This window comes from Streptomyces avidinii (assembly GCF_045161815.1).
Classification (GTDB): domain Bacteria; phylum Actinomycetota; class Actinomycetes; order Streptomycetales; family Streptomycetaceae; genus Streptomyces; species Streptomyces avidinii.
In genome coordinates this window covers 2,066,286-2,122,437 of sequence record NZ_CP108863.1, presented here as the reverse complement: position 1 = coordinate 2,122,437, position 56,152 = coordinate 2,066,286, and the positions used below count along the sequence as shown (strand labels likewise).

General features: G+C 69.9%; 57 protein-coding genes and 2 pseudogenes (2 of these 59 only partly in view). 38 read left to right on the top strand and 21 right to left on the bottom strand.

What is annotated here, in order from left to right; genetic code table 11:
* The 14 genes from OG373_RS09520 to OG373_RS09455 all read left to right on the top strand — a co-directional run.
* Positions 1-1,535: the 3' portion of a nickel-dependent hydrogenase large subunit gene (locus tag OG373_RS09520; protein ID WP_397729774.1), read on the top strand. It extends 250 nt beyond the left edge of the window; only the last 1,535 of its 1,785 coding nucleotides appear in the window; its start codon lies off the left edge, out of view; it ends in the stop codon at positions 1,533-1,535.
* Entirely contained in the window at positions 1,532-2,059 is a 528-nt protein-coding gene (locus OG373_RS09515) for a hypothetical protein (protein WP_405437432.1), read from the top strand. The genes OG373_RS09520 and OG373_RS09515 overlap by 4 nt, the downstream gene beginning before the upstream one ends.
* On the top strand, positions 2,056-2,760 hold the full coding sequence (locus OG373_RS09510; protein WP_405437430.1) for a DUF5947 family protein: 705 nt from the start codon (positions 2,056-2,058) through the stop codon (positions 2,758-2,760). The genes OG373_RS09515 and OG373_RS09510 overlap by 4 nt, the downstream gene beginning before the upstream one ends.
* Positions 2,757-3,461, top strand: a complete 705-nt coding sequence (locus OG373_RS09505) for a DUF6084 family protein (protein ID WP_405437428.1) — start codon at positions 2,757-2,759, stop codon at positions 3,459-3,461. Before OG373_RS09510 ends, OG373_RS09505 begins: the two co-directional genes overlap by 4 nt.
* Positions 3,458-4,882, top strand: a complete 1,425-nt coding sequence (locus OG373_RS09500; RefSeq protein ID WP_405437426.1) for a hypothetical protein — start codon at positions 3,458-3,460, stop codon at positions 4,880-4,882. Before OG373_RS09505 ends, OG373_RS09500 begins: the two co-directional genes overlap by 4 nt.
* Positions 4,879-5,427, top strand: coding sequence for a hydrogenase maturation protease (locus OG373_RS09495; protein ID WP_405437425.1), 549 nt, complete (start codon positions 4,879-4,881; stop codon positions 5,425-5,427). Before OG373_RS09500 ends, OG373_RS09495 begins: the two co-directional genes overlap by 4 nt.
* Complete coding sequence (locus OG373_RS09490; RefSeq protein ID WP_405437423.1) at positions 5,424-5,528, top strand: DUF6893 family small protein; 105 nt, start codon at positions 5,424-5,426, stop codon at positions 5,526-5,528. The genes OG373_RS09495 and OG373_RS09490 overlap by 4 nt, the downstream gene beginning before the upstream one ends.
* A 135-nt stretch (positions 5,529-5,663) precedes the next feature.
* Positions 5,664-6,059 (top strand): hydrogenase maturation nickel metallochaperone HypA, encoded by a 396-nt coding sequence (locus tag OG373_RS09485; protein WP_397729767.1) that lies wholly within the window; start codon positions 5,664-5,666, stop codon positions 6,057-6,059.
* 3 nt (positions 6,060-6,062) lie between these two features.
* Positions 6,063-6,914 carry a hydrogenase nickel incorporation protein HypB gene (gene hypB / locus OG373_RS09480; protein WP_405437421.1) on the top strand — a complete coding sequence of 284 codons (852 nt, stop codon included), beginning with the start codon at positions 6,063-6,065 and terminating at the stop codon, positions 6,912-6,914.
* Positions 6,914-9,250 (top strand): carbamoyltransferase HypF, encoded by a 2,337-nt coding sequence (gene hypF, locus OG373_RS09475; protein ID WP_405437420.1) that lies wholly within the window; start codon positions 6,914-6,916, stop codon positions 9,248-9,250. The genes hypB and hypF overlap by 1 nt, the downstream gene beginning before the upstream one ends.
* A gap of 25 nt (positions 9,251-9,275) precedes the next feature.
* Positions 9,276-9,635, top strand: coding sequence for a HypC/HybG/HupF family hydrogenase formation chaperone (locus OG373_RS09470; protein WP_405437419.1), 360 nt, complete (start codon positions 9,276-9,278; stop codon positions 9,633-9,635).
* The gene (gene hypD / locus OG373_RS09465; protein ID WP_405437417.1) at positions 9,632-10,822 is read left to right on the top strand and encodes a hydrogenase formation protein HypD; all 1,191 of its coding nucleotides are present in this window, start codon (positions 9,632-9,634) and stop codon (positions 10,820-10,822) included. The genes OG373_RS09470 and hypD overlap by 4 nt, the downstream gene beginning before the upstream one ends.
* Positions 10,815-11,876 (top strand): hydrogenase expression/formation protein HypE, encoded by a 1,062-nt coding sequence (gene hypE, locus OG373_RS09460; protein ID WP_405437416.1) that lies wholly within the window; start codon positions 10,815-10,817, stop codon positions 11,874-11,876. The genes hypD and hypE overlap by 8 nt, the downstream gene beginning before the upstream one ends.
* A 168-nt stretch (positions 11,877-12,044) precedes the next feature.
* Complete coding sequence (locus OG373_RS09455; protein ID WP_405437414.1) at positions 12,045-12,377, top strand: hypothetical protein; 333 nt, start codon at positions 12,045-12,047, stop codon at positions 12,375-12,377.
* A gap of 28 nt (positions 12,378-12,405) precedes the next feature.
* On the opposite strand, the gene OG373_RS09450 is transcribed toward OG373_RS09455, so the two are convergent.
* Positions 12,406-13,662 carry a cation:proton antiporter gene (locus OG373_RS09450; protein ID WP_405437413.1) on the bottom strand — a complete coding sequence of 419 codons (1,257 nt, stop codon included), beginning with the start codon at positions 13,660-13,662 and terminating at the stop codon, positions 12,406-12,408.
* A gap of 6 nt (positions 13,663-13,668) precedes the next feature.
* A complete protein-coding gene (locus OG373_RS09445) occupies positions 13,669-14,139 on the bottom strand; it encodes a cation:proton antiporter regulatory subunit (RefSeq protein WP_405437412.1) in 471 nt (156 codons plus the stop codon).
* Between the two features lie 301 nt (positions 14,140-14,440).
* On the opposite strand from OG373_RS09445, the gene OG373_RS09440 reads away from it, so the two are divergent.
* The 6 genes from OG373_RS09440 to OG373_RS09415 all read left to right on the top strand — a co-directional run bounded on the left by OG373_RS09440 (position 14,441) and on the right by OG373_RS09415 (position 19,794).
* A complete protein-coding gene (locus OG373_RS09440; RefSeq protein WP_405437411.1) occupies positions 14,441-15,463 on the top strand; it encodes a histidine kinase in 1,023 nt (340 codons plus the stop codon).
* Complete coding sequence (locus tag OG373_RS09435) at positions 15,460-16,125, top strand: response regulator transcription factor (RefSeq protein ID WP_189967792.1); 666 nt, start codon at positions 15,460-15,462, stop codon at positions 16,123-16,125. The genes OG373_RS09440 and OG373_RS09435 overlap by 4 nt, the downstream gene beginning before the upstream one ends.
* Positions 16,126-16,245: 120 nt before the next feature.
* Positions 16,246-17,136 carry a peptidoglycan DD-metalloendopeptidase family protein gene (locus OG373_RS09430; RefSeq protein ID WP_405437410.1) on the top strand — a complete coding sequence of 297 codons (891 nt, stop codon included), beginning with the start codon at positions 16,246-16,248 and terminating at the stop codon, positions 17,134-17,136.
* Positions 17,137-17,208: 72 nt separating this feature from the next.
* A complete protein-coding gene (locus OG373_RS09425) occupies positions 17,209-17,991 on the top strand; it encodes an FHA domain-containing protein (RefSeq protein WP_405437409.1) in 783 nt (260 codons plus the stop codon).
* Entirely contained in the window at positions 17,988-19,346 is a 1,359-nt protein-coding gene (locus tag OG373_RS09420) for a serine/threonine-protein kinase (protein WP_405444000.1), read from the top strand. Before OG373_RS09425 ends, OG373_RS09420 begins: the two co-directional genes overlap by 4 nt.
* Before the next feature lie 160 nt (positions 19,347-19,506).
* Complete coding sequence (locus tag OG373_RS09415; RefSeq protein WP_405437407.1) at positions 19,507-19,794, top strand: hypothetical protein; 288 nt, start codon at positions 19,507-19,509, stop codon at positions 19,792-19,794.
* Between the two features lie 210 nt (positions 19,795-20,004).
* On the opposite strand, the gene OG373_RS09410 is transcribed toward OG373_RS09415, so the two are convergent.
* Positions 20,005-20,505 (bottom strand): NUDIX hydrolase, encoded by a 501-nt coding sequence (locus OG373_RS09410; RefSeq protein ID WP_405437405.1) that lies wholly within the window; start codon positions 20,503-20,505, stop codon positions 20,005-20,007.
* A gap of 104 nt (positions 20,506-20,609) precedes the next feature.
* Positions 20,610-21,290 (bottom strand): adenylate kinase, encoded by a 681-nt coding sequence (locus tag OG373_RS09405; RefSeq protein ID WP_405437402.1) that lies wholly within the window; start codon positions 21,288-21,290, stop codon positions 20,610-20,612.
* Between the two features lie 192 nt (positions 21,291-21,482).
* Between OG373_RS09405 and OG373_RS09400 the strand changes: the two genes are divergently transcribed.
* Positions 21,483-21,923 (top strand): tyrosine-type recombinase/integrase, encoded by a 441-nt coding sequence (locus OG373_RS09400; protein WP_405437400.1) that lies wholly within the window; start codon positions 21,483-21,485, stop codon positions 21,921-21,923.
* Positions 21,924-22,146: 223 nt separating this feature from the next.
* Here the strand turns inward: OG373_RS09400 and OG373_RS09395 are convergent, their stop codons facing one another.
* From OG373_RS09395 to OG373_RS09375, 5 genes and pseudogenes are all read right to left on the bottom strand, one after another.
* A complete protein-coding gene (locus OG373_RS09395) occupies positions 22,147-22,521 on the bottom strand; it encodes a hypothetical protein (RefSeq protein ID WP_405437398.1) in 375 nt (124 codons plus the stop codon).
* Between the two features lie 177 nt (positions 22,522-22,698).
* A complete protein-coding gene (locus tag OG373_RS09390) occupies positions 22,699-23,181 on the bottom strand; it encodes an SMI1/KNR4 family protein (RefSeq protein ID WP_405443999.1) in 483 nt (160 codons plus the stop codon).
* A gap of 142 nt (positions 23,182-23,323) precedes the next feature.
* Positions 23,324-23,509: pseudogene (locus OG373_RS09385) on the bottom strand (CorA family divalent cation transporter); the annotation flags it as partial.
* Between the two features lie 313 nt (positions 23,510-23,822).
* Positions 23,823-25,349 carry a TerD family protein gene (locus OG373_RS09380; protein ID WP_405437396.1) on the bottom strand — a complete coding sequence of 509 codons (1,527 nt, stop codon included), beginning with the start codon at positions 25,347-25,349 and terminating at the stop codon, positions 23,823-23,825.
* Positions 25,350-25,873: 524 nt separating this feature from the next.
* A complete protein-coding gene (locus OG373_RS09375; protein ID WP_405437394.1) occupies positions 25,874-26,017 on the bottom strand; it encodes a hypothetical protein in 144 nt (47 codons plus the stop codon).
* Positions 26,018-26,617: 600 nt separating this feature from the next.
* On the opposite strand from OG373_RS09375, the gene OG373_RS09370 reads away from it, so the two are divergent.
* The 7 genes from OG373_RS09370 to OG373_RS09340 all read left to right on the top strand — a co-directional run bounded on the left by OG373_RS09370 (position 26,618) and on the right by OG373_RS09340 (position 37,308).
* Entirely contained in the window at positions 26,618-30,040 is a 3,423-nt protein-coding gene (locus OG373_RS09370; protein WP_405437393.1) for an AAA domain-containing protein, read from the top strand.
* Positions 30,033-31,436: a phospholipase D-like domain-containing protein gene (locus OG373_RS09365; protein WP_405437391.1), complete on the top strand. Its 1,404-nt coding sequence runs from the start codon at positions 30,033-30,035 to the stop codon at positions 31,434-31,436. The genes OG373_RS09370 and OG373_RS09365 overlap by 8 nt, the downstream gene beginning before the upstream one ends.
* Before the next feature lie 478 nt (positions 31,437-31,914).
* Positions 31,915-32,748 (top strand): Crp/Fnr family transcriptional regulator, encoded by an 834-nt coding sequence (locus OG373_RS09360; protein ID WP_405437390.1) that lies wholly within the window; start codon positions 31,915-31,917, stop codon positions 32,746-32,748.
* A 129-nt stretch (positions 32,749-32,877) separates the two neighbouring features.
* Complete coding sequence (locus OG373_RS09355) at positions 32,878-33,777, top strand: hypothetical protein (protein WP_405437388.1); 900 nt, start codon at positions 32,878-32,880, stop codon at positions 33,775-33,777.
* Entirely contained in the window at positions 33,774-35,849 is a 2,076-nt protein-coding gene (locus tag OG373_RS09350; protein WP_405437386.1) for a hypothetical protein, read from the top strand. Before OG373_RS09355 ends, OG373_RS09350 begins: the two co-directional genes overlap by 4 nt.
* On the top strand, positions 35,846-36,769 hold the full coding sequence (locus tag OG373_RS09345; RefSeq protein ID WP_405437385.1) for a hypothetical protein: 924 nt from the start codon (positions 35,846-35,848) through the stop codon (positions 36,767-36,769). Before OG373_RS09350 ends, OG373_RS09345 begins: the two co-directional genes overlap by 4 nt.
* A gap of 62 nt (positions 36,770-36,831) precedes the next feature.
* Positions 36,832-37,308 carry a Pycsar system effector family protein gene (locus OG373_RS09340; protein WP_405437383.1) on the top strand — a complete coding sequence of 159 codons (477 nt, stop codon included), beginning with the start codon at positions 36,832-36,834 and terminating at the stop codon, positions 37,306-37,308.
* Between the two features lie 125 nt (positions 37,309-37,433).
* Here OG373_RS09340 and OG373_RS09335 read toward each other — a convergent pair whose 3' ends face one another.
* The 7 genes from OG373_RS09335 to OG373_RS09305 form a co-directional block, all read right to left on the bottom strand.
* On the bottom strand, positions 37,434-38,465 hold the full coding sequence (locus OG373_RS09335; RefSeq protein WP_405437382.1) for a serine hydrolase domain-containing protein: 1,032 nt from the start codon (positions 38,463-38,465) through the stop codon (positions 37,434-37,436).
* 87 nt (positions 38,466-38,552) lie between these two features.
* A complete protein-coding gene (locus tag OG373_RS09330; protein WP_405437380.1) occupies positions 38,553-39,650 on the bottom strand; it encodes a glycosyltransferase family 4 protein in 1,098 nt (365 codons plus the stop codon).
* On the bottom strand, positions 39,647-40,183 hold the full coding sequence (locus tag OG373_RS09325) for a dCTP deaminase domain-containing protein (RefSeq protein WP_405437378.1): 537 nt from the start codon (positions 40,181-40,183) through the stop codon (positions 39,647-39,649). The genes OG373_RS09330 and OG373_RS09325 overlap by 4 nt, the downstream gene beginning before the upstream one ends.
* Positions 40,180-40,716 carry a dCTP deaminase gene (gene dcd / locus OG373_RS09320; protein ID WP_405437376.1) on the bottom strand — a complete coding sequence of 179 codons (537 nt, stop codon included), beginning with the start codon at positions 40,714-40,716 and terminating at the stop codon, positions 40,180-40,182. Before dcd ends, OG373_RS09325 begins: the two co-directional genes overlap by 4 nt.
* The gene (locus OG373_RS09315; protein WP_405437374.1) at positions 40,713-41,933 is read right to left on the bottom strand and encodes a bifunctional metallophosphatase/5'-nucleotidase; all 1,221 of its coding nucleotides are present in this window, start codon (positions 41,931-41,933) and stop codon (positions 40,713-40,715) included. The genes dcd and OG373_RS09315 overlap by 4 nt, the downstream gene beginning before the upstream one ends.
* Positions 41,930-43,249 carry a UDP-N-acetylglucosamine 1-carboxyvinyltransferase gene (locus OG373_RS09310; protein WP_405437372.1) on the bottom strand — a complete coding sequence of 440 codons (1,320 nt, stop codon included), beginning with the start codon at positions 43,247-43,249 and terminating at the stop codon, positions 41,930-41,932. The genes OG373_RS09315 and OG373_RS09310 overlap by 4 nt, the downstream gene beginning before the upstream one ends.
* Before the next feature lie 2 nt (positions 43,250-43,251).
* The gene (locus tag OG373_RS09305) at positions 43,252-43,692 is read right to left on the bottom strand and encodes an ATP-binding protein (protein ID WP_405437370.1); all 441 of its coding nucleotides are present in this window, start codon (positions 43,690-43,692) and stop codon (positions 43,252-43,254) included.
* A gap of 175 nt (positions 43,693-43,867) precedes the next feature.
* On the opposite strand from OG373_RS09305, the gene OG373_RS09300 reads away from it, so the two are divergent.
* Positions 43,868-45,145 carry a helix-turn-helix domain-containing protein gene (locus tag OG373_RS09300; RefSeq protein ID WP_405437368.1) on the top strand — a complete coding sequence of 426 codons (1,278 nt, stop codon included), beginning with the start codon at positions 43,868-43,870 and terminating at the stop codon, positions 45,143-45,145.
* Complete coding sequence (locus OG373_RS09295; RefSeq protein WP_405437366.1) at positions 45,142-45,696, top strand: flavoprotein; 555 nt, start codon at positions 45,142-45,144, stop codon at positions 45,694-45,696. Before OG373_RS09300 ends, OG373_RS09295 begins: the two co-directional genes overlap by 4 nt.
* Positions 45,697-45,806: 110 nt before the next feature.
* Here the strand turns inward: OG373_RS09295 and OG373_RS09290 are convergent, their stop codons facing one another.
* From OG373_RS09290 to OG373_RS09270, 5 genes are all read right to left on the bottom strand, one after another.
* Entirely contained in the window at positions 45,807-46,190 is a 384-nt protein-coding gene (locus OG373_RS09290; RefSeq protein WP_405437364.1) for a hypothetical protein, read from the bottom strand.
* Positions 46,191-46,302: 112 nt separating this feature from the next.
* On the bottom strand, positions 46,303-48,003 hold the full coding sequence (locus OG373_RS09285) for a relaxase/mobilization nuclease domain-containing protein (protein ID WP_405437362.1): 1,701 nt from the start codon (positions 48,001-48,003) through the stop codon (positions 46,303-46,305).
* Positions 48,000-48,356, bottom strand: a complete 357-nt coding sequence (locus tag OG373_RS09280) for a plasmid mobilization protein (RefSeq protein WP_405437361.1) — start codon at positions 48,354-48,356, stop codon at positions 48,000-48,002. Before OG373_RS09280 ends, OG373_RS09285 begins: the two co-directional genes overlap by 4 nt.
* Positions 48,357-49,251: 895 nt before the next feature.
* Positions 49,252-49,950, bottom strand: coding sequence for an ATP-binding protein (locus OG373_RS09275; RefSeq protein ID WP_405437360.1), 699 nt, complete (start codon positions 49,948-49,950; stop codon positions 49,252-49,254).
* Positions 49,951-49,977: 27 nt separating this feature from the next.
* The gene (locus OG373_RS09270; protein WP_405437358.1) at positions 49,978-50,865 is read right to left on the bottom strand and encodes a hypothetical protein; all 888 of its coding nucleotides are present in this window, start codon (positions 50,863-50,865) and stop codon (positions 49,978-49,980) included.
* 548 nt (positions 50,866-51,413) lie between these two features.
* Between OG373_RS09270 and OG373_RS09265 the strand changes: the two genes are divergently transcribed.
* The 8 genes and pseudogenes from OG373_RS09265 to OG373_RS09230 form a co-directional block, all read left to right on the top strand.
* Entirely contained in the window at positions 51,414-52,181 is a 768-nt protein-coding gene (locus tag OG373_RS09265; RefSeq protein WP_405436533.1) for a transposase, read from the top strand.
* 418 nt (positions 52,182-52,599) lie between these two features.
* Entirely contained in the window at positions 52,600-52,851 is a 252-nt protein-coding gene (locus OG373_RS09260; RefSeq protein ID WP_405437356.1) for a helix-turn-helix domain-containing protein, read from the top strand.
* Complete coding sequence (locus tag OG373_RS09255; RefSeq protein ID WP_405437355.1) at positions 52,784-53,365, top strand: helix-turn-helix transcriptional regulator; 582 nt, start codon at positions 52,784-52,786, stop codon at positions 53,363-53,365. Before OG373_RS09260 ends, OG373_RS09255 begins: the two co-directional genes overlap by 68 nt.
* Positions 53,366-53,551: 186 nt before the next feature.
* Positions 53,552-54,478 (top strand): tyrosine-type recombinase/integrase, encoded by a 927-nt coding sequence (locus OG373_RS09250; protein ID WP_405437354.1) that lies wholly within the window; start codon positions 53,552-53,554, stop codon positions 54,476-54,478.
* Between the two features lie 37 nt (positions 54,479-54,515).
* Positions 54,516-55,333, top strand: a protein-coding gene (locus tag OG373_RS09245) for an IS5 family transposase (RefSeq protein WP_405443998.1) whose coding sequence is annotated in 2 segments (ribosomal slippage) — positions 54,516-54,858 and positions 54,858-55,333 — 819 coding nt in all. Because the reading frame shifts where the segments join, the coding sequence is not laid out codon by codon here.
* Positions 55,334-55,340: 7 nt separating this feature from the next.
* Positions 55,341-55,550 (top strand): annotated as a pseudogene (locus OG373_RS09240) (site-specific integrase); the annotation flags it as partial.
* Between the two features lies 1 nt (position 55,551).
* Positions 55,552-55,941, top strand: coding sequence for a S1 RNA-binding domain-containing protein (locus OG373_RS09235; protein ID WP_405443997.1), 390 nt, complete (start codon positions 55,552-55,554; stop codon positions 55,939-55,941).
* Between the two features lie 116 nt (positions 55,942-56,057).
* Positions 56,058-56,152: the 5' portion of an AAA family ATPase gene (locus tag OG373_RS09230; RefSeq protein ID WP_405437352.1), read on the top strand. 1,429 nt of this gene lie beyond the right edge of the window; the window shows 95 of its 1,524 coding nt (coding positions 1-95); the start codon lies at positions 56,058-56,060; its stop codon lies off the right edge, out of view.

Here is a 56,152-nt window from a genome sequence, read left to right as displayed (position 1 = left end):
CCTGCTCGGTGTACGCGCAGAACATGGCCTACGGGGTGAAGCCGCCCCACCTCGCCGAGTGGATCATCAACCTGGGCGAGTCCGCGGAGTACATGTTCGACCACAACATCTTCCAGGAGAACCTGGTCGGGGTCGACTACTGCGAGAAGATGGTCCGCGAGACCAACCCCGGTGTCCTGGAGCTCGCAGAGCGCACGCCGTCCCCGCACGCAGGGGAGCACGGCTACAAGACCATCGCCGACATCATGCGCTCCCTCAACCCCATCGAGGGCGAGTTCTACCGCGAGGCGCTCCAGGTCTCCCGCTACACGCGCGAGATGTTCTGCCTGATGGAGGGCCGCCACGTGCACCCCTCCACCCTCTACCCGGGCGGCGTCGGCACCATCGCCTCCGTCCAGCTCTTCACGGACTACATGAGCCGCCTCATGCGGTACTGCGAGTTCATGAAGAAGGTCGTCCCGCTCCACGACGACCTGTTCGACTTCTTCTACGAGGCCCTGCCCGGCTACGAGGAGGTCGGCCGCCGCCGCGTCCTCCTCGGCTGCTGGGGCGCCCTCAACGACCCCGAGTACTGCGACTTCACGTACGCCAACATGACCGACTGGGGACGGAAGATGTTCGTCACCCCGGGCGTGGTGGTGGACGGCAAGCTGGTCACCAACGACCTCACCGAGATCAACCTCGGCATCCGCATCCTCCTCGGCAGCTCGTACTACGACGACTGGGAGGGGCAGGAGCAGTTCGTCACGCACGACCCGCTCGGCAACCCGGTCGACCCGCGCCACCCGTGGAACCAGCACACCATCCCGGCCCCGCAGAAGCGGAACTTCGACGACAAGTACAGCTGGGTCATGTCGCCCCGCTGGTTCGACGGCAAGGACCACCTGGCCCTGGACACCGGCGGCGGCCCCATCGCCCGCCTGTGGTCCACCGCCCTGTCGGGGCTGGTCCACACCGACTACGTGCAGGCCACCGGTCACAGCGTCGTGATCACCCTGCCGCGCACGATGACCAAGCCCGAGACCCGCTTCGAGTGGAAGATCCCGAAGTGGAGCAACGCGCTCGAACGCAACCGCGCGCGCACCTACTTCCAGGCCTACGCGGCCGCCATCGCCCTGCACTGCGCCGAGAAGGGCCTCGCCGAGGTCCGCGCCGGGCGCACCCAGACCTGGGAGAAGTTCGAGGTCCCGGACGAGGGGCTCGGTGTCGGCTTCACCGAGGCCGTACGCGGCGTCCTGTCGCACCACATGGTGATCCGCGACGGGAAGATCGCCAACTACCACCCGTACCCGCCGACCCCGTGGAACGCCAGCACCCGCGACACCTTCGGCACGCCGGGACCGTACGAGGACGCCGTGCAGAACACCCCGATCTTCGAGGAGAACACCCCGGAGAACTTCAAGGGCATCGACATCATGCGCGCCGTCCGCAGCTTCGACCCCTGTCTGCCCTGCGGAGTCCACATGTACGTGGGCGGCGGCAAGACGGTCAAGACGATGCACGTGCCCACCGGCCTGAGCGGACTGGGCGGATGAGGGCCGCGATCGACGGCCCGCAGGCCGGACGCAGGATCGAGGAGGTCCTCGACCGGCTCGCCGCCACCGGCGACCGGGCGGCGTGCGAGGCGGCCGAGGAACTGGTGCGCGTCCTCATGGACTTCTACGGCGCCGGGCTCGCCCGGATCGTCGAGAAGGTCGGGGAGGGCCCCCTCAAGGCGGTTTACGACGACGAACTCGTCGCGAGCCTGCTCTCCCTGCACGGCCTGCACCCCGAGGACGTGCACACCCGCATCGGTCGCGCCCTGGCCGCCCACGGCGAATCCCTGGAACTGCTCGGCTTCGACGAGCACACCGGCGTCCTGCGGCTGCGTCCCGCCGCCGCCCCCACCGGCTGCGGCTGCGGATCTGGCGGCCAGGACGGCGCCGGCCGCACCCTGGAGGACAGCCTCGCCTGCTTCGCCCCCGAGGTGACCGGCGTGGAGCGGGAGCCCGCCCCGGCCCCGGCCCCCGCCCTGCTGCAGATCGGCACCCGGCCCACGAGCCCGGCACGGGTGCCGTGAGCGGGCCCGGTCTGCGTCACGACGGCCCGCGCGCCCCGCGCGGGCTGCGCCGGTTCGCGGGCCCGCGCCCGCCCCGGCCCGAGACCTGTGAACTGTGCGGGGTCGTCGTGGCCCCCGACGGCCACCGCCACCTGGTGCAGACCGAGCAGCGCGCGCTGGTCTGCGCCTGCACCGCCTGCGCCCTGCTCTTCGACCGGCCGGGCGCGGTCACCGGACGCCTGCGGACCGTACCGGACCGCTACCTCACCGACCCCGGGCACCGGCTCGACGACGGCGCGTGGGAACTCCTCCAGATCCCGGTCGGCGTCGCGTTCTTCTTCCGCAACGCCGCCCTCGACCGGCTGGTCGCCCTCTACCCGAGCCCGGCCGGAGCCACCGAGAGCGAACTCGACCCCGAGACCTGGCAGACCGTACTGGGCACCGGCCGGCTGTCCGCGCTGCTCGAACCCGACGTCGAGGCGCTGCTGCTGCGCCGCTCGGAGGGCCGTACCGCGTGCTACCTGGTGCCGATCGACATCTGCTACGAGCTGGTGGGGCGGATGAGGCTGCTGTGGCAGGGCTTCGACGGCGGGGCGGAGGCCCGGGCCGCCCTGGACACCTTCTTCGACCAGGTGGAACGGCGGTCCAGGGCGCTGGCCGAGACACCGGCGACGGCGGAGACACCAGCGCCGGCAGAGACGGTGGAGGACGGGGTCCGATGACGGAATTCGCCTTCACCTGCACCGGGGTGCGCGCCGACGCCTACGCCGCCGGCCCCACCCTCGTCTTCCGGCTGCGGATCACCGCCGCCGGGAGCGCCCGGGTGCACGCCATCGCCCTGCGCTGCCAGATCCGCATCGAACCGGCCCGGCGCGGCTACGGACCCGCCGAGGCGGAAGGCCTCGCGGACCTGTTCGGCGAGCGCTCCCGGTGGGGCAACACCCTGCAGCCCGTGCAGTTCGCCCAGGTCTCCGTCATGGTCCCGAGCTTCACCGGCGAGACCGAGACCGACCTCGTCGTGCCCTGCACCTACGACATGGACATCGCCGCGACCCGGTACTTCCAGGCCCTGGCGGAGGGCGAGGTGCCGCTGCTGATGCTGTTCTCCGGCACCGCCTTCACCGGGGACGCCGGGTTCCACGTCGAGCCGGTGCCCTGGGACCGCGAAGCCTCGTACCGGATGCCCGTGGCCGTGTGGCGCGAGATGGTCGAACAGCACTTCCCCGGCTGCGGCTGGCTCCGGCTGCCCCGCGACACCATGGACGAGCTGCTGGCCTTCCGCTCCCGCCACGCGCTCGCCTCGTGGGAGGCGACCGTACGGGCCCTGCTGGACGCGGCCGCCCCGGCGGAGCCAGCGGCCCCGCCGGGTCCCGTCCGGCTCGGCGCGATCCTGCCGCGCCTCACCGAGAGGACGGCGCCGTGACCACGACGACCACCCCGGGCTCCCGCTTCGCCGTCGCCCGGCAGGTGGCCGACGCGGTCCTCCTCGAGGGGTACGTGCTCTACCCCTACCGGGCCTCGGCCGCCAAGAACCGGCTGCGCTGGCAGTTCGGCGTCCTCGTACCCCCGGCGTGGGGCCGCGCCCACGAGGAGCACGTCCTCCAGCAGACCGAGATCCTGATGGAGCCCCGGGGCGAGGCGACCCTCGCCCTGGAACTGCGCTTCCTGCACGCGCAGCGGCGTACCGTCCAACAGGCCCGGGACGGAGGGGACTTCACGGACGTCCCCGAGCTGCACCTGGCCGACCGGGTCCTCGTGCCCTGGGACGAGGGCACCGAGGAGCGGGTCGAGGTGAGCGTGCCCGTCGCCGAGCTGCTCGGGGACGACGGCGTCACCTTCCCGTTCCGCCGCCCGGCCCGCGTCGACACCGAGCCCGTTCTCGATGCCGACGGGCGCACGGTGGGCCGCCTCGTGCGGCGCACCGAGGAGATCGAGGGCCGACTGCGCCTGCGCGCTGTCGAACTCCCCGGCGCCTACCGGGTGTTCCGGCTCCGGGCCGTGGTGGAGAACACCAGCCCGTGGACCCCGCCCGCCGGAGCCGGGCCCGTCGACCGGGAGGCTGCGCTCCCGCATTCGCTGGTCGCCGCCCACCTCCTGCTCGGCCTGGACTCCGGATCCTTCCTGTCCATGACCGACCCGCCCGAATGGGCCCGGCAGGCGGTGGCCGCCTGCGAGAACCGCCACACCTGGCCGGTGCTCGCGGGCGAACCGGGCCGCGCCGACGTGGTCCTGTCGTCCCCGATCATCCTGGAGGACCACCCGGCCATCGCCCCCGAGAGCGTGGGCGCCATGTACGACGCCACCGAGATCGACGAGATCCTCGCCCTGCGCACGGCCGCCCTGACCGAGCAGGAGAAGCGCGAGGCCCGCGGCACCGACGCCCGGGCGGCCGCCGTGATCGACCTCGCCGACTCCATGCCCCCCGAGGTGCTGGAGCGGCTGCACGGCGCCGTGCGGGCCCTGCGGGAGGTCACCGGCCCGGAGCAGCCCCCGCTCATCGCGGAACTCCCCTCCGACGACGTGGTGTTCAGGCCCGACACCCCCTGGTGGGACCCGGCCCGGGCGGACACCGCGGACCCGGCCCGCGACCGGATCACGATCGACGGCGCCTCGGTGGGCCCCGGCAGCCGCGTCCTGCTCCGCCCGGGACTGCGGCGCACCGACGCGCAGGACCTCTTCCTCCAGGGCCGTACCGCGCTGGTCGAGGCCGTCCTGCACGACGTGGACGGGGGAGTGCACCTCGCCGTCACCGTGGAGGACGACCCGGGCGCGGACATCCGCCGCGAGCAGGGCAGGTTCCTCTACTTCCAGCCCGACGAGGTCACCCCGCTGGAGGACGCGTGAACGCCCGGGTCCTGGTCGCCGGCATCGGCAACGTCTTCCTCGGCGACGACGGCTTCGGCGTCGAGACCGTACGGGCGCTGGCCGAGCACCCGCTGCCCGAAGGCGTCGAGGCGGTGGACTTCGGCGTCCGCGGTGTCCACCTCGCCTACCAGCTCCTCGACGGCTACGACACGCTGCTGCTGCTCGACGCCACCGCACGCGGCGGCGAGCCGGGCACGCTGTACCTGATCGAGGCCGACGGGAGCACGGGCCCGGAGACGGCCGGCGCCGGGGCACCGCCGCCGCCCGTCCTCGACGGCCACCACATGTCCCCCGACGCCGTCCTCGCCCTGCTGGACACCCTGTGCGCCGGCACCGGAGCCACCCCGCCGCGGCGCACCCTCGTCCTCGGCTGCGAACCGGCCGGGGTCGAGGAGGGCATCGGACTGAGCGCACCGGTGGCCGCCGCCGTACCGGAGGCCGTACGCATGGCCCTGGACCTGATCCACGGCCGGGACCACGACGAAACCGACCGGCCTCGCCGCGAACTGAGGAGAACCCCATGAAGAAGGCCATTATCGGCGGGGCCGCGGCCGCCGCCCTCGCCGCCGTACTGATGCAGATGCTCCCCGACCTCCGGCGCTACCTGCGCATGCGCCGGATGTGACACCGCCGGGGCGCGGCCGTGGCCGCGGATGCGGATACGGGCGCCCGAATGGCGTACAGGCGCGCCGCCCACCGGCGTGCCGACCGCACGGACTCCGTCCCGCCGGTTCAATGAGCCCCGGCAGGACGGAGTCCGATGCACGAGATGTCGATCGCCATGGCCGTCGTGGGCCAGGTGGAAGAGGCGGCCCGGGCGGGCGGCGCGCACGCCGTCACCTCCGTACGGCTGCAGGTCGGTGAGCTGGCGGGGGTGGTCCCCGACGCGCTGGCCTTCTGTTTCGAACTGGCCTGCGCCGGAACGGTCCTCGAAGGAGCCGAACTCGTCACGGAGTCCGTGACGGCCCGGGCCCGCTGCGGTTCCTGCCCCGGAACCTGGGCGGTGGGCATGCCCCCCGAGCTGTGCTGCCCCGGATGCGGCAGGGCCACCGAGGTGGAACTGCTGTCGGGCCGTGAGCTGGAGATCCTCAGCGTGCGCTGGGAAGACGGCCCCGCCGGCGCCCGTACCCGCGAACCGATTCCCGAGGAGGCCTGAACCATGTGCCGAGTGGTCGATCTGCGGCAGGCGGTGCTCGCCAAGAACGACGAAGCCGCCCAGGTCCTGCGCACCGAACTCACCGCCCGCGGTACGACCGTGGTCAACCTGCTCTCCAGCCCCGGCAGCGGCAAGACGGCGCTCCTGGAGCGCGAACTGCTCCTCGCGCGGGAGCGGGGCGTGGCCGTGGCCGCGCTGACCGCGGACCTGGCCACCGAGAACGACGCGCTGCGGCTGGCCCGTTCGGGCGTACCGGTCAAGCAGGTGCTCACCGACGGGCTGTGTCACCTGGAGGCCGCGATGCTCGGCCGGCACCTGGACGGCTGGCTGCCCGGGGACACCCGGCTGCTCTTCGTGGAGAACGTGGGCAATCTGGTCTGCCCGGCCGGGTACGACCTGGGTGAATCGCTGCGGGTGGTGCTCGCCTCGGTGACCGAGGGCGAGGACAAGCCGCTGAAGTACCCGACCGCCTTCGGACTGGCCCAGCTGGTGCTGGTCACCAAGACCGACATCGCGCGGGCCGTCGAGTTCGACGAGGCCGCCTTCCGCGCCAACGTCGAGCAGGTCAACCCCGGTGTGGAGATCGTCCTCACCTCGGCTCGGGCCGGCGAGGGCCTGGGCGTCCTGCTCGACCGGGCGCTGGAGGTCGGGGCGGGCGGCGGGGCGCACGCACCGGTGATGGCCCGTCAGCAGCACGCGCACCCTCACGCTCACGCATACGCGCACGGGCACAGTCACGGACATGGCCACGATCACGACGACGAACACGATCACGGCCGTGACGAGGACCACGATCACGATCACGACGGGGAGCACGAACACCCGCACGTCCAGACCGCCGCGCAGACCCGCTGATGGAGGCGGTGCAGCGCCGCAGGGTCACCGTCCGGGGCGTGGTCCAGGGCGTCGGCTTCCGCCCCTACGTCTACACCCGCGCGACCGGACTGGGCCTGGCCGGGCACGTCACCAACACCCCCGAGGGCGTCGTCGCCGAGGTCGAGGGCGCCCCGGACGCGGTCTCGCGGTTCTGCGAACGGCTCGCGGCGGACGCGCCCCCGTTGGCAGTGGTCGACACCGTCGACCACTGGGAGGTCCCCGTCGCGGGCGGCGCCGGATTCACCATCATCGCCTCCCGGACCGGCGGCCCCGCCCGGACCCTGGTCTCCCCGGACGTGGCGACCTGCGCCGACTGCCTCGCCGAACTGGCCGACCCGGCCGACCGGCGCCACCGGCACCCCTTCATCACCTGCACCCACTGCGGGCCGCGCTTCACCATCGTCACCGGGCTGCCGTACGACCGCGCCCACACCACCATGGCCGCCTTCCCCCTGTGCCCCGACTGCGCCCGCGAGTACGAGGACCCGGCCGACCGCCGCTTCCACGCCCAGCCCGTCGCCTGCCCGGCCTGCGGCCCGCGCCTCAGGCTGCTCACCGGCCGTCCGCCCCGCGAGAGCGCCGCCGCCGACCCGGTGGCCGAGGCCCGCCGGCTCCTGGCCGCCGGGGCGATCCTCGCCGTCAAGGGCCTGGGCGGCTACCACCTGGCCTGCGACGCCACCCACCCGGGCGCCGTGGCCGAGCTGCGCCGGCGCAAGGCGCGCGGGGACAAGCCCTTCGCGCTGATGGCCCGGGACCTCGCCGACGTCGAGCGGTTCGCGCACCTCGGCCCCGAGGAACGGGAGCTGCTCACGGGTGGCGTACGGCCCATCGTGCTGCTGCGACGCCGCGCGGGCACGGACGGCCCGGACGGGGTCGCCCCGCGCTGTCCCGACCTCGGGGTGATGCTCCCGTACACCCCGGTGCACCACTTGCTGCTCGGCCTGCCCGGCGACCCCCCGGGCCCCCGGCTGCTCGTCATGACCAGCGGGAACCTCGCCGGGGAGCCCATCGTCACCGACGACGACGAGGCCCTGGACCGGCTCGCCGCCCTCGCCGACGGCTGGCTGACCCACGACCGCCCCATCCACGTGCCGTGCGACGACTCCGTGGTGCGGGTCTGCGACGGCGAGACGCTGACCCTGCGGCGCTCGCGCGGGTACGCCCCGCTGCCACTGACCCTGCCCGTACCGGTCCCCGCGACCCTCGCGGCGGGCGGCGACCTGAAGAACGCCTTCTGCCTCGGCGAAGGGCGCAAGGCCTGGCCGTCCGCCCACATCGGCGACATGGACGACCTCGCCACCCAGGACGCCCTCGAACGCGCCGAGCGGCAGCTGGAGTCCATCACCGGCGTCACCCCCGTGCTCCTCGCAGCCGACCGCCACCCCGGCTACCGCTCCGCCGGGTGGGCCCGGCGTGCCGCGGGCGCCCGGCCCCTCGTTCGCGTCCAGCACCATCACGCGCACATCGCCTCCGCCATGGCGGAGCACGGCCTGGGCGGCGGCCGTCCGGTGATCGGCGTCGCCTTCGACGGCACCGGCTACGGCGACGACGGCGCCGTGTGGGGCGGTGAGCTCCTCCTCGCCGACTACGCGGGGTACACCCGGTTCGCGCACCTCGCCTACGTCCCGCTGCCCGGCGGCGACGCGGCCGTGCACCGCCCGTACCGCATGGCGCTGTCCCATCTGCGGGCCGCGGGCATCGAGTGGACACCGGACCTGCCCTGCACCGCCGCCTGCCCGCCCGGAGAACTGCGGGTGCTGGAGCGGCAGCTGGAGCGGGGCCTGAACTGCGTCCCGACCTCCAGCATGGGCCGTCTCTTCGACGCCGTGTCCTCCCTGGCCGGAATCTGCCACCGGGCCGGGTACGAGGCCCAGGCCGCGATCGAGCTGGAGGGGGCGGCGTACGGAGCGCACGGCGACGGTGAAGTCCACGGCGGCGGCCACGGCTACGCCTTCGGCCTGCACGTGCCGCCGGACCCCGGCGGCGGTCCGGTCACCGCCGATCCGGCGCCCGTACTGGCCGCCGTGGTGGCCGACGTACGCGCGGGCACGGACCCGGCGCTGATCGCGGCCCGCTTCCACGCCGCCGTCGCCGCCCTCGTCACCGCGTTGTGCGAGCTGGCGCGCGAGCGGCACGGCCTGGACACCGTCGCCCTGACCGGCGGGGTCTTCGCCAACACCCTGCTCTCCTCGGCATGCGCCCGGCTGCTGCGCACCTGCGGATTCACCGTCCTGCGGCACGGCCGGATCCCCCCGAACGACGGCGGGCTGTCCCTGGGCCAGCTCATGGTGGCCGCCGCGCACCACACCCCCTGACCTCACCCACAGCAAGGAGAAGCCCATGTGCCTGGCGGTGCCCGGCAGAGTGCTCGACATCGGGGAGAAGGACGGCACCCGCATGGCCACCGTCGACTTCGGCGGTGTGCAGAAGGAGGTGTGTTTGGAGTACCTGCCGGACCTGCAGGTGGGTGAGTACGCCATCGTCCACGTGGGCTTCGCCCTCCAGCGCCTCGACGAGGAGTCGGCCAAGCAGACCCTCGAACTCTTCGCGCAACTCGGCATGCTCCAGGAGGAGTTCGGCGATCCGTGGGAGCAGGCCGCAGCGGCCGGTGGCGAACCCTGGCCCTTCGCCGACGATTTCGAACCCCGACCCGCACCCGAGCCCGCCCTCGCCGCGCCGCAGGAGGAAGTCCAGCCGTGAAGTACATCGAGGAGTTCCAGGACCCCGACCTCGCCCGCCGGCTGCTCGACGACATCCACGCCACGGTGACCCGCCCCTGGGCCCTGATGGAGGTCTGCGGTGGCCAGACCCACACGATCATCCGGCACGGAATCGATCAACTGCTCCCGGAGCAGGTCGAATTGATCCACGGTCCCGGCTGCCCGGTGTGCGTCACCCCGCTGGAGGTCATCGACAAGGCGCTGGAGATCGCCTCCCGCCCCGATGTGATCTTCTGTTCCTTCGGGGACATGCTCCGGGTGCCCGGGACCGGCCGCGACCTGTTCCAGGTGCGCAGTGAGGGCGGCGACGTCCGCGTCGTCTACTCCCCGCTCGACGCCCTGCGGATCGCCCAGGAGAACCCGGCGCGCCAGGTGGTCTTCTTCGGCATCGGCTTCGAGACCACCGCGCCGCCCAATGCCATGACGGTCCACCAGGCGAAGAAGCTGGGGATCCCCAACTTCAGCCTGCTGGTCTCCCACGTCCGGGTGCCCCCGGCGATCGAGGCGATCATGCAGTCGCCGAGCTGCCGGGTCCAGGGCTTCCTCGCCGCCGGACACGTTTGCAGCGTGATGGGCATGGGCGAGTACCCCGAACTGGCCGCGCGCCACCGGGTCCCCATCGTGGTGACCGGCTTCGAGCCGCTGGACATCCTGGAAGGCGTCCGCCGGGCCGTGCGGCAGCTCGAGCGCGGCGAGCACACCGTCGACAACGCCTACGCGCGCGCCGTCCGCCCCGAGGGCAACCCGGCCGCCCTCGCCATGCTGGAGGACGTCTTCGAGGTCACCGACCGGGCCTGGCGCGGCATCGGTGTCATCCCCGACAGCGGCTGGCGGCTGTCCCCCCGCTACCGGGACTTCGATGCCGAACACCGCTTCTCGGTCACCGGCATCAACACCCGGGAGCCGGCCGAGTGCCGCAGCGGAGAGGTGCTCCAGGGGCTGCTGAAACCGCACGAGTGCGAGGCCTTCGGCACGCTGTGCACCCCGCGCAGCCCGCTCGGCGCCACCATGGTCTCCAGCGAGGGCGCCTGCGCCGCGTACTACCTCTACCGGCGGCTGGAGCTGGGGACCGTACCCGCCGCCGCGACCGCGACCCCCGCGACCGCCCCGACCGCGACCGCCCCGACCCCCGTGAGCGCCCCGCTGGAGGCGAGCCCCGTTGTCTGACACCGCACTCGACATCACGGGCTGGACCTGCCCGGCCCCGCTGCGCGACCGCCCCCGCGTGGTGATGGGCCACGGCGGCGGGGGCGCACTCTCCGCCGAACTGGTCCAGCACCTCTTCGCCCCCGCCTTCGGCGGTGAGGCGCTCGCCCAGCTCGGGGACTCCGCGGCCGTCTCCCTGGGCGGGGTCCGCCTCGCGTTCTCCACCGACTCCTACGTGGTGCGGCCGCTGTTCTTCCCCGGCGGCGGCATCGGCGACCTCGCGGTCAACGGCACGGTCAACGACCTGGCCATGAGCGGCGCCGAAGCGGCGTACCTCTCCTGCGGGTTCATCCTGGAGGAGGGCGTCGAGATGTCGGTCGTGGCGCGCGTGGCCGAGGCCATGGGCGCGGCCGCGCGCGCCGCGGGCGTGGAGGTGGCGACCGGCGACACCAAGGTCGTGGAAGCGGGCCACGGGGACGGCATCTACATCAACACCGCGGGCATCGGCGTCATCCCCGACGGGGTGGACCTGCGCCCGCAGCGCGTCGTTCCGGGTGACGTCGTCATCGTCAGCGGTGAGATCGGGCTCCACGGGGTGGCGATCATGAGCGTCCGCGAGGGGCTCGAATTCGGCGTGGACATCGAGAGCGACTGCGCGGCCCTGGGCGGACTCGTGCGGAGCATGCTCGCGGTCACCCCGGACCTCCACGTCCTGCGCGACCCCACCCGGGGCGGGCTGGCGGCCTCGCTCAACGAGATCGCCGCCGCCTCGGGCACCGGTGTCGTGATCCACGAGGGCCGCGTCCCGGTCCCCGCGGCCGTCGCGAACGCCTGCGCGATCCTCGGACTCGACCCGCTCTACGTGGCCAACGAGGGCAAGCTGGTCGCCTTCGTGCCCCGCCGGCACGCCGACGCCGTCCTCGACGCCATGCGCGCCCATCCGCTGGGCCGCCACGCGGCGGTGATCGGCGAGGCCGTCGACGCCCACCCGGGCCTGGTCGTGGCCCGCACCGCCCTCGGCGGCACCCGCGTGGTCGATCTGCCGATCGGCGAACAACTGCCGCGCATCTGCTGACCGGTCCGCAGGATGGGTGCCGGTCCCGATGCGCGGGGCCGGCGGGCCGGGTGATGCTCGAGGAGGAACACCTCCTGCATCCCTTCGACGCCGACGTGGAGCGGCTGGTGCCCCCGGTGGCGCTCCCGCTGCTCCGTCGTCGCCCGACACACGGAAAGGAGCGGGGCCATGCCGCGATCCGACGACGCGAGGGCCACCGGCGCCGCTGCCCGGCCCGGGTACGGGGATCCCGTACGGAGCCGGAGCCGGAGCCGGAGCCGAAGTCGAAGCCCGGCCCGGGGGCGGGGCCCGGGCGAACCGCGCCCGCACCCCCGCGCGTACCGCCGGGCGGGCGCCTGGCTGGCCGTCGCCCTCGGGATCTGGGCCGTGGTGGCCGGGGCCACCCTGCCCAACGGGCTCGTGCTGGCGGCCGGGCTGGTCGTGGCCGCGCTGGCGGTGAACCGCCTGGGCGCGGCCGACCCCCGCGCCGGCCGCCGGGCGAAGCCGATGGCCCCGCCCTGACGGCCGGCCGGGCCGCCCCCGCCGCCCGTTACGGACGCCCGGCGGGGTCCTGGTCGGGAGCCGGCTCCGCGGCGGACTCCGGGGACTTCGCGGGGGACGGTACGGCCGCGAGCAGCGGGGTGCTCACGGCGCGGCGCTCCCGGAACCACGCGGCCATCGGCTCGGTGTAGCGGGCGGTCAGCGGGCCGATCACCACGAGGATGAGCACGTAGGCGGTGGCCAGCGGCCCGAGGGCCGGTTCGATGCCGGCGGTGACGGCGAGACCGGCGATGACGATGGAGAACTCGCCGCGGGCGACCAGGGTGCCGCCGGCCCGCCAGCGGCCGTTGATCCCGACCCCGGCGCGCTTCGCGGCCCAGTACCCGGTGGCGATCTTCGTACCCGCGGTGACCAGCGCGAGCGCGAGCGCGGGCAGCAGTACGGGCGGAATGCTCGCCGGATCGGTGTGCAGGCCGAAGAAGACGAAGAACACCGCGGCGAACAGGTCCCGGAGCGGGCTGAGCAGGGTGTGCGTGCCCTCGGCCACCTCGCCGGACAGGGCGATGCCCACCAGGAACGCGCCGACCGCGGCGGACACCTGCAACTGCTGCGCGATGCCCGCGACCAGCAGGGTCAGACCGAGGACGACGAGCAGCAGCTTCTCCGGGTCGTCGCTGGAGACGAAGCGCGAGATGAGCCGGCCGTAGCGGACGGCGACGAACAGCACCGCACCCGCCACGCCGAGGGCGATCGCGAGGGTCAGGCTGCCCGCCGCGAGACCGACCCCGGCCAGCAGTGCGGTGACGATGGGCAGGTAGACGGCCATGGCCAGGTCTTCCAGGACCAGGACGCTGAGGACCACCGGGGTCTCACGGTTGCCGAGCCGGCCCAGGTCCCCCATGACCTTGGCGATGACGCCGGAGGAGGAGATCCAGGTGACCCCCGCGAGGACCACCGCGGCCACCGGACCCCAGCCCATCAGCAGAGCGGCGACCGCGCCGGGTACCGCGTTGAGGGTGAAGTCGACCAGTCCGGCCGGGTACTGGGTCCGGAGATTGGAGACCAGGTCGGTGGCCGTGTACTCCAGCCCCAGCATCAGCAGCAGCAGGATGACGCCGATCTCGGCGCCGATGGCCACGAACTCCTCGCTCGCGCCCATGGGCAGCAGTCCGCCCGTGCCGAAGGCGAGACCGGCCAGCAGGTACAGGGGTATCGGGGAGAAGCGGAACCGCCCGGCGAGCCTGCCCAGCAGACCCAGGCCCAGGATGATCGCACCGAACTCGATCAGGAAGACGGCGGAGTGCACAGGCGATCACTCCCGTCCGAGTATGGAGGCGGCCGCGTCGACGCCCTCGCGGGTCCCGATCACGATGAGCGTGTCCCCGCCGGCGAGGCGGAAGTCGGGCGCGGGGGAGGGGCGGGCCTCGGCCCGGCGCAGTACCGCCACGATCGAGACGCCTGTCTCCGTCCGCATCCGGGTCTCGCCCAGCAGCCGGCCGTTCCAGTGAGAGTGCGCGGACAGCTCGATGCGCTCGGCGACCAGGCCGAGGTCGGTGGTGTGCAGCACGTTGGGGCTGTGGTGGGCGGGCATCAGGGCGTCGATCAGCGAGGCGGTCTCCGCCCCGGTCAGGTGCAGGGACTGGGCGCACGCGTCGGGATCGTCCGCGCGGTAGATGTTCACCGTACGGGTCCCGTCGCGGTGGGCGATCACCGACAGGTCGCGGTGCTCGCGGGTGGTGAGGTCGTACTGGACCCCGATGCCGGGCAGTGGCGTGGTGCTCATCCGTGGAGCAGGCACAGCTCTGTCCCCCCTTGCTTCGTGTTCGGCCGTGGTGCGGCGCGGCCCCGGCGGAAGGCAGGTTCCGGCGGCCGCGCGGGGCTCATGGTGCCACCTCGCGCGGGGCGCGGGATATGGGTGTCGGCACGGATGGACAAGGCCCTCGGCGGACGGCAGGGTGGGGCGGGGACATGGCTCCCGTCGCAGGTCAAGGCGGGTCGCCGCAGGTGCGGGAGGGGCCGGCGGGGATAGTGGAAGCGAGCGGTCCGCCCAGGCGGCGGACACCGGAACGAGGGGAGGGAGGACCGTGTCGCTGTACTGGCGGATCTTCCTGCTCAACGCGGCCGTCCTCGTCACGGCCGTCCTGCTGCTGCTCGGACCGGTCACCGTCTCCACCCCGGTCGTCCTCGGGGAGGCCGTGGTGCTGCTCGCCGGGCTCGCGGCCATGCTGATCGCCAACGCCGTCCTGTTGCGCATCGGGCTGGCGCCGCTCGGCCGGCTGACCCGCGCGATGAGCGCGGTCGACCTGCTGCGCCCCGGCAGCCGGGCCAGGGTGGAGGGCCCCGGCGAAGTGGCCGGGCTGACGACCTCCTTCAACGCCATGCTGGGCCGGCTGGAGGCCGAGCGGGCCGGCAGCACCGCCCGCGCCCTGTCCGCGCAGGAGGCCGAACGCCGCCGCATCGCCCAGGAACTCCACGACGAGGTCGGGCAGACCCTCACCGCGGTCCTGCTCCAGCTCAAGCACGTTGCCGACCGCGCCCCCGCCCCGCTGCGGGAGGAGCTCCACCAGGTGCAGGAGACGACCCGCACCAGCCTGGACGAGATCCGGCGCATTGCCCGCAGGCTGCGCCCCGGGGTCCTGGAGGAGCTCGGACTGCACAGCGCGCTGCGCGCGCTGACCGCGGAGTTCACCAGTGGTTCGCTGACCGTGCGGCACGTGATCGGCCCCGGAGTGCCCCGGCTGGACGAAGCGGCCGAACTCGTCGTCTACCGGGTCGCCCAGGAGGCCCTGACCAACGCCGCCCGGCACGCGCGCGCGAGCGCCGTCGAGGTGCACCTGGCGGGCCGACCCGGCGGTGCGGTGCGGCTGCTGGTACGGGACGACGGCAAGGGGACCGGCCCGGCCGGTGAGGGCGCGGGGATCCAGGGCATGCGCGAACGGGCCCTGCTGATCGGGGCGGAGCTCGTCATCGGGGACGGCCCGCGGGGCGGTACCGAGGTGCGGCTGGACGTACCGGCCATCGACACGGCTGCTGCTGCCGCCGCTGCCGGGTCGGCGTCCGGGGCCGGGTCGGGGTCCGCCGGAGACCTCGGGGAGGGAAGCCGTTGACCGCCCCGGAACGGCCGCCGACCCGCGTCCTGCTCGCCGACGACCACGCCCTCGTACGGCGCGGGGTCCGCCTCATCCTCGACGCCGAACCGGACCTCACGGTGGTCGCCGAGGCGGGGGACGGGGCGGAGGCCGTCGCCCTGGCCCGTACCGGCGAGGTGGACCTCGCGGTCCTCGACGTGGCGATGCCGCGGATGACGGGACTGCAGGCCGCGCGGGAACTCTCCCGGCTGCGACCGGACCTGCGCATCCTCATCCTGACCATGTACGACAACGAGCAGTACTTCTTCGAGGCGCTCAAGGCCGGGGCGGCCGGCTACGTCCCCAAGTCGGTCGCCGACCGCGATCTGGTCGAGGCCTGCCGGGCGGCGATCCGGGACGAGCCGTTCATCTACCCCGGGGCCGAGACCACCCTCATCCGCAACTACCTCGACCGGGCCCGCCAGGGCGACCCGCTGCCCGCCCGGGCGATCACCGAACGCGAGGAGGAGATCCTCAAGCTCGTCGCCGAGGGCCACTCCTCGAAGGAGATCGGCGACCTCCTCGTCATCAGCGCCAAGACCGTCGAGCGCCACCGGGCCAACCTGCTCCAGAAGCTCGGGATGCGCGACCGGCTGGAACTGACCCGGTACGCGATCCGGGTCGGGCTGATCGAGCCGTAGCCGGAGGGACCCGCGGGCCCACCCTCGTAGGTGCGAGGTGGTGCGCCCGGCCCCCACCCCCGAACATGACGCCGGGACCGCCCGACCGGGCGCCGTCCACAGGGGCCGGGAGGGGAAGACGTGCTGCGGTATCTGAGCAGGCTGCGGACGGTGGTGCTGATGTGCGTGGCGGGACTGGTGCTGGCGGGAACGCCCGCGTCCGCCGCCACCACCGCTTTCGCCGGGGGGCGGGGGGAGACGGCGGCGGCCGCGGCGAAGCCGCTGTTCCAGCTGCCCTTCGCGTGCGGGACCACCTGGCAGCTGAACACCTGGGGCCACAATCCGGCGCTGGACATCGTGGTGGAGGGCAACACCGGATCCGACGGACTGACCGTCCTGCCGTCCGCCGCCGGCACGGTGGCCGCCACGTACTGGACCAACGGTTCGGGCAACACCATCCAGATCAACCACGGCAACGGCTGGTTCACGGCGTACTACCACCTGAAGGACGACCCGGCGACCTACGTCAAGAAGGGCGACCCCGTCCAGCCGTCCACCCGGATCGGCCGCATCGGCACCTCGGGCGCCTCCACCTGGTCCCACCTGCACTACGAGCAGCGCTACCTCGCCTCGGGCGACTTCACCGACGAGAGCCACCGCGTTCCGGCCCACTTCGACGGGGTCGAGTACTCGGGCGACGCGAAGGAATGGCCGAGCGTCACCAGCCGCAACTGCGCCGGCACGCCGCCCCCCGCTTGGCAGGACTGCCCGCCCGGCAACGTCTGCTTCTACTCGGGACCCGACGGCACCGGCACCGTCTGCCGCTCCGCCGGCGACGAGCCCCGCAGCACGTGCGGACTGCGCAGGTCCTTCTTCAACAACGGCACGACGCAGCCGGGATATGACCACGTGCAGGTGTACTTCAAGGAGGGCGGCAGCGCCTGTCTGCACCGAGGCTGGGACGAGGGACGCGGGAACCTTCCCGCGGGCGGCCGGACCATCGACCGCTTCCACTGGCGCGGCGAGTGCTGAGTCCCCGTTTGTTGCCTGAACGAGTCATTCCACTGGCTACCCTTCCCCTGCATCTCGGGGGAAGGAACCAGCGTGAACAGCATCATCGTGGTTCCGGGGCACACCATGTCCCCGGCCGAACAGATCCGCCTGGCACCGGGGCAGACCCTCCGGTTCGGCCGTGAGCCCGTCGGCAGCGCGCACAGCGCCTCCGGCGGCGGCCCGCCCGCCCTGTACCTCCCGCACGCGGGCGTCTCGCGCTCGGCGGGGCTGATCACCGCCACCGGCACGTACTGGTCGCTGAGCAACTTCTCCCGCTCGGCGACCTACGTGGTCGAGAACCCCGAGGGCGCCGGCGAGCACATCAAGATCGCCCCCGGCCGGCTGGACGCACCGGTCCCCTTCGAGTTCGCCCGGATCGTCCTGCCCGCCGGCTCCGAGCTGCTCACCCTGGACGTCTGGGCGCCGCGCCACGACTACGCCGACCGCGACGAGCCGGGCGAGCCCGGCGAGCACGACGGGGAGGCGACCGTACTCCCCTTCCCCCTCGACCGCTCCAGCCGCTACTTCCTGGTCCTCACCGCGCTCTGCGAGCCGCGGCTGCGCGGCGAACCGCACGCGCCCCTGCCCACCGTCGAGCAGGTCGTCGAACGGCTGAAGCCGTCATGGCCCGCGGCCAACCGGGCCACCGTGCAGTGGAACATCGACTACCTCGCGGTCAAGCTGCGCCTCAAGCCCGGCCCCGACACGGCCGATCCGGGACCGCGGCTGGTCGGCAAGAAGGAGACCCTGGTCTCCCTCGCCCTGCGCTTCGACCTCGTCCGCGAGCAGGACCTGGCGGCCCTCCCGGCCGCCCCGACCGGTACCGCCCGCTGACCGGACGAGCCGGAGCGCCCGGCGCCCTCACCGTCCCGCCCGGCTACCGGATCGGCCCCTGGGTCGTCGGGCACCTGCTGGGAGCCGGCGCCTTCGGCAGCGTGTACGCGGCCCGGCGCGCCGGGCCGGAGCGGGGGCTGCCCGACCGCGCCGCGCTGAAGTTCCTGCCGACCGGCACCCGTACCCCGCGCCAGCTGCGGCACCTCGGCGAACTCGCCGAGCGCGAGACCGAGGTGCTGCGCCGGGTGCGCACACCCCGGCTGATCCGGCTGTACGAGGTGCTCACGGTCGACGACCCCGGTCGGCCCGAACTCGACGGCGCCACCGTGCTCGTCCTGGAGGAGGCGGCCGGCTCCCTGGACGCCCTGCTGGCCGGCGGCGTGGTGCCGCAGGCCGGTCCGGCCCTCCTCGCCCAGGTCTGCGAGGGGCTCGACCAACTGCACGGGGCGGGCTGGGTGCACGGCGACCTCAAGCCGGGGAACGTCCTGCTGATGGCCGACGGCACGGCGCGGCTCGGCGACTTCAACATGGCGGCGGAACTGGAGGGCACCCACGCCTACTCACCGGCCTTCGCCACGCCCGACTACACCCCGCCCGACCAGTTCTGGGCCGAGGTCGGCGAACGCGGGACGAAGATCCGTCCGACGGCCGACATCTGGGCCTTCGGCGTGCTCGCGCACGTGGTGCTGACCGGCTCGCTGCCGCTGCCCGGCGGCACCTCCGCCGCCCGCCGGGACGCGGCCCTGCGCTACGCCAGGGGCGAGGAGGAGCTGCGCCTGTCGCCGGAACTGCCCCAGCACTGGCGGGACATCGTCCAGGACTGCCTGGCCCGCAGGCACGAGGACCGGGCCGCGCACACCGCGGCCTCGCTGCTGGGCCGGGTCCGGGCCGCCGCCGCCGGCCGGGCGCCCGCCCCGCGCGACTCCTTACCGAGGCGGCGGCGCCGGGCGCTGATCGCGGCCGGTACGGCGGCGCTCGCGGGCCTGGGAGCCGTATGGAGCTCGGGCCTGCTGCCGTTCGGGAACTCCGCCGGGGAGGCGGGGTACGAGCGGTGCCGGCGCGGGGCCGTCTGCTTCTTCTCGGAGGAGGACGGCCGGGGCGAGATGTGCTCCTGGGTCGACGGCGGCGCCGACTGGATCGGCGGCCCCACCCCCTGCCCCTGGTCGGCCCGCACACCGCCCCGCTCGGTCTTCAACAACGGGTTCGACCTCACCGAGGGCGCGAGCCAGGTCGACGTCCTCTACTACGGGCAGCCCGCCCGGCAGGAGCTCCTGGGCTGCGTGAAGGTGGGCACCAGGACCAACCTGAGCGGCACCTTCCGCCTGCGCTCCCACGCCTGGGTCCCGCACTGCTGACACCAAGCGTCCGGGAGCGGTTGCTGTCACCCGCCCTCCCTTCCGCGCGCCAGGGCCGGCCGGAAGACTCCTCACCGGCAACAGCCCTCCCGGGACCGTCGGAAGAGAGCCCCGCCATGCCCCGCACACCCGCCACCCTCACCCGGGACTGACCGGGGTCGTGCACCTCGTCATGACGCTGCTGTCCCTGTCGGCCCCCACCGACCAGCCCGCCCGGCTCCTCGACCGCAACCTCGTCACCGACGTCATACGGGCCACCGCGTCCCCCGCCGACCGCCTCGAGCACGTGTACGCCCGCTCGGCGGAAGGCCGCCTGGACATCGCACTGTTCCTCCTCGCCACCGACCCGCAGCATGCATCCTCGACCGCCGCCGGAATCATCACGAGAGCCCTCACGCGTTCCCCCACCCTGGCCGGCTGGACCACACCCCCCCGCACCCCACCCTGAACGGAGCCACCCCACGCAGCAGGAGAACAACCGAGCCGGCCCCGTCCAGGCCGTCTCTTTCGGATCTTGCCGGGCCCGCGACGTCCGGCACCGCACCTCGCTGCGTTGTCGGGCCCGCCCCGGTACGTCCAGTACAAGGACGATCCTCCGCCTTGCGATGCACGGCTCCGGACGCCGCGGGCTCGGCCGACAAGATCCGAAAGAGACGGCCTAGGGCAGGCCATGGCCCCGCGCGAGATACAGGTCGAACGCCTCCTGCCCGTCCGGAATGAAGCGCCACTGCCGCACGGCCTCGCGCAGTTCCGCCTCCGTCAGCCAGCCGTACCAGGCAACCTCTTCCGGGTCGGGCGTCACCTCGCCCGTGATCACGGCCTCATGCACGCCGAGCCAGTACGGGCTGATCGCCCCTCGGCACAGGAACTTGAACAAGAAGCGCACGGGCACGTGGATGCCCAGCTCCTCGGCCAACTCCCTGCCCGCGGCCTGCTCATAGGACTCGCCCACTTCCACAGCCCCGCCGAACATCACCTCGTGGTGGCCGGGAAACCGGGACAGGTTCTCAGGCCGCCGATAGACCAATACCCGCCCCTGCGGATCACGGCAGACGGTCGTCGCGATGCGGTGCAGCCATCCTCGACGGATGGCCTCACCGCGGTCCACCACCGCCACCACCTGGTCCTGATCATCCACGCGTTCGACCGGTTCATCCACGGCGCCCACGATCGCACAACTCCCCGGCTCGGCCAGCGCGGTGCGCCAGGTCGACCTCATGCCGACGCTTCGGGGGCAGCGACCCGCACCTTCTCGGCGGTAGGTCAATTGCTCGAAGTGCCCGAGGCATCGACCGCGCGCTGGCCGATTGCGGCCAGCGCGCGGTCCAGGACCTCCTGGACCCGGCCGAGGGCCGAGACGGTGGTTACCAGCCCCTGGGCCCGGTAGTGGTCGAGGACCAGTGCCGTCTCGCTGGCATAGACCTCCAGCCGCTTACGAACGGTGGCTTCGCGGTCGTCATCCCGTTGGTACAGCTCACCGCCGCAGACGGCGCAGGTTCCTGCCACTTCAGGCGGGTTGTGATCGACGTGGAAGATGTGTTCGCGGTCCTGACGGCACAACCGTCGTCCGGCGATGCGTCTGATCACCTCTGCGTCGGGAATCTCCAGGTTGAGCACGGCGTCCAGTCTCGACCCCGTGTCGGCCAGGATGCGGTCCAGCGCCTCCGCCTGGGCAGGATTGCGGGGAAAGCCGTCCAGCAGGAATCCGCGTTCGGTGTCCGGGCGGGCAAGGCACTCTTCGACCACCCCGATCGTGACCTCGTCCGGTACCAGACGGCCGGCGCGTATGTGCTTGTCGGCGTTCTGCCCGAGCTCGCTGCCCTGCGCGATGTGCTCGCGGAACAGATCACCGGTGGAGATGTGCTGGATCGACAGGTGGGCGGCGAGGCGCACTGCCTGCGTGCCCTTGCCGGCTCCGGGCGGCCCGATCAGGAGGAGGCGCATTGATGAGGTGTCCCTTCGTCATGCGTGGCCAGGGTCGATCACGGAATCTGGAGTACCTCCGGAGAGGATGACGCCATCGCGTTCCGCTCATCCTTACCCTCCGTGCGGCGTGCGGCGGCTGGGGAGCATCTACGCCTTTACTTCGCCCTACCCAAGGGTGGCAAGACGCGCATCGTCGACATGCCCCGGTCGGTGGCCACGGAACTGGCCGCGTACTTCCTCGACCATCCGGCGGTCGACGTCGAGCTCCCCTGGGGCGGACCGGAGCCCGACCGGGAGAAGCAGGGCTTTCCGCTCGTCCTCACGACGACGTACGGCAACGCCATCCGCGCCAACATCTTCAACGACGAGGCCTGGAAGCCGGCCCTCGCCGCGGCCGGAGTCATCCCCGTACGGGAGAAGGGCGAGCGGTGGAAGGCTTCGCGCAAGGACGGCTTCCACGTGCTCCGGCACACTTACGCCTCGGTCCTCCTCGAAGCGGGCGAGTCCATCGTCACGCTCGCCCGGTGGCTCGGTCACTCAAGCCCGACCATCACCCTCGACCACTACGCCCACTTGGTGCCGGAGGCCGGCGGCAAGGGTCGCGCCGCCATCGATGCGCTGCTCGGCACGGTGCCCGAGTACGCACCCTAGGCCTTGGTCTCCTCTCACGGCCGCATCTGAGATCCCGTACCGACAGCGGTCGCCTGCGCCCGGGAATGTTCCAGCCCAGCCGTCACCTCCGCCTGGTCCGGGCCGTCCTCAGTCGCCAGGAGTTCCCCGGCCGTAGTCATGGCCGCCCAGAACTCGGGAGGTGAGCCCCGCCCGTCCCGGAACCGGGTTTTCGCGAAGAACAGGAAGATCTGTGAGTTCCCCGCTACGAAACCACGCGAGAAGGCCGCCGGGATAGCCCCCCGCGGGCGCCGGCGGCGGTCCCCAACAGGTCACGGATCCGTTCGCCGTGAGCGTCCAGCACCCGGTCCACGACGAACACGTGTCCAAAGGCTAGAACCGAGGCGACGAGGTCCTCCTCACCCACCACGAACTCCTCGAAGAGGGGCCGAGCCTCGCAGATTCGGGCTTCGGCGTCCGTTCGGGGCACTCCCAGGGCCAGACACACAGCCAGCGCGGAGGCGCCCCAGTCGCCGGTACGCGCGGCCAGTTCGGCGAAGACCTCCTCATCGTCCCGTCCGGTGGCCAGCATTTCGAGGGCCTCCAGGACCAGCTCGTCCTCGCCTTCCCCATGATTCATGGCCAGAGGCTACAGCGGTGCTCGAACGCGACAGAGGGGCGTGGTGACCTGAGTGAGCGGCTCGCATCCCCCTGCCGTGGGGACCGCGCCGAAGCGGCGAGTTCGGCGGTGATCACTCGCGTCCGGTCGAGGTTTGTCCAGTGATTCCGGCCGGTCGTGCAGGTGACGACGCTGGGTTCAGTGGCAGAGCTCCATGATGGTGTCGTCGAAGTCGGGGAACTCCTGGGCCGCCAGCTCGATCACGGCTGCCGCCGACCGGCGCTGGTGCGGTGCGAATCCTTCGGCGATGGCTGCCAACTCCGGATTGGGGCGCGCCTTCCAGTCGGGCTCGTACGAGGTGGCGGCTTCCCAGGGGCCGAAGCCGTCGGCCAGGAGCCACAGGAAGTCGCCCAGGTCGCGGGCGACGACTCCGGTCTCTCCCTCGGACCCGAGGAAGACTACGGGCTGCTCGGCCAGCAGTCGGCCGGGGCGGATGAGCCAGAATGCCGCGTACCCGCCGGTGCCGTCCTGTCCGAACACGCGGAAGTCGCTGCCGTCCAGTTCGCTGTTCCCGGTCCATGCCTGGAACCAGTCGGTGGTCTCGGCAGCGGACAGGAAGGCCGGGAAGGGCTCGAAGTCGACCCCGGTCTTCCCGTCGGCGTAGTCGAATCGAACGGCCATCGCAGTGGCCAGCGCGGCGGGGAACTGTCGGTCATCGGTGGGCTTCACGGAGACAGGCTAGACAGGGGGTCGGACATCGCCTCCCACGGGCAAGGTTGTTGGACGACTGCCGGTGTGTAGTCGTCGGGCGCTGCTGTGTGGTCTACAGCCAGTCGCGCTTCTTGAAGATGACGTACAGGCTCACGCAGATGACCGCCATCAGCAGGATTGCGAAGGGGTAGCCCGCTGCCCAGTGCAGCTCCGGCATGGTCTCGAAGTTCATGCCGTAGATGGTTCCCACGAGTGTGGGGGCGAAGAGGATGGCTGCCCAGGCGGAGATCTTCTTGAAGTCGTCACCCTCACACCGCTGACCTGCGGAAATCGCCTGGAGGTGTCCTCTGATCTGCGGCGATCCGCCTTTCTGGCTCTTTCGCCGCATTGTCTATTTGTGCGGCCGATCCTCCCCAGCCGCTCCCCAACGGGGCTTTATTCTCCCCAGATTCTCCCCAGCAGAGGGCGCTCCGAAGGCCATTCACCGCTGGTCAGCGGGGCGACATGGGCCGCGGGGAGCGCCACGGAGCGTTCATGTACGGCGTCTGCTGTGCGGCTAGGGGGTGAAGTCGCGGACGGCTTCCACCGTTGGCGAGCATCGACACGATGGGCTATCCCACGTCAACTCCGTGCGCTCTTGCCAAGCCATCGAGTCCGTCGGCCCAACCTTGTCCGACTGCTCGGAGCTTCCACACCGAGCGGTGCTCGGCGGACCTGTGCCGGTACAGCTCCGCGACGACCATGGCGCGGATGGCCGGGTCGGCGGGTGGCTGGAAGGTCCAGGAGGTAGTGGCGCATCCCATGGACAGTTCTGCATGGGTGAGGGAACCGCATGTCAGTCCCGTGTCGACGTCCATGTTGATCGCGATCGTCATGCGCTGGACGTGTTCCGGCAGGGCTGCGAGGTGGATGGCGGCGCGCTCGACGTAGTGGGTGCCATCGTTCTGCTTGCCCAGGAGACGCGCGGCCCCCTGGGCGGCGGACGGCTGGTTGTAGAAGACGAAGTCCTCGTCGGAGGAGACCCGGCTCTGTGCGTCGGTGAGGAAGAGCGTGAGGTCGGCGTCAGCGCCGGCGAAGCTGAACGCGACGGTCAGCCCTTCCCATGCCTCGTCGGGCAGTGTGAGGTTCTGCCCCGGCGTGAGCGCCGTCGGGGCAGCGAGCACGGGCTGGCCCATGGCGGGTGGCTGGGCCGCCGACGGGGTCTGGGTCGTCCACTCGGCGAACGTGTGGATCCGGTAGTGGTCCGGGGCTGGCGCATCGTGAGTGGAGGGGACGTTGGCGAGGAGGTTGACATCCAGGCCGGCGAGCGTGGCGTCGACGGTGCCGGCGTCGTCCTGGGCATGGTCGAGCAGGCTTTGCAGGCCGGGCAGTCGACTGGTGTCCAGCGGTTTGATGGTGCTCGCAAGATTTCCGGAGGCGGTCGTGCCGACGGCGCAGGCGATGTCCTGGCCAATGTCGAGGAACCGCAGCGCGTCCTCCGGCTGCCGCCAGGGGACCGACTCGATTGCCTGGCGGGTCCACCGGCCGTACGCCACGAACCCCAGCCGCTGGGTGTCCGGCATGCGCGTGATCACCGCGAGGTCGATCGCGGTGATCCCAGGCGCGACGGCGAAGCCCTCCTTGAGGGTGGATACGACGTTGGACCCCATGGCCGTGAGCCACCACAGGACCCGGTCCCGCTTGGTCAGCGTCTTCAGCGTGGGGCGCCCGCTCGAGGTGACTCCAGGAGTCTGGTCGGGCAGTGAGTCGATGTCGTGCTGCCGCATCACCACGGACATCACGGAGCCGTCGACCCCGACAGCACAGCCGGCGGCGGGGTTGTCGGAGAAGGCGTAGTTGACCGTCTCGCACACGGTCGCCTCGTCGTTCGCGACGAGGGCCTGCCACCACTGCTGCGCCTCGGCGTTCAGCTCCCCGTGGACGCCGTACAACCGCGCCTGCTCGGCAGCCAGGTACACCGGAGCATCGTGCTCGGCCCGCAGCTTCGCCTCCGCGCGCTCGGCGCGGGCGAACACGCCGAGCCCCGCCAGGTGGAACGCCTTGGCCTCGGCCAGAGCCCAGGGCAGCCCGAGCTGCGGGGGCCCGGCTATCACCGGCGGGTGCACGGGCAAGAAGGACTGCAGGTGCACGCTGGTCATCTGCTGCCGCAGCTCCCGCAAGTGCGCGATGGCAGCATCCCGTTCAGCCTCCTGCTGGGCCCGCTCGGCCTGCCGCCGCACCCGTTCGAGCTGCGCGCTCGAAGGCCCGGCCGTCCGCGGACGCGAGCCGGAGCGGGTCGCCCGACTCGTACTGGTTCCGCGGCGCCCGCCGCCCAGCGCGGTAGAGGCATAGAGGGGCCCCATCCCCGAAGAGAGCGTCGTCCGGCCGCCACCCACGCTCACGCGTGCCATCCGCGGCCCGACGGACGTCCGTACGCCCCTGGTCGAGACACGCACGCTCAGTCCGGGCACACCGACGCGGAAACCGAATCCCATGGAGCCTCCCCTTGCTGCTGCGAGGAGTCTGCCACCACCCGGGCGCCACTGCGTCAGGATCATCGCATTTCGCCGATTATAGGGAGGGGTCACTCTCAGGAAGAGATCATCCCGTCAGTTCGAGATGACTTGACAACTGTTGCTTGCTCGATCCGGTCACCCTGTTCCGCCGTGCTGGACCGAACGGCTCAGCCGAGTGCCTTTGCCAGAGCGAGTCCGGTTTCGCGAGCGGTCAGATAGGGGCGAACATCGTGGGCATGCGCGCCGTTGTTGACTGTCTGGTCCTGAATACGGGTTCCGAATGACGCTGCGAGCTGTTTGATCAGAGCCACGGCATCTCCGTGATCGGCGATGCTGACCCAAGACGAGCTTGTCCTCCTGCGAGTCCGAGCAGAGGAGGTAGTGCCGGTCCCGTTCCGCCACGGAGCCGTGGCCCGCGAAGTACACGACTACGACGTCGTCGGCCGTCAGATCGGCATCGGACGACCAATGGGTCAGTTTCCGCCTGTGCTCGGGCGCCGCCCGCGTGCGCTACGGGCTCCCAGGTGATGGTCCTTTTGCCCTCGTCGGCGTTGACATCGACGTTGATCAGTCGGGGTACATGGTTGGGGCGGATGCGGCGGTGGATTTGGTGGAAGTGGTCCCGGGGTGACCTCGTCGGTTGCGTACGCCTCGGTCTGGTGCAGCACGCCCGAGTCGTAGCCGGTGGCGTGAGCGCCTCGGACAGTCTCGAAGGCTCGGGTGGCGGCGCGCAGGGGGAGGGAGCGAACACCCAGCAGCCGATCCATCAACACCGGCCGCTGTCAGCGCCACCGCCTCAGCGGTTGGCGGGAATGAATTGGTGGCAACAGGCACGCCCGAAGCTAAGCGGTGGCAGGATGCATATTCGGGCTGGGGCGCACCATCTGAAGGTGCTGAGCAAGGAGTAGTGCGTGGGGGAACGGACAATCAACGAGCGCTTTCTGCTGCTCCCAGAGGATCCGCGCCCCGGCGGCCTGTCCGAGGTACGCAAGGCGGTGGACCTCAACAGGTCTTCGGGTGACTACGCGGCGGTCAAGCTACTCAAGCAGAGGGATGACGAGGTGATCCAGGTCTTCCTCGAGCGCGAGACCAAATCACTCAAGTCGCTTCAGCACCCACACATCGTGCGCATGCTTGACTCGGGCTTCGACGCGGAGCTTGGCCGCTATTTCATCGCCTTGGAGTGGGTGGAGCACAGCCTCAAGGACGAGATGGCACAGGGGCGCCCGATCGGTTGGCAGGCCTTCTTTGCGCGGATCGGCAGGCCCCTTGTCGCCGCCCTGTCGCACGCGCATGCACACGAGATCGAGCATCGTGATCTGAAACCCGGAAACGTGCTGCTCACGGAGGACGGCACACCGAAGCTAGCCGACTTCGGCATCGCGAAGATCCGCTCGAAGGCGGTCGAGCCGACGGACGAGACCGTGGCGGAGTTCCGCTCCAGCCTGTACTCGCCACCTGAGCAGGAAGACACGATCCCCTACGTGCGGGATGTCTACAGCTACGGGGTGCTGGCCCTCCAGGTCCTGTCCGGCGGCAAGGCCCGCGACTACGCGGACCTGTCCGAGGTGCTGGCCGACCTCGACTTGGACGGTGACGTGCGTACGGTTCTGCAGTCCTGCGTCGACTTCGACCCCAAGAAGCGCCCTGCGAACGCCGCCGTGCTTGAGCAACGGCTACTCGACGCCGAGCAGGCGCAGGACAACCGTCACGCGCGCCGTACCAATGCGGGCTGGCTCAAGCTGACCCGGAAGGCCGCTGAGGCGCTTTGCGCGGTTTCCCCGGGCGCCGAGATCCCCTGGGACCGAGCCAAGCAGATCGTGCTGGACGACCTGTCCCGGATCGTCCATGTGGACTACGGATACATTCCGAAGACCGGCGAGAGCGACAGGACCACCCTGAGAATCTTCGGGCGTTCCTGGTTCCTGCGTCTCGTCCAGGACGAGACCTACAGCGAGCGCAGCGTCATCGTCTCCGCGGATGCCCGATCCGAGGAATGGATGTCCAAGCGGCGGGAACGGTCACTGCAACTAGGTCCAGTGCTGACCTGGACCTTCGATGACCCTGGCGAGGATCCTGCATACGATGGCCTGACTCTCCTGCTCGACAGCCTGGATAACCACCTGGCCGCGCGGGAGGAAGCCGCCAAGGCGCGGGAGGACCACCAGCTGGGCGACCTTTTTGAAGGCTGGCGCCGCCTCCTCGATGCCCGCGAGGAACTGGCGGCCGGCGGGCGGCAGAACCTCGACTATGAACGGGTCACCGGCAACGGCCGCACCCGCGTCTTCCACCTGGCACTGCCCACCGAAGCCAACCTGGTGGGGGAGGAATGGTCGGTTGCGGACTACCCCTACAGTCGCCCGGTCGAGCGTGGCGAGGTTACCGCCCAGACCGACGACACCCTGACGGTTCGCTTCAACCGCCCCAGCGCGATCCTGCCCCGGCACGGGGTGTTGCTGCCCTTCTTGGGCCCCAGTCAGACTGCGCTGAACCGCCAGCGTGATGCCCTGTCCAGTGTCGCCGCCGGACAGACCGCCAACCGCACGCTGCGTCAGATCATCGACAACCCCAGCGACATCACTGTGCGCGAGCCAGCGGAGATCACCACCTGGTTCCGCAACGACCTGGATAAGAGCAAGCGCGCGGTTGTTGCCCACGCCTTGGGTAGCCAGGACCTGCTCCTGGTCGAAGGGCCACCGGGCACTGGGAAGACCACCGTCATCGCCGAGATCGTCGAACAGACCCTCAAGCGCAACGCCCACGCCCGTATCCTCATCGTCAGTCAGACTCACATCGCCATCGACAACGCCCTGCTGCGTCTTCAGCAGGCCGGCATCAACGGGATTGTGCGCCTGGGCAAGCCCGACGACCCGAAGGTCGCAGCCACTGTGCAGCCTCTCCTGCTCGACAAGCAGGTCAAACGCTGGACCCAGCAAGTCCGTACTCGTGCCGAGCGCTACCTTGAGACGATCGCCGCCGACAAGGGGTTCGAAGGGCGCCATCTGAAGGCAGCCCTTCTCCTAGAAGAGCTTGCCGTGCTTGCCGCCACCCTCGAGCACGTGGCCCGCAGGCTTAGCGACCTCACCAGCCAGCCGGCCCCTGAACGCACCACGTCTGCTCGGGAACTCGGTGAGGAGGCCGTCACTCTCCGGGACCGGCGCGAGCACCTCCTCCAGCAGCGCACTGAGCTTTACACCCAGGCCCAGCGCATGCTTACGGGCGAACTGACCCTGCGTGAGGACCTCACACCCGCCGACGCACGCGACGCCGTCGAGGCGCTGCTCGGCAGTGGAGGAGTGGGACGCGATCTGATGAGGCTGCTGAGTCTGCAAGGCGAATGGCTGCAGCGCATCGGTACGGACCAGAACCTGATCACCACATTCCTGCGCACTCAGCAGGTCGTCGGCGGCACCGCACTGGGCTTCCTGGGTCACCCTGCGGCTCGGGACATCGAGTTCGACCTATGCATCTTTGATGAGGCAAGCAAGGCCACCGCGACCGAAGCCCTTGTTCCGCTCGCGCGCGCCCACCGATGGGTGCTGGTTGGCGACACCAAACAACTCCCGCCGGTAGATGAAGATTTGCTGCGCGAACAGAAGATCATGGCGGACCACCAGCTGATCCCCGAGCTGGTCACGACGACCCTGTTCGACTACCTGGTTCGTCGTACCGAGCCGCCGGTCAGGCACCTCCTGCGGGAGCAGTATCGGATGACCCCAGCTATCGGCAAAATGATCTCGACCTGTTTCTACAACGAGGAGTTGCTCTCCCTCAACGACCATGTGCTGCCCGGATACGACGTGATCGGCAAACCCGTTCTCTGGCTCGACACCACTAAACGGCCCGACCGGCGCGAGTCCGACCGCACGTCCACCGAGACGAGCATCTCCAACCGCATAGAAGCCCAGCTCGCCGTCCGTCGGCTCGAGGTAATCGACCAAGCCATCGACAAGAACGTCATCAAGCCGCCTGACGGACGTACCCTCGACGTGCTGGTCATCGCCCCGTACGGACGCCAGGTCGAAGAACTATCTCGCCGCCTGGCCTCAGTCAAGCTTAAGCACCTCGACTACGAAGTCTTGTCCGTCGACGCGGTCCAGGGCCGCGAATGCGACCTCGCCGTTTTCTGCGTTACACGCAGCAACGACCGCTCCCAATTCGGATTCTTGGGCGAGCCCTACTGGCGGCGCATCAACGTCGCGCTCTCCCGCGCGCGCTTCGGCCTCACCGTCATTGGCGACGCTGCATTCTGCCGTAGCAAGCCTGGAGCCCTGCGCGACGTCCTGGAATACCTGCACGACCACCCCGAGGAGTGCGAGATCCGCGATGCCTGACTTTAGCGCCGACAGCCTCCTCGCCGTCCGGTACCACCAGGCCCGACCCGGCCTCGAGCTCGTCGCCATCGTTGATGCCGGCCTGCCCGTCACTCTGCTGACCGCAGACGTCCTCGCCCAGGAACGCAAGGACTTGCCCCTCCTCGACGAGTTCCTACTCCGCCTGGTAAACAATGGTGTCAGCAGCGAGAAGGCCATTACCGGCCTGCTGGGACTGCCCGAACGCATGGTCACCCAGACCCTCGCCCAGCACTTCTCCCAGGATTACCTCGCCTACGGTCGCCCCACCCCCGGAACAGAATCCGCAGTCAGACCCCTGCTACTGACCCGGCGCGGCGAGCAAGCCGCCCGTGACCACGCGGCGATCACCCCCACACGTGTCAACCAGCCCATCGTCTACGACCAGCTGCTGCGCAAGGCCCGCCCATACGAACGCAACATCCTTCGTCCCCGCGGCCAGGCCGAAGAAGAAGGCGTGCTCCTTCTCCCCGCCGCCCACGACGGCCCGATCGAGACGGGTGACATCTCCGCCGACGACATCAACACCCTTCTGCGTGAGAGCGGGAACACTCGGCGCGACGTCCTGCTCATCAAGAACCTCACCCAGGACAAGGCACGACGGGTGATGCCGGCCAAGATCCTCGTCTACGCAGACGCCGACCGCACCGACATCCAGATCGGCATCGTGGTCGACGGAGAACTGAGCCACCCCCACGAACTCGCCCTCATCGCTCAAGGCGGTGCAAAGGCTCTCGGCATCACCGTCGAGCCAGCTCCCGAACGTCCGGTCCTGGAACCGGAACTGGAACAGGCCCGTACTACCCTGCCCGACACTACCCAGCACCGCTCCGAACAGGCAGCCGCTCACCTCGCAGCACCAGGGCTCATTCCGCGGCCGCCGGACTCTGCCGAACAAGCGGCCCCTGCTCACGAAATCCGGGCGATCGGTGTCTTTGAGCACCCCGACCTCCTCGATCAGGCGCTCACCCAGGCTCGGAACCGGCTACTCATCATCTCCCCGTGGATCAAAAAGGCGATCATTACCACCGAGTTCCTCAGCAAACTCGAGACCCGCCTGCAGCGCGGCGTCACCGTCCACATCGCGTACGGCTACGAAGACAACGACAGCAAGTCCGACCCGCTCGCCATCCGACGCCTGGAGAACCTCGCTGGCCGCTATAAGGGAAAGTTCGTCTTCAGCCGTCTCAAAAGCACCCACGCCAAGGTCCTCGTCTTCGACGACACATGGGTCACCACTAGCTTCAACTGGCTCTCTTTCAAGGGCGATCGCGACCGAACCTATCGTATGGAGGAGGGCACCCTGGTTCACGACAAACAGGTCACCGATCCCCACTACAGCCGCTATCTCGAACTGATCGAGCAACAGCGTAAGTAGCCCAGCGGGCGGCAGCGCCACCGTCCACAACCTGCCACGACCAGACCGTGCATTCCAAGAAGGGCAGCTCCGGCGCACTGATCCAGGCGAACCTCATCTGAAGCATTTTTTGCTGCTGACCAGCCGCATCGGAGCGCCACCGTTGCCGAGGTCGAGAATCCGATCGGCGAAGCCCAATGCGTGCAGGGCACGCCGCAAGGCGAGCTCCGGCGTAGTGTCTCGGCTGCGCTGGGCCACCATCACCCTCCACGCATTGGCGTCTCGCGGTGCCGGCACGCCAATGCGACTCCGTTGGATCCCCACCTCCAGACAACTACTGAGCGATCGATCCGATCACCAGTCGTCGTCCGGCGCCACAGGTGGTCCGTCATGAAGAGACTTGCCTGGCCGCCGTGACGGCAGTGTGGTGCGTGGCTTGGGCGGGGCCGATTTGGCGCACGGCCGAAGCTCCCCTCTCAAGAAGCACGGTGGGTCGCCGATGGGTTACGACGAGCCCTTTTCGGCCTTTATCAAGAGCACGCGCCGACGCTACTGGCCGAGCAGCGAGCTGGGTGGGACCGCCACGATCGCTTTCGGTCAACGTCACCTGATCGTCGATGCCGCCCGCAACATCGGCGTACAACTCGTGGGTCCGATGTGCACCGGTGTGGGCGTGATGGGAAGGCGACGCGTGCTGTCCGATGAAGTCTGGCGTGACCTGCGCAGTCAAGGCGTAACCAGGATGTACTCCGAGCGTAGCGTGATGCTGCGGCAGGGATCCCCGGGGACGCACCTCCTCGCTCTCACGTCCGGGTTGGCCAAGGTGGTTTGCCGGGAACCGAATGGCGCCAGGACGTGGCTCGCGTTTCGAGGGCCGGGGGACCTCCTCGGAGAAGTCTCGGTCTTCAACGGGACCTCGCGGACGGCGGACGTCGTTGCCCTGACACCTTGCGCTGCAGTCGTTCTGGACGCTCAGCGCTTCGTCCAGTTCGTCGAGGAGCGCGGACTGGTCATGCATCTGATGCGCCAGGCACTCGCCAGGATGCGGGAGTCCGACATCCACCGAGCCGAACTGCAGACCTTGCCCTTAGTCGTGCGACTGGCGCGCACGCTGCTGAGGCTGGCCGTGCTCACTGATCAGATGCCCGGGAGCAGTCCCGTCCGGCTGACGGGGCTGAACCAGGAAGAGGTCGCGCAGGCGATCGGCGTGACACGCAATGCGGTCATCAGCGGGTTGGGGCAGCTGCGGGCCGTCGGGCTGGTCGAAACGGCGCGGAGGGTGATCGTCATCAGGGACGTGGAAGCCCTGCAGCGCTGGGCGGCGGCCGACTGAGGACGGCAGCCTGTGACTCGGGACACACCCCGTGCGCCCAGCACTGTGCACTCGGTGGAGCGGTGCGGATGGAACCTCGAAGCAGCCCGAATACGGCTACTTACCGGACCATCCGTGAGGAGACCTCGCATGTCTGTACCCGTGCCTGTCCCGTATGCCGAAAGCCGGCCGCTCCCGCCCTACCGCGCCCTGTTCGCCGTGGACGCGAAGGACTTCACCGGACTGCCGGCCGCTCAGCACGGACCGGTCAGCCAGCTCATTCCCCAGTTGGTGGACCAGGCCCTGGAGCGGGCCGGCCTGCACCAGCTGCGCGATGCCCAGCGTTTTCCCGCCAATACGGGAGACGGCGTCGTCTTCGGGTTCGATCCGGTGCACCTGCCCTTCGTGCTCTGGCCGTTCCTGGGCGTTCTGGACGACGTGCTCGGTTCGTACAACCGGCAGGCTGTCGGTCCGCGGATCAGGCTCCGGGCCAGCATCCACGTCGGCCCGCTGCCCGACGGTGGCGAGCCAGGTGACGGCAACGGCACGGCCCGCAACGACATGCACCGGCTCCTGGATTCGCGTCCGGTCAAGGCCATCCTCGCCGCGGCGAGCGAGGAGGTGACCCACCTCGCCGCAATCGTCTCGGAGCGGGTCTACGAAGACGTCGTGTTGGGCGCCTACACGGGGCTCCACCCCGACCGGTGTGTCGAAGTGTCGGCCACCGTCGAAGGCAAGAACTTCTCGCAGCGGGCCTGGCTGTACGTTCCTTCGCCATCCGGGAACCTCGTGCGGGCGGGCATCCGGCCGCGTGAGGAACCCGTAGCTGCGGTGCCGACAGAGCCCGCCGTGGCACCGGACAAGGGTTCCGGAACGGAGTACCGCGGAAACTCCCAGCACGTCGGGGAAGGAGCCGCAGTGATGGGCAACGTCGGTCGTGACTTCACCTATACCGCGCCCGCGACCACGTACCGCGGTACCAACCAGCACTGGGGCAGCGGAGACAACGTTGCGGGTGACAAGCGGACCGGTGACGGGGACAACCGATGAACGCCGCAGCTGCACCGGCCGCCGAGCCAGACGACCAGCCGGACGCCGATCAGCCCGATCCGTCGGTTGGGCCGGGGACCGGACAACAGAGCTCCCTCCGGCAGGGCCACCAACGGGTGGACAGCGGAGTTGCGTTGATGGGGAACGTGGGAGGCGACTTCAACTTCCTGCACATCGCGGCGTCGAACGACGAAGCCATCGAGGGAATCCTCAAACCGCGCCTGCGCGAGGGGCCTTATCCGGCGGAAGAGGTGCGCGACCGGCTGCACGGATTCGTCGAACCGCCGTCGTACGTACGCTGCCGGAAGGCGTTGGACAGCCGGATCGTGCTGCTCAGGGCGAGGGCCGGAACGGGCGCCGGCACGGCGGCGTTCGCCCTTCTTGCTGAAAGGCACGGCGAGGACGGTGTCACGGGCCTGGATGCGATGGCGGATCTGTCGGCATGGCGGCCGAAGGCCAGCCGCGGGTACCTCCTACAGGGGTTGCCGGCGGCTTCGGCACGGGCGCTCGACGAAGTGCGGCTGACGGGCCTGGCCGAGGCTTTGCACGGCGCCGGGGCTCACCTGGTCGTCACCATGGCGCAGGATGCCCGGTTGCCGCCAGACGCCAGCCGGTGGGAGGAGGCACATGCCGCACCCGGACCGCACGAGGTCGCAGAGAGGCGACTACGGCTCGTGGCTGCCAAAGGGGGGCTCGATAGCCCGCAACTCGACGCCGCACTGGAGCACCTGGCCTCCCCCGAGTCCACTGACTACCTCTCGACTCATCCACTGCCCGGTGACGCCGTCGACCTGGCGGAGGGGTTGCGGCAGTCCGCGGAGACGTCGGCACCGATCGGGTCCGTGCTCGAGGAACTCCTGACCGGCACCGAGGCCGCCGCGCGGTCCGCGCTCGCTCAGGCTCGGCACAGTGCCGACAAGGTCTCCTTGATGGCGGCCGTCGCTCTGCTCCCGGGACAGGACCGCACGGTGATCGAGCAGTTCGCTACCGCGATGCGGCCATTGCTCGGTGCACGTGCTGCCAAGACGGGGCAGAGCCAGGCCCCGGACGATCAGTTGCCGGATGTCCTCGGCCCCTCGTTCGAAGACCGGCTCGAAGCCATCGGTGCACGCCCGGAGACACCACGTAGTTCTCCCGCGGACCGGTTTCGATACCCGGTGCAGCCGATCGTCTTCTCGGGCAGGCACCGCTCGGCGACACTTCTTCGCCACCTTTGGCTGGACTTCGAAGGCATGCCGGCGGCGCTATGGGGAGCTCTGGAGCAGCTGAACTATCAGCCGGGCCTCGATCTGGCAGCTGGAAAGGCGATCGGCCGGGTGCTCGCGCATGCCACCGGCCCCGGCGTGCTGACTCAGTTGGACCGATTCGCTTCCTCGGAGGACCGCTGGCGCCGACGGCTGGTCGCGGTCGCGTTGGGAGAGCTCGTCCAATACCCCTTGGTTTCCGGTGTGGTCAAGGAGCAGATGCGTCGGTGGAGCAGCCGGTCATCCGTAGTTCTCCGCTGCACGGTCGCCGAGACCTGCGGGGGCAGCTACGGTCTCGCCCGGCCGGCCGCGGCCCTCAAACTCCTGGACAACGTCCTCAGTGGCTCCTCTCCCGAGTTGGACGCGAAACTGCGTTCCGCCGTCTCCTTCGCGCTGGGCGCCCTCCTCACCGAGCAGGCGAACCACATCGAGGTCCTGGCGGCGGTGACGAGGTGGCTGGCAGACGGCCGGGGAACACCACGTCACACGCTGGCGGTGCACGTGATCCACTCCATGTCCCTCTCGACGTTCCCTCAGCCGGGTACACCGGGTGCGGTCCGGATGGGCCTGGCCCGCGTTCTGGAGTGCCATCCGGCTCAGGGTTTTGCCCTCGTCGTGCTGGGTCTTGACGACCCGGCCACGTACGAAGCGGTGGCCCAAGGGCTTGGGCGGATCGAAGCCGACCCCGACATGTTCCAGAGGACGGCCTTCGACCTCGTGGTAAGCGAGCTCTCCCGTACCGCTCGCCATCGTCGAGGAGTCATCCGCTTCTTACTGGGGCGCCACCGAGATCACACGAACACATCGCGAAGGAGGAGTGCGTCATGAGCAGGCCACTGTTTACGTCGGTCAGTTCTTCACCGGTTCGACAGCTGCTGCGGCAACGGTTCGGATCGTCTTCGGATCGCGCGCTCGTCTTCCTCTCGGATCAGGAAGCGGACCGCCTCGAGCCACCCCGGGGCGGAGACATCTGGGGATACCCCCGACCGTCGATCGGGGCGGCCTTCCGACGGGAGTTCGACTCGATCGGGTGGGTCTCGCTGGCAGAACGCCGGACCGTGGTGGAGGTGCCACGCCGGGGTACTGCGACATCAACGCCTTCGCGAGCACGCTACGAAGTCGCCTGGAACGTCAGCAATCCGGTGGTCGCGGCACGCAGCGGCCTGACGGAGGACGCCGCGCGCCGGCTGATCGACCAGGCCATCCTTGGAAGTGCCGGACTGCCGGGTGCTTCTGATCCCCTTCGACAGCCGCCGACGCTGTACGGGACCGCTCAGGTCGAGCCCCCCGGTCAGCCGCGGAACATCGACGGGGCGGGCCTGACCTACTGGTTCCTGGACCCTCCAGCCGGCCTCCTCCCGGCTTCAAGCCATGCTGCCGAGCTCCTCCTTCCGCCGGGCTTCGGCGAGGCCCACCGCGAGGCGTACCGGTTCTACCGCGAGGTGGTGGCTGGCGGGCCGGTCGGTCTGGCGGCGCTCTGGCTGCTTCACCATCCCGACCAGGCCAGGGAGGTGCTCGACTGGACGGTCGCACACGGTGACCTGCTCACCGAGCGGGACGGATGGGAGCGGACGCTGGCGGCAACGCTTCAGGGACTGACGAAGGAGGACCGGGGCTTCGTCGGGGTGAACTTGGCGCGCCTCCTCAGCGAAGTCGGCGTACCCCAGGGTGATGAGGTCTTGCGCAGGATAGGTGACGCGGGCGTACCGCACAGCGGCATGAACGGCTTCCACGGAGGGGCGCCGTGATGTGGGCTCTACCGTCTCGCCTCGCCCATTTGAGAACCCGGCCCGAACGCCATTCCTCGGACGTGGACCACGTGGTGGTTCTGTCGCGAGAACTCATCGCGCAGAACTATCTGGAGATCGGCCGGGCTGACGGCAAGGCAGCCATTCTTCTGGCTACTGGGGGAACACTCTTCGGGCTCCTTCTCGTACGGCGTCCCCTCGATGTCTTGTGGGCCGTCCCTTTGTGGTGGACGGCAGCGGCCACCACGACCGGGGCGTTGGTCTTCCTGCTCCTGGCTCTCGCCCCGCGCCGTGGGGCGAGAGCCAGCGAGAGGCACGGCCTCCTCGCGTACTACGAAGACGTGGTGCGTGCAGAGACGCGCGCCGACTTGTCGGCTGGGCTCAGGCGGGACGGTTCAGATCCACAGCCCCGGCTACTCCGTGCGCTGAGGGAGACCAGCAGGATCGCCCGAGCCAAGAACCGCTGCGTGCGGTACGCCATTGTCATGTTGCTACCGGCGATCACCGCGGCCTTCCTGGCCGTTGCGCTCGGACGCTGACCAGCCTCGAGTGGGAGGTCCGGTGCTGCCGTACCTGGCCTAACAAGGCGTTGTTCGGCTACGTCGTTCGGCATCGCCGTGATTGCGTTGTGGGGGGACCGTAGCGCGGCACGCCAATGGACTCCCTAGGCGAGCAGAGTGGCTCTGAACTTGTTGCGGATCTCGGTCAAGGGTCCGCGGTCGCGGGTGAAGTAGACCTTGTTGGTGAGCAGGACGGCCCAGCAGCTCCGGGCTGGGCTGACCCACAGGCCGGTGCCGGTGAAGCCGTAGTGGACCCAGATGTCCTCGGTGGGTTCGGTGTCGGGGGCGGGGTGCCAGAAGAGGCCGCGGGCGGGGGTGAGGTCGCCAGTTTGGACGCGGAGGGATTCCCGGGTCCAGGCGGTGCCGAAGGCTGCCTGGGTGGGGGCGAGCATGTGGCGGAGGAAGAGGGCGAGGTCGTCGAGGACCGAGAAGGTGCCGGCGATGCCGCAGACACCGTTGAGGAGGCGGGCGGAGAAGTCGTGGGCGGTGCCCTTGAGGTGGGTGCCGGTGGTCTCGTCGTACTCGGTGGGGGCGCAGCGGGTCGCCTCGGTATCTGGGAGGGGGCCGAAGCGGGTCTGCGTCATGCCCAGGGGGTTCCAGACGCGGTCGGTGGCGAGCTGGTCTAGGGGCTGGCCAGAGAGGTGCTCGGCGAGGTAGCCGAGGACGAGGGCGGCTCGGTCGGTGTATTCGACGGTTTCGCCCGGCGGGCGGTGGAGGGACTCGTGGAGGACACCGTCGCGGATGTCCTGGGGGTCGGTGCCGTAGAGGTTCTTCAGGTTGGCGCGCAGCGGCAGGCCGGCGGTGTGCGTGAGGAGGTGGTGGGCCGTGGCCCGGGCGAGGGGGTGGCCTGCGACTTCGTCCCAGAAGGTGCCCAGCGGGGTGTGGAGCTGGAGCTTGCCCTCTTCGACCAGGGTGCCGATCGTGGACCAGACGGCGAGGATCTTGGTGAGGCTGGCCACGTCGAAGATGGTGTCCAGCCGCATCGGCTCGTCCGGGTGGTCGGGGTCGAGGAGGCCGACGGCTCCGCTGGCCTGGATGCCGTCGGCGTTCCCGACCGCCCACACCGCGCCGGGGTAGACCTCGTCGCGTACGCCGGTCTGGAGGAGGTCTTCGATCCGGTCGGTGGTGTGGGTCATGGTTTCCCGATCGTCGTGGGCCGCGGGTGGTCCGCTGGCCAGGTTAGTGATGCGGCCGGGGTGGTGCCGAATGCGCCACGGGTGGTGTCAGGCGAGCCGCCGGCCGAGGTCGGTGATGGCCGTGGCGGTGGCGCTGAGGGGGAAGCGGGCGGTGTTGGTGCGGCCGGATGCCCGGAGCATCTCCAGGAGGCCGGGGGTGGTGCGCAGGCGGTGAAGGTCGTGGGCGGCGGTGGTGGGGTTGGTGAAGTCGGTGGCCAGGCCGGTGCCGGAGAGGGCTTCGCTGAGTCCGGGAACGGGTTGGTAGAGGACGGGGAGTCCGCAGGCCTGGGCTTCGAGGGCGACGAGGCCCATGGCCTCCAGGGTGGTGGAAGGCACGGCGAGTACGTCGTGGTCGGCGAAGGCCTTCCAGAGTTGGGGGCGGCGGAACCAGCCGAGGTAGCGGACGTGGACGCCGAGCTGGCGGACGACCGGGGCGAGGTCGAGGAACTGGGCGCGCGGGGCGGCGATGCTCAGCTCGACCGAGCGGGTGGCCGCGACGGCTTGGAGGAGGGGTTCGAGGCCCTTCTCGGAACTGAGGCGGCCTGCGAAGAGGATCCGCAGGTAGCTGGTGGGACGTCGGGCGGGGCGGGGCGGTGGGCTGGTGAGGAGGCGGTCGGGGATGCCCCAGGGGATCTTCTCGATCTTGCGCCTGTCCGTCTTGGGGGCGAGCTTGAGCAGGCGGTCGGCCATGGCGCCGGTGGGGACGACGATCGCGTCGGCAGCGGAGGCGGTCTCGCGGAGAACGCGCAGCTGCGTGGTGTGGTTCTCGGCGTGCAGGAGGTCGGTGCCGTGAACGAACGCGATCCGGGGGTGGGCGGGTAGGGCTCGCAAGAGGGCGGGGGTGGCGCCGAAGGCCAGGTGGTGCAGGTGCAGCACGCTGATCTGGCGCGGGTCGATGGCGGCCGTCATGGCGAGGCGCAGGTTGGTGACGTACCTGCTGAAGGCGTGGCCGTCGAGGCATTTGCCGGCGGCGTGCAGCAGGTCGATGCCGGCCGGGGTGCGGGGTCGGGGGCCATTGGGGGCGAGCATGAAGGCGCGGGAGGGGATGGCGGGCCGGGTGCCGGCGTAGAGGTCGAGGAACAGTTCGACGCTTCCGCCGGGACTGGGGAACGGCAGGTCGAGGGCGGTGGCGACGACGCGGTTCACCGGCGGCCTCCAGGGTTTTCCTGGTAGAGGCGTGACGTCTCGATGCCCTCGCTGGTGCGGTACTTGAGGCCGTGCTGCTGGTAGCTGGCGGGGGAGCCGTGGGTGCGGAGGAAGACGAGCTTGCCGAAGGTCATGCCGGGCCGGACGCGTACGGGGCGAGTGGCTCGGATCTCCAGGGTCCAGCGGATCGAGTGCCCCTGGTGCCCGAGCGGCGCGGAGACGTGGACCCAGATGCCGAGGGAGCCGGTGGTCCGGTCGCCGTTGAGGAGCTGGGCGTAGGCCTCGGAGCCCGTGCGCTCCAGGGTGTGTCCGAGGTAGAGGTGGCCCGGCTCCAGGACGTAGCCGTCGTCGGGGAGGGTGAGTTCGGAGAAGTCGGTGGGACTGGCGGCGTCGAGGTCGCCCTCGCAGACGCGGAGCGTGCTGCCCAGGCGCCAGTCGTACGCGTTGGGGGACAGGCGGTCCGGGTCGTACGGGTCGATGGTGATGCGGCCCGCCTGGCGGGCGGCGGCGATGGCCGGTCCGGTGAGGATCACGAGGTCACCGCCGTACCGTCGAGGTCGCGCCAGTACGAGGAGGGCTGGGGCCCGGAGGCAGCCTGGTACTTGCCTTCGTACAGGTCGATGGCGCCCTCGGAGACGAAGAACATGATCTGCCCGATCTTCATCCCTGCGTAGACGCGCACGGGGCGGGTCGGGGTGAGCATCAGCGTCCACTGGCCGTGGAAGCCGATGTCACCGATGGGTGCGGTGATCTCGACGAAGAGCCCCAGTCTGCCGACGGAGGACCGGCCGAAGAGCAGGGGGACGAAGAGGTCGGATCCCACCTCCTCCAGGGTGTGGCCGAGGTACAGCTCGCCGGGCTGCAGGACGTGGCCGTCGTTGCCGATCTCTGTCCGGCGGGTGGGGTTCGGGCGGTGGGCGTCGAGTACCTGGTCGGTGTAGGTGAGCAGGGTCCCGCCCAGGCGGACGTTGTAGCTGTTCGGGTTGACCTGGGTCGGCACGAAGGGGGAGATCCGCAGCCGTCCGTCCATCGAGGCGGCGGTGATCTCGGGTCCGGTGAGGATCACTGGTCGTCTCCGTTGGTCAGGATGCTCCGGATCGCCGAGCCGAGGCTGAGGCCCGAGGGCTGGGCTCGGCTGCTGAGACAGGTGTCGGCGAGGTAGTCGGTGGTCAGCACACTCGCCAGGCCGGCGGGAAGCGGATCGGGGGAGGTGATCAGGGGTCCCGCCGGCTCGGTGAGGTGAGTCAGCAGTGCAGCGGGGTCGTTACGGAAGGCCGGCGCGACCTGGGCCTCGACCAGGCTGTTGTCGAACGGCTCGATGGCCAGCAGATCTCCGGCGGTGAGGACTTCGCCGAGCAGCGTCGTGCGCACGGCGGTCTCGTTGAGGACGACGGCCTCGCTACCCAGTCCGCTGCGCAGGCGGTCGGCCAGTTCTCGGAGCAGGGCGTGGCGGTCGAGCGGCTTGTTCCGATAGGGCGCGACGAGACGTCCCAGCGGCTCGGCCAGCTGTGCGTCGATGGAGGCGATCTGTTGACGGACGGAGGCCAGCTCGGTCGGTAGGACGGATTCTGAGGTGTCGGGGAAACGGGCGGTTCGTCCGACCCAGCCTTCGGAGGAGCGTTCGGCGACTGCGTAGCCGACGCCGAGTTCCTGCCCCTTGAGCACGAGGGTGCTGCCGACCCGTTCGGGTCCGGTGTGTTCGCTGTGGCAGTGGCCGGCGAAGACCACGTCGAAGAAGGGGCACGCCTCGGCGAGCTGGAGGTCCTGCTCGAAGCCGGAGTGGCTGAGGAGGACCCAGGAGTCGACCTCGTGGTGGTGCGAGAGCATCAGCTCGCGCAGAGCGTGGACGGGATCGGTGAAGCGGTGGCCGGACCGCTGCCCGGCCGGGATCGACTTGAACGCCTGCGGGCCGATCACGGCCGTGACGGCCGTCCGTCGGCCTGCGATGTCCACGATGCGCAGACGGCGGAAGAGCGCCTTGCCGCTGGAGTCCTCGACGACGTTGGCGCATACGGTCCGTTGGTGGAGGCCCGGCTCGAAGTAGTGCGGCCAGCCGTGGTTCCCGGGAGCGACGACGTCGTACAGGGCGAGCAGGATGTCCCGTTCGAGCCCGCCACCGCCGAGGCGGTAGTACCCAGTGCCCTCAAAGAAGTCGCCGCAGTCCACCAGCAGGCTGTCCGTGCGCGACTGGTGGAGGTGCCCGAGCAGTGGGCCGCCGGTACCGAGGGCGGAGTGGACGTCGGTGGTGGCCATGATCTGTCGTAGGGAACGGGCCGTGGTCATGGCGCGACCTCGCAGATGTCGGCGCCGAGGTGGAGGAGCTTGCCGGGCAGGTCGGCGTGGCCGCGGCGGAGCTGGTCGACTCCGCCGAGGGTGGTGATTCCGCGGGCGGTCAGCGCGGCGACCATGAGCGCGGAGCCGGTGCGGATGTCGGTGGCCTCGACCCCGGCTCCGGTGAGGCGTTGCGGGCCGGTCAGTCGGCATTCGGTGGGGGAGATCTCCTCGATCTTCGCGCCGAGTCGGGCCAGCTGGGGCAGCAGGTTCCCGTGGCGGCCGGGGTTGATGGAGTCGGCGAACAGGTGTGTGCCGGGCTGGCCGAGGGCCAGTGCCATCAGGGGAGGCTCGAAGTCGGCGTCCAGGCCGCCGGTGGCGAGCGTGGCGATGGCGCGAAGGGGACGGCCCGTCGGCCGGGCGGCGCTCCCGTCGACAACGAGGACGTCCTCACGTACCGCGGTGGGGATGCCCAGCCGGTGCAGGGCTGCCTGCAACGGCACGACATCCCGACCTTGGACGCCTTCGATGCGCGCGTTCCCACCAGTGGCGGCGACGGCGCAGGCCAGGGTGCCTGCCTCGATCTTGTCGCCCGGAACGCGCCAAGCCGGAGTCTCGGCCGGTGATGCCGCTGCAGGGCTCAGGGCCAGCACCTGTTCGCCCGCTCGGGCCTCCCATCCCGCCGAGCGCAGGGCGTCCAGCACGGTGAGGACTTCCGGCGACAGGTTCGGCCGACCGAGGCGCAGCGCACGGCCCGCGACGACCGCACGCAGGACGGCGACGACCGTCGCACCGCGCGACCGGAACGGCAACGTGTGGGAGACCGTTCCGGTGGTGGGTCGACCGGCCTCGACGTCATAGCCTTCGTCCTGGACGGCGACACGGTCACCGAACGCTTCGTACACCTTGAAGTGCAGGTCCATGCCGCGCTCCCCGATCCGGCATCCCCCGGGCCAGGGCAGACGGGCGTTCCCCTGTAGGGCAAGGAGTGCGGGCACCAGGTAGTACGACGCGCGGATCCGTGCGGCCGGAGCCAGGTCGAGGTCCGTAGGTACGGCGTCAGGGGGCATGATCACCACGCTGTCGGGTCGTCCCACGGCTCGGGCGACGTGCCAGCCCGCCCCTTGGATCAAGGTGAGCATCCAGTGGACGTCGGCGCTGGCGGGGACGTTCTCCAACTGGACGGTCCGGCGCACGGCTGCTGCGGCGGCCAGCAGCGGCAGGGCGGCGTTCTTGGAGCCGTCGACGGTGACCGACCCGGAGAGGGGCCTCCCCGGACGTACGGCGATGACCTCCGCGCTCGGCGCAAGGGCCTGAGTGGGTGCCATGTTCAACTCCTTTGCAGGGGAGGTTGCGTGATGGATGGCGTGACCGAGGTGGGTACGGACAGATCGAGCTCGGCCCAGCAGGATTTGCCGCCGGTGCTGTGGTCGACGCCGTGCCGGTCGGCGAGAGCGTTGATGATCAGCAGCCCGCGGCCGTCCTCGGCGTCCGTAAGGGGTAGGCGTGCGTGGGGGAGGGCGGAGCTTCGGTCGCGGACCTCGAAGCGCAGTCGGCTTCCGCGCAGGCGAGCGGTCACGGAAGCGGCTCCGTTTCCCGCGTGCTGAACGGCGTTCGCCAGCAGTTCGCCGGCCACGGCCTCTGCTACGTACATGCCGTCGGTGTCGATGACCGAGCGCCAGCCTCTGATCTCGTTCATCACCTGGTGCCGGGCACGAGCAGCGCCCTCGGGCGAACTCGTGACGGACAGCGTGACCTCATGCACTTCCATGAGCAGCCTCCTGGAGGGGTGCGGTTCCACCAGGCAAGCGCTCAGGAGGTGGCTGTGCGATGTGCCGCGCAGCCCCTGCATCGTTCATGCACGTTGTGCATGGCCGACAAGTTCCTTGCAGCTAGGCTCGGTTGAGCAGGCAGGATCGGTCTCGGCAGAAGGGGCCGTGGCGGAGATGGTCGACACGCAGGGCGAGGTGCACCGGATCGGGGAACTGATCCGCCGGGCTCGGGTCTTACAGGGCCGCTCACAAGCGGACGTGGCCGGCGAGCTGGGATACCACCAGTCGAAGATCAGCCGACTGGAGGGCGGACGCGGAACGGACGACATCCGCGTCCTGCGCGACGTCGCACGCATCCTGCGCATTCCCCCGGCCCGACTCGGTCTGGCGGAGGCCGCCCCGGAAGCCGATCCCCACGATCCGGAGACAGAGGAAATGCTGCGCCGCCGTACCTTCCTTGCCGCCAGCGTCACCGCGCTCACAGCCTCGGTCGCGCCGACGGCTGCGCACCCCGCGCTCGTCCAGGCACTCCTGCCCGGGATGCCGACAGCTCCGACGACGGAAGCGCTGGAGTCCGGGGAGCTACGAAACCGTGCAACGGCCATCCGGCGCCTCTGGAGCGCCTGCGACTACGCGGAGCTGGAGCGGACCCTTCCCGGCCTGATCACCGATCTCCGCCACTGCATCGCTGACTCCCCACAGGCCGAGGAACTTCCCCGCTTCCTGGCCACGGCCTACCAGACCTCGGCCAGCCTCTTGCTCAAGCAGGGAGACCCCGGCACGGCATGGCTCGCCGTCGGGCGCGCGATGGCCGAGGCCGAACGCTCAGGTGATCCACTCGTCCTCGCCGCCAGCGTCCGCCTCCACGCGCACGTCCTGGTCCGTGAACAGCACGCCGGCCAGGCCGTCACACTGATCAAGCACACGGCCTCACAACTCACCGGTGCGTACGACCGGCAGCCCCACCACCACCTCTCTGTGCTCGGATTGCTGCTACTGCGCGGAGTCACGGCTGCCAGCAGAGCTGGGGACCGCGCTGCCACCTCAGAGTTCCTGACCGAGGCCAAGGAGGTGGCGAAGTACGTCGCCCTGGACCACCCCGACGCCTGGGCGAACTTCAGCCCCACCAACGTGGCCCTCCACGAGGTCAGCGCGGCCGTGTCCTTCGGCGACGCGGGCGTCGCCATCGACATCGCCCGTCCGCTCATGCGCCGCCACATCCCGGTTCCCGAGCGCCGGGCCGCCCTGTGGGTGGAAGCCGCCCGTGCCTACGCGCAGCAGGGCCGCCTCGCCGACGGCTACCAGGCCCTGCGGATCGCGGAGACCTGCGCAGCCCAGGACGTACGACGCCCAGCCGTCCGGGACCTGGTCGCCGACATGGCGGCGCGCGACCGTCGGCGTACGCTGCCAGAGCTCCACCACTTCAGCCGCCGACTGGGAGTACCCGCGTGACCGAGCCGCAGCCCAAGCCCTTCCTGTACGTCGTCGTCTGCGCGGCCGGGATCGCGGGCGACGTCGGCAAGCTGATCGACGCCGCGCACGAGCGGAACTGGGACGTCGGCGTCGTCGCCACCCCGCAAGGGCTGCCCTTCCTCGACGTGTCCGCGATTGAGGACCGGACCGGTTACCCCGTCCGCTCCGCCTGGCGCGGGCCCGGCGACGCACGGTCCTTCCCACCCGCCGATGCGATCGCAGTCGCCCCGGCCACCTTCAACACGGTCAACAAGTGGGCGGCCGGCTTCGCGGACAACCTCGCCCTCGGCATCCTCTGCGAGGCCCCGGGCATGGGCATCCCCACCGTCGTCCTGCCTTACGTGAACACTGCGCTCGCCGCGCACCGCGCGTACCAGCGCAGCCTCGCCGAGCTGCGCGAGATGGGTGTTCTGGTCGGCAGCTACGAGCCCCACCGCCCGAAGTCCGGCGGCGGCGCCGACCGCTTCCGTTGGAAGGAAGCCGTCGACCTCTTGGCCCCGTTCCTCGCGGCAGGCGACGCCCGCCACTGATCTTGCGACTGCCAGTGGGTAGGGCGTAGCGGATTTCCGCATGAGGAATGCCGCCGTCCGGTGGCTGGGAGGTACCCGCCACCGGGCGCAGGGTGCTGCGTTGGGGCCTGTCAGTCCTCGTAGGGGAGGTATATGCCGCCGTCCGGAGCGGCTATGGCGCACAGTCGCTCGTACTCGGCGCGGTCTTCCTCGGTCATGTGCGGGAGTACGTCCATGACCATGCGGGCTTCGGGGTGCCGGGCGAAGGACGAGAACAAGAGCTCTGTGAGGGCCTTCACGGCGTTGTCCTGCTCGAGGGCAGCCGCGGCGTTGCGGGCGCTCAGTGCTGCCACGGCTTCGAGTTCGGCGCGCGTGGCCTGGAAGGCGGTCGCCTGTTTGGCCTGGGTGAAGGGGCGCCCGTCACTGTGGGACCAGGTGTTGGTGTCGGGTGGGAGCTTGAAGTCCGCGTCCAAGAGCAGGGCAATGACTTCGATGCGCAGTTCGGCTTCGGGCATGCGGGGGTTCCTTACGGGATGGAGTCGGTGGTGATGTTTTCAATGCTCCGGAGAAACCCCGGTTTGGCTGACCGGGGATCGTCGGCTATGTACGGACGGATGCGTTATGCCGTCAGCGCCGGCGGGAGGCGTTGTTCGCGGCCTTCAGAGCCGGTTGTGTGGTCGGCGCGTGCCGGGGGAGTGATGCTGCGGGATCGGCAGGCAGGTGTGCGAGACGGCGGAGGCGCCAGACGAGGACGTCGCTGACGGAGGTGGCGCTGTCCAGCTCCCGATGCCGCGTGGCTTCTGCGAGGAGGCGGGTTGGGTTGTGGCCTGCGGCCTGGGCATCGGCGAGTGTGGCCGCCAGGGCGGGCCAGCCCGGCTCGGCCAGAACCTGTTCGGCAATCTCGGGCAGCGCCTGGCGTAGGACGACTGCTTGTCGTCGCTGCAGTGGCAGGGAGCGGCCTCGCTGGTGGAGCACGGACATCGGCTGGGCTGCCGCGATCTCGTAGGCGGCGCGCAGGTGTTCGGCGGCTTGGTGGGCGGCTTCGGCTTGCTGGGCGTGGTGCTTCTTGGTGTGCCACTTCGCCGCCGCGGTGACGAGGAGGAACGCGGTGTCGATGAGCATGGCGGTGGTGGCGCCGTCCTCTCCGCGGCCGAGGGACCGTCCGCTGTGGACGAGGTCGTGCGCAGCCTGGCGCAGGGTGTGGTCGTGCCCGCGTACGGCGCGGACGTGGGAGCGGGAGGCCCGCTCGAACGCGAAGGCTGCATCGCGGAGTTCTCTGCGGGTGTAGGCGGCGGAGGTCTTGGCGAGGGCGTCGAGGACCTCCCCGGCAACGGCGATCTGGGCTGCTGCCGTGCCTTCGTCGGCATGCTCGATTTGCAGCAGTGCCTGCCAGGTCGCGGTGGTGGCGCGGCGGCGGGCGTACGCAGGGCCGGTGACCGGCGGGAGAGCGGGGAGCTCCGGTGAGACGTCCTCGTCCGAGGAGGGTTCTGCCGGTTGGGTCCAGCGTTCGCGGATGCGGGGCAGGGAGAGGTCGGGGGCGAGCTTGGATCCCGAGTAGAAGACGGGTTCGCCGTTCTTGTTGCGGTCGTCGGGCAGGGCCACGGTGTAGCCAAGGAGGTCCCCGGACGGTGCCACACGCCGCTTTACGAGGAGACCGGCATGGGTGAGGCGGTCGAAGAACTCCTCCTCGCTTTGGGCGCCGGCCGCCGCGCGTCGGACGCTCTCGCGCAGTTCCTCCCTCGGGGTGCGTTCCCGCTGGTGGCGGTCGGCTTTGTGGCGTTCGGCGCTGGTGGGGCGCTGGGCTGCAGTTCCGTCACCGGTGCTGAGACGGCGCAGGCCGTAGTCGGCTTCGATGAGACGGGCTTCGGCCTGGGAGCGCTTGGCTTCGTTGTGGCGGCGGGGCCGGCGGCCGTCCTCGCGGACAGTGGTGGCGATGATGTGGATGTGGTCGTCGGCGTGGCGGACGGCTGCCCAGCGACAGGCGGCGGTGTCGCCCTCGGGGGCGATGCCGGTGGCGGCGACCATGCGGCGGGCTATGTCGCCCCACTCTTCGTCGGTGAGGATCGAGTCCTCGGGCGCGGTGCGTACGGACAGGTGCCACACGTGCTCAGTGGGGCGCCGTGACTTGGGCAGGGCTTCGACGGGCTGGTCGAGGAGCCTTTGCAGGTCCGCGTAAGTGGCTTTCGGGTTGCGTCCGGGGTCGGGGACGAGGCTGTCCCAGGCTGCCACGAGGTGCGGGTCGGTGTGTTCCTCGTGGGTGCCGGGGCCGTAGAGGTAGCGGATCAGGCCGATGGTGCGGCTGCCCATCTTGTGGACGCGGGGGATCATCCGGCGGGAGTCTCCGTCTCTACGTAGCGCTGGGTGAAGTCGTCCACGCGCTCGGCGGTCCGCTGGACCGCGTCGAGGACCGCCTTGGCGTGGGGGGCATCCGCGCCGGAGTTCAAGATGGTGGCGACCTGGTTGAGGTTTCTGCCGATCTGGCCGAGGGCCCGGCGCAGCGCGAACAGCTCTCTGACCATGTCCCGGTGGGTGGCGATCTCGGCTTCGGTGTGTTCGAGGTCGCGTGCGGCCTTCAGCGCAGAGTGGGCGAGGAAGCTGGCGATGCTCATATGGCAGGCAGACACAGCGTGGGTGAGGAGCTCGAATTCGTCGTCGTTCATGCGGCAGCTGGGCTGGTGCATGCGCTTCTTCTCGGCGAGTAGGCGTTCACGCTGGCGCACGTGGGATGTCGTTGGGGCGGTGTGCGTGCAGCGGGGGGTGTGGCAGGTGTGCTGTTCCTCCGATTCGTGGTGCGGTCCGGCCTCGGCCGCGTGCCGAAGGACCGGCGCCTCCTGGTGCCGGTCCGCTCCCGCCACCCCTGGGGCGGGGGAGCCCAGAGCATTGCTCCCGACGGGAGCAATGCTCTGGGTACAACTTGCTCCTCCTGAGGCTGGAAGCGAGGGCATGTGCTCGTCGTGGGTGGGACGGTCGTGCGGTGGGTTGTGCATGCGTGTCCTTGAAGCGGTAGAGGCTGGTCGTGTGAAGGGGCTGTTGGGCGAGGTCGATCGGTTGGGGACCGCTCGCTCGTGACGCGAGACGCTGCCTGTGCTGTCCGGGGACCGGGCGGGGACGGCCCCCGTTTCGGGGAGGCGCTCGGTCCCCGGCGGCAGGGGCGTGGGGGACCGGTCCCGTCTCGGTACCCGTAGTCGTGGGTGGGGACGGTCCCCGACGTGGTGACCTGACGGTCCCCGAACCGCCGCAGGGTGGTCCCGGATGGTGGGGACCGTGGGGGCGGTCCCCACTGAGGCGGGGGACGTCAGGCGGCGGTGACCTGCGGAAACAGAGTTGGGGACCGGTCCCCGTGGTGGCCGGCGCGCGCAGCGCAATCAGGGGACGGTCCCCGATCGACTGCTTTCGGTCCCCTCCTGGGGGAGGGCGCTGTCAGGCGGGACCGGGGTCAGTTTGGGGACCGGGACCGGGTTGGGGACCGTGATGGGGACGGGACCGGGACCGGGGTGGGGACGGTCCCCGAACGGCTCGCGTCAGTGGTTCGGTCCCCACGATGACGGGGACCGACCCGGGTGGGGACCGTGGTGGTCAGGAGCCCGACGGCTGGGTGCGTCGGCGGTCCGGGCCGGTGAGGATGACGCGGGTGGTCATCTCTGCCAGGCGGGAGGCGACGCGGTCCCCGACTGCGTTGCGGAGTTCCGCGATCGGCAAGTTGGTGGTGATCAGGGTCGGGAGCATCTCGGTGTAGCGGCGGTTGATCAGCCGGTACGTCAGCTCCTCGGTCCACTCGGACTGCTTGGCAGCGCCGAGGTCGTCCAGGATCAGCAGCGGGCACCGGCCGAGCTCCTGGATCTCCCGCTCGGGGTCGTGGTTGGGCCGGGGCCGGAGCTGGGCGTAGAGGTCGGCGGAGGTGACAGCCTGCCAGCGCAGGCGTACTCCGGCGGCCAGCAGCGAGCGGACGGCTCCGTAGGCCTGATGGGTCTTGCCGATGCCGGTGGGTCCGGCGATCAGCAGCGAGGGGCCGTAGGCGATGCCCCGGGTACCGGCCGGCCCGCTTCGCCCGGCGCGGGTGACCGCCTCCACCCAGCCCAGGACTTCGGGTTGGGTGGCGAGTGCCTCGCGGTAGCGGGGCGGGATGCGGCGGCCGGCGGGTTCCAGGGCGGTCACCGGTTCCACCGTGGGCCCGGCGGGTGCGGTGTCGGGGTCGATGCCCTTGGCAGCGAGAATGGCCTGGAGACGGGCTGCCAGGGTGCCAGCACGCTGGGGTTCGCGGGTCGCGGTGGTCACAGCTGGCCTCCGTAAGCGGCTTCGGCGTCAACGAGGTTGGTGTACGGCTGAGGGGCTCTGCGGGCGCCAGCAGTGGCCTGGGGCGGGTTCATGGCCTCGTTGACCAGGCGGGCAGCAGGCCCGGGTGGAGGCTCTTGACCGCATGCGCTCGACGCCGGCCCGGACGTGCTCGGGGTCGATGCCTTCGCGCAGCAACTTCTTGATCTCCCGGCCGACATGGCCCAGAACGTTCTCCGGGGGACGCTTCCCGCATGCGGCGGCGTACTCGCCGACCATCTGCTGGGCTGTGACGGTCTGGGATGGGGTGGGGGCGCTCGCGCCTCCCAACGGAGATCCTAGATCCATGATCCTAGGTCCTAGATCCGGACCGTGAGGGCTCGGCGTGGGCTCCCGTACCTCTCCCTGACGCTGCACGGAGGGTTCAGTGAACCCGTCCTGACCTGCGGATATGGGGTTCGCTGAAGCGGCATGAGGTGTGCGTGCGAGCTCTGGGGCGGGTGCCTGATGGTGCACGGACGCCTCACGGAGCCCTCCCTGCGCCAGCGGTGAAGTCAGGGGCACCCGGCCACCGTCGTGGTAGGGGCAGTTCGGGTGTCGGACACCGCTGGGGCGGTTGACCTTCTGGTGCTTGGAGAAGGTCACGATGTGCAGGTACCGCTTGCCGTCCTCGCCCTCGTACCGGCAGATGAGTTCATTGCCGGCGAGCTGGGTGAGGTCGTCCTCGACCTCGATCGGGCCGTGTTCGGGGCGCAGGGACCACAAGAGGCCTGCGATGACGGCGGACTGGTCACGGAACCGGCCGTGGTCGTCGGCCTGGGTGAGCAGACCGAAGAACGTCCGCGCCGCGGTGATGCTGACGGCGGCCAGCGATTCGGAGCTGAAGGCTTCCGGCTTGATGGTGCGGATGCGTGCCATGCCTATCGCCCCGTCTTCGTCTGCTGCTGGGACGGCAATGCCGGGGTGGGCGCAGGTGTGCGGACGGCTGCTTCGGCCGTACTGTTGGGCATAGACGTTCCTCAGATCCGTTCAGGAGTGGGCGGTTTGGACAAGGGACTCCCATCGGCTCTCGGCGCTGCAACGCCGGGAGCCGATTCCTTTGTCAGGGGTGCTTAGCCAAGACAGCCACACCTAAGGGCTGTCCCGTTATCGGCGTCCTGTTCGACGTAGGGTCTGCGAGACGGTGCGGCCGGCGCTGTTGTCTCGGCGACATGAGAGGGCATCGTTGAACCCGAACCCCATCTGCTGCTTCTGCTATCAGGTCATCGATCTCGACCAGGACGGGGCAGCGACCGAGCTCAGGCTCGGTGCGGTTGACCCGGTGCGAGGCGGTGCCGTGCGGCAGCAGGCCTATTCACACTCAGACTGTCTGCGCGAACAAGTCCACCCGAACATCGATCTGTGGTTTGAGCTCTGAGGCCAGGCTGACCTCCAAGGCTGCCGACCGTAGGTGCGATGATCCTGCGATGCCTCGCGTGATCACGGCGTCGGAACCGTCCTGGATAGCCCCGTTCACCGGGCTGAGCGCGCGCGACTTCCGCAAGCTGCTGACCGCGCTGCGCCGCGAGGGCGCCGACACCGTGCGGCCCGGGCGGCCGTGGGGCCTGTCCCTGGAGGACCGGGTACTGCTGGTCGCGGCCTACTGGCGCACCAACCTGACGTTGCGGCAGCTTGCGCCGCTGTTCGGGGTGTCCAAGTCGGCGGCCGACCGGATCATCGACCACGTCGGCCCGCTCCTTGCGCTCAAGCCGAGGCGGCGGTTCCGCAAGGACGCCGTGCTGATCGTCGACGGCACCCTGGTCCCTACCCGAGACCACACCATTGCCGAGCAGTCCAAGAACTACAGGTACTCCACCAACCACCAGGTCGTCATCGACGCCCACACCCGCCTGGTCGTCGTGATCGGCAGACCTCTCCCGGGCAACCGCAACGACTGCAGGGCTTGGGAGGAGTCCGGCGCCAAGGCCGCCGTCGGCAGAACGACCACCATCGCCGACGGCGGCTACCCGGGCACCGGCTTGGTCATCCCGCACCGCAGACCGCGCGGCGGAGAACTGACCGAGTGGCAGGCCGAGCACAACCGCGAGCACAAACAGGTCCGCGCCCGTGTCGAGCACGTCTTCGCCCGCATGAAGACCTGGAAGATCCTTCGCGACTGCCGTCTGAAGGGCGACGGCGTCCACCACGCCATGCTCGGCATCGCCCGACTCCACAACCTGAATCAGGCCGCGTAGCGGGACGGCCAGAGGTCGGCCGGCCCTGTCCCGACCCCTCAAAGATCAATTACGGGACAGTGCTTAGCCCGCGGAAGTCCAGCGAATCCGCACTCGAAAAGCGTCAGAGCGCATCGCTGATCGCGAACGTCTTCACAGTAAGGGCGAATCCCCGGTTGACCAAAAGTCGACGGCGCAGGGGGAGCGGCGAAGATCGAACGTCGAAAGTCATTGACCGGGGTAGGCGAGGCGATCTATGTTTCCGCCGCCCGGAGCCCCTCATGGTGTGCGCGCCTCTGTGATCCGAGATGGGCCGTAGTTCCGCAATGGCCGCCTATGCGGGGGATCATCAGTTCGTTCTCCGCGAAACGAGCCCCAAAGTCCCATGTCTGGGCTTCCGTGATTACGAGAACCCGGGAACCCGAGCTACAACAGACGCATGCCTCGAAGAGCTACGGAAATCGGTCCCGCCGGAGAACGGACCGCCCACGCCATCGAGCGGCTGCGCACCTCGCGCGGATTCGCCCAGCGTGAGCTCGCTGCCCGTGTCACCGAGCTCGGCCATCCCATGACCAACACCATGCTGTCCCGCATCGAGCGCACCCGCCGGCGCTGCGACGTGGATGACCTCGTCGCCATTGCGGCCGCCCTCGGTGTCTCCCTACTCGCCTTGCTCCAGCCCGCGACGTAGGGGTCCGGGGTGGGTGCGCTGTGACGCCGCCCCGGCTTATACCCGACGATCCCCGGTCAGCCAAACCGGGGATTCTCCAGACCATAGAAGTAGTCCGCTCCACCTGCCTGACAGCAAGCGGGGGTGGACTCGTCATGCCCGATGTCCGTCGCCACAGGCTGTCGACGGAAGACCGCGAAGGTTTCGATACGTGCGAAGTGCTGCTTGTGACAGTGAATTGCTGGCGAATGTCCGTATGTCTCCCCGTGTGTCGCCGCTGCGGAGGGGTTTTCTGAATGTGCGTGAAGCCGCCGAATACCTGGGTCTGTCGCCCGCCACCCTTTACGTATGGCGGCACCGTCGCCAGGGTCCGCCGAGTTTTCGGATGGGACGGAGCGGACGCGTGATGTACCGGATCGAAACGCTTGACGAGTGGATCCGGGAACAGGAGCAGGCGGACTCCCGCAGTAACACTTCCCTAAATCCGGTGAATGCCACCCCGCAGCGCCGCGCCGGGTACGCGGCCACGGCCTGACCGATCTACCCGGCCTTACCACCCGCCCTACGTCCACCCCTTACCCCGAGGAATTCTTTGGCTGGCTATATCGAAGACCGTTGGATCAAAAAGAAGAAGGATCCCGTCACAGGGAAGCGTGAGCGTACGACCCGTTACGGCAAGGGGTCTCGGTATCGTGTCGCTGGAATCCCGGGCGTCCGGGACATGTCGTTCGACGTGCTGGAGGACGCCAAGGGGTGGCTCCGGCGGTCTGGCACCGACAGCGAGCGGGGCGAGTTCGTCGACCCGCGCGACGGCTCCATCACCTTGACGGACTTCGTCACGCGCCACTGGCGTGCCGGCGTTCGCGGGGCGCCCGGCACGGTTAAACGAGTTGACGAGCGTGTACGACTCCACATCCTTCCGCACCTCGGTGCGGTGGCGCTGCGCGACGTGTCGGCGACCGTCCTGCGCGGCTACATAGCCACGCTCGAAGGCGAGTGCTCTCCGCGGTACGCCAGGCAGATCCTCACCTCGCTGTCGAACATCTTCGAGACCGCGATCGACGACAAGCGCCTCGTCCGCAACCCGATGCGGGCCAAGACGGTGCGTTGGCCGAAGGCCCCCGACGAGGATCGTGACGCGTGGCCGCTGGCAACGGCGCAGCGAGTGCGGGACGTGATCAATCCTCGGTATCGAATCGCGGTCGTCGTCGCGCTGGGGTGTGGGCTGCGCCAGGGAGAGGTGTTCGGGTTGTCGCCGAGGGACATCGACTTCGAACGCGGTGTCATCCGAGTGCGCAGGCAGGTGCAACTCCTCTCAGGGCGCCTCTACTTCGCCCTGCCCAAGGGCGGCAAGACGCGCATCGTCGACATGCCCCGTTCGGTGGCCACGGAACTGGCCGCGTACTTCCTCAACCATCCGGCGGTCGACGTCGAGCTCCCCTGGGGCGGACCGGAGCCCGACCGGGAGAAGCAGAGCTTCCCGCTCGTCCTCACGACGACGTACGGCAACGCCATCCGCGCCAACATCTTCAACGACGAGGCCTGGAAGCCGGCCCTCGCCGCGGCCGGAGTCATTCCCGCGCGGGAGAAGGGTGCGCGGTGGAAGGCTTCGCGCAAGGACGGCTTCCACGTGCTCCGGCACACTTAGACGGTGTCCTATGTGGCGCTGGTTCGTTGGACTCGATATGGGGCGGGGTACGTGGAGTTGGATTGTTCCGGACGGGTTGTGGGAGATCGCGGAGCCGCTGATCCCGCCGTCCAAGGTGCGTCCGCAGGGCGGCGGGACGCAGGACACGCCTGATGAAACGCTGTTCGCCGCGATCATCTACGTCCTCGTCAGCGGGTGTGCCTGGCGAGCGTTGCCACCGTGCTTCGGGATATTGAAGTCGACGGCCCACCGCCGGTTCTTGATCTGGTCGAGGGCCGGAGTGTGGGGCCGGCTCCACGAGGAGATCCTGCACCGCCTGGATGATGCCGGCCTGCTCGACCTGTCCCGCGCGGTCCTCGACTCCGCCCACGTACGCGCTAAAAAGGGGGCGAACTCACAGGTCCGAGCCCTGTGGACCGGGGTAAGCCGGGTTCCAAGATGCACGTCCTGTCGGACGCGAACGGACTGCCCCTCCTCGTCGGTGTCTCGGCAGCCAACACCCACGACAGCGAAGCCCTGAAGCCCATGATCACGAGTCACCAAACGAGACACGACCCTCACCGCGGACACTACTTCAAGCCCCAACGCCTACACGCAGACAAGGCCTACGACGTTCCCCACCTGCGGAAATGGTTACGCGGCAAACGCATCGGCGTGCGCATCGCCCGCAAAGGCATCGAGTCCAGCGAACGGCTGGGGCGCCGCAGATGGGTCATCGAACGCACCATGTCTTGGCTGACTGGCTACCGCCGACTCAACCACCGCTACGAACGACATCCCCGCAACTACCTGGCCTTTCTCGGCCTCGCCGCCGCCCTCTGTTGCTACAAACGGCTCGTCCGACTCACCACATAGGACACCGTCTTACGCCTCGGTCCTCCTCGAAGCGGGCGAGTCCATCGTCACGCTCGCCCGGTGGCTCGGTCACTCAAGCCCGACCATCACCCTGGACCACTATGCCCACTTCATGCTGGAGGCCGGCGGCAAGGGCCGCGCGGCCATCGACGCACTGCTCGGCACGGTGCCCGAGTACGCACCCGAGGCCTTGGTCTCCTCTCACGGCCGCATCTGAGATCCCGTACCGACGGCGGTCGCCTGCGCCCGGCAATGTTCCAGTCCAGCCGTCACCTCCGCCTGGTCTGGGCCGTCCTCGGCGTCTCGTCCAAGTCGCTGACGGGATCGAAGGGCTGGTCCATCTTCGAGACCTCGCAGCGACGTCCGTGGAGGCTCCGGAGGATGTCGTCCAGGTCGGTGACGATGTCACGGCCGTCGCCACCCAGGTCGATCGAGAAGGACGTCGGCTGTCCCTCGCCCTACGGACCGAAGTTCTCCCTGACTTCCGATGCCCCCAGGCTGGTGAAGGGCATGGCCCTGCTTCAACCCGGGGAACCTATGCGGTCACTACAGTAGCGAACGTGACCAATCTGAGAGCCAGCAGCCGTACGAGAACGGGGCCGATATAGGGTTCGGGGGGTCCGGGTGCCAGGACTCCACAGCGAGGGCGCCGCCGCCTCCTTCACTGGGGTCCCTCGTGCAGTTCGAAGTCCTTCCTCACGGCCAAGCCCCTGAGGAAGCTGGGATGGAGACTCGCGTCGTTCTTGTGCCCGACGCATGGGACGACTTCCACTACCGGACGACCTTCGATCTTTGGTTGTTCTCTCCCGGCGGGCGTCG

Excerpts from the sequence above, each read along its gene's own strand:
- OG373_RS09390 (WP_405443999.1), bottom strand. The coding sequence starts at position 23,181 with ATGGCCGTTCGATTCGACTACGCCGACGGGAAGACCGGGGTCGACTTC.
- OG373_RS09260 (WP_405437356.1), top strand. The coding sequence starts at position 52,600 with ATGCCTCGAAGAGCTACGGAAATCGGTCCCGCCGGAGAACGGACCGCC.
- OG373_RS09470 (WP_405437419.1), top strand. The coding sequence starts at position 9,276 with ATGTGCCTGGCGGTGCCCGGCAGAGTGCTCGACATCGGGGAGAAGGAC.
- OG373_RS09505 (WP_405437428.1), top strand. The coding sequence starts at position 2,757 with ATGACGGAATTCGCCTTCACCTGCACCGGGGTGCGCGCCGACGCCTAC.
- OG373_RS09250 (WP_405437354.1), top strand. The coding sequence starts at position 53,552 with ATGTCGTTCGACGTGCTGGAGGACGCCAAGGGGTGGCTCCGGCGGTCT.
- OG373_RS09335 (WP_405437382.1), bottom strand. The coding sequence starts at position 38,465 with ATGACCCACACCACCGACCGGATCGAAGACCTCCTCCAGACCGGCGTA.
- OG373_RS09455 (WP_405437414.1), top strand. The coding sequence starts at position 12,045 with ATGCCGCGATCCGACGACGCGAGGGCCACCGGCGCCGCTGCCCGGCCC.
- OG373_RS09270 (WP_405437358.1), bottom strand. The coding sequence starts at position 50,865 with ATGGCACGCATCCGCACCATCAAGCCGGAAGCCTTCAGCTCCGAATCG.
- OG373_RS09445 (WP_405437412.1), bottom strand. The coding sequence starts at position 14,139 with ATGAGCACCACGCCACTGCCCGGCATCGGGGTCCAGTACGACCTCACC.
- OG373_RS09355 (WP_405437388.1), top strand. The coding sequence starts at position 32,878 with ATGTCTGTACCCGTGCCTGTCCCGTATGCCGAAAGCCGGCCGCTCCCG.
- OG373_RS09405 (WP_405437402.1), bottom strand. The coding sequence starts at position 21,290 with ATGCGCCTCCTCCTGATCGGGCCGCCCGGAGCCGGCAAGGGCACGCAG.
- OG373_RS09485 (WP_397729767.1), top strand. The coding sequence starts at position 5,664 with ATGCACGAGATGTCGATCGCCATGGCCGTCGTGGGCCAGGTGGAAGAG.
- OG373_RS09300 (WP_405437368.1), top strand. The coding sequence starts at position 43,868 with ATGGTCGACACGCAGGGCGAGGTGCACCGGATCGGGGAACTGATCCGC.
- OG373_RS09350 (WP_405437386.1), top strand. The coding sequence starts at position 33,774 with ATGAACGCCGCAGCTGCACCGGCCGCCGAGCCAGACGACCAGCCGGAC.
- hypF (WP_405437420.1), top strand. The coding sequence starts at position 6,914 with ATGGAGGCGGTGCAGCGCCGCAGGGTCACCGTCCGGGGCGTGGTCCAG.
- OG373_RS09305 (WP_405437370.1), bottom strand. The coding sequence starts at position 43,692 with ATGGAAGTGCATGAGGTCACGCTGTCCGTCACGAGTTCGCCCGAGGGC.
- OG373_RS09345 (WP_405437385.1), top strand. The coding sequence starts at position 35,846 with ATGAGCAGGCCACTGTTTACGTCGGTCAGTTCTTCACCGGTTCGACAG.
- OG373_RS09255 (WP_405437355.1), top strand. The coding sequence starts at position 52,784 with ATGACCTCGTCGCCATTGCGGCCGCCCTCGGTGTCTCCCTACTCGCCT.
- OG373_RS09380 (WP_405437396.1), bottom strand. The coding sequence starts at position 25,349 with ATGACCAGCGTGCACCTGCAGTCCTTCTTGCCCGTGCACCCGCCGGTG.
- OG373_RS09490 (WP_405437423.1), top strand. The coding sequence starts at position 5,424 with ATGAAGAAGGCCATTATCGGCGGGGCCGCGGCCGCCGCCCTCGCCGCC.
- OG373_RS09265 (WP_405436533.1), top strand. The coding sequence starts at position 51,414 with ATGCCTCGCGTGATCACGGCGTCGGAACCGTCCTGGATAGCCCCGTTC.
- OG373_RS09285 (WP_405437362.1), bottom strand. The coding sequence starts at position 48,003 with ATGATCCCCCGCGTCCACAAGATGGGCAGCCGCACCATCGGCCTGATC.
- OG373_RS09310 (WP_405437372.1), bottom strand. The coding sequence starts at position 43,249 with ATGGCACCCACTCAGGCCCTTGCGCCGAGCGCGGAGGTCATCGCCGTA.
- OG373_RS09395 (WP_405437398.1), bottom strand. The coding sequence starts at position 22,521 with ATGAATCATGGGGAAGGCGAGGACGAGCTGGTCCTGGAGGCCCTCGAA.
- OG373_RS09365 (WP_405437391.1), top strand. The coding sequence starts at position 30,033 with ATGCCTGACTTTAGCGCCGACAGCCTCCTCGCCGTCCGGTACCACCAG.
- OG373_RS09315 (WP_405437374.1), bottom strand. The coding sequence starts at position 41,933 with ATGACCACGGCCCGTTCCCTACGACAGATCATGGCCACCACCGACGTC.
- OG373_RS09515 (WP_405437432.1), top strand. The coding sequence starts at position 1,532 with ATGAGGGCCGCGATCGACGGCCCGCAGGCCGGACGCAGGATCGAGGAG.
- OG373_RS09290 (WP_405437364.1), bottom strand. The coding sequence starts at position 46,190 with ATGCCCGAAGCCGAACTGCGCATCGAAGTCATTGCCCTGCTCTTGGAC.
- OG373_RS09360 (WP_405437390.1), top strand. The coding sequence starts at position 31,915 with ATGGGTTACGACGAGCCCTTTTCGGCCTTTATCAAGAGCACGCGCCGA.
- OG373_RS09280 (WP_405437361.1), bottom strand. The coding sequence starts at position 48,356 with ATGCACCAGCCCAGCTGCCGCATGAACGACGACGAATTCGAGCTCCTC.
- hypB (WP_405437421.1), top strand. The coding sequence starts at position 6,063 with ATGTGCCGAGTGGTCGATCTGCGGCAGGCGGTGCTCGCCAAGAACGAC.